42 protein-coding genes and 3 pseudogenes (1 of these 45 only partly in view) are annotated in these 47,387 nt (G+C 68.2%); 22 read left to right on the forward strand and 23 right to left on the reverse strand.

The genetic code is table 11. From position 1 onward, the window contains the following. Window positions 1–61: pseudogene (locus JW364_RS10610) on the forward strand (hypothetical protein) (it extends 623 nt beyond the left edge of the window). A gap of 86 nt (window positions 62–147) precedes the next feature. After that, window positions 148–1,527 carry a DNA repair protein RadA gene (radA, locus tag JW364_RS10615; RefSeq protein ID WP_055475228.1) on the forward strand — a complete coding sequence of 460 codons (1,380 nt, stop codon included), beginning with the start codon at window positions 148–150 and terminating at the stop codon, window positions 1,525–1,527. Window positions 1,528–1,549: 22 nt separating this feature from the next. Here the strand turns inward: radA and JW364_RS10620 are convergent, their stop codons facing one another. Continuing rightward, window positions 1,550–2,098 (reverse strand): PaaI family thioesterase, encoded by a 549-nt coding sequence (locus JW364_RS10620; RefSeq protein ID WP_055475229.1) that lies wholly within the window; start codon window positions 2,096–2,098, stop codon window positions 1,550–1,552. A gap of 106 nt (window positions 2,099–2,204) precedes the next feature. Here JW364_RS10620 and disA point away from each other — a divergent pair, with 106 nt between their 5' ends. Then, window positions 2,205–3,290: a DNA integrity scanning diadenylate cyclase DisA gene (gene disA / locus JW364_RS10625; protein WP_055475230.1), complete on the forward strand. Its 1,086-nt coding sequence runs from the start codon at window positions 2,205–2,207 to the stop codon at window positions 3,288–3,290. A 53-nt stretch (window positions 3,291–3,343) separates the two neighbouring features. On the opposite strand, the gene JW364_RS10630 is transcribed toward disA, so the two are convergent. The 3 genes from JW364_RS10630 to JW364_RS10640 form a co-directional block, all read right to left on the reverse strand. After that, window positions 3,344–4,423, reverse strand: coding sequence for an alpha/beta hydrolase-fold protein (locus tag JW364_RS10630; protein ID WP_307814768.1), 1,080 nt, complete (start codon window positions 4,421–4,423; stop codon window positions 3,344–3,346). Window positions 4,424–4,610: 187 nt separating this feature from the next. Further along, window positions 4,611–5,381, reverse strand: coding sequence for a hypothetical protein (locus JW364_RS10635; protein WP_058252679.1), 771 nt, complete (start codon window positions 5,379–5,381; stop codon window positions 4,611–4,613). 133 nt (window positions 5,382–5,514) lie between these two features. Then, complete coding sequence (locus JW364_RS10640; RefSeq protein WP_055475232.1) at window positions 5,515–6,165, reverse strand: carbonic anhydrase; 651 nt, start codon at window positions 6,163–6,165, stop codon at window positions 5,515–5,517. Here JW364_RS10640 and JW364_RS10645 point away from each other — a divergent pair. After that, the gene (locus JW364_RS10645; protein WP_068972209.1) at window positions 6,164–7,060 is read left to right on the forward strand and encodes an A/G-specific adenine glycosylase; all 897 of its coding nucleotides are present in this window, start codon (window positions 6,164–6,166) and stop codon (window positions 7,058–7,060) included. The two genes, JW364_RS10640 and JW364_RS10645, sit on opposite strands and share 2 nt — an antisense overlap. Before the next feature lie 163 nt (window positions 7,061–7,223). Then, a complete protein-coding gene (locus JW364_RS10650; RefSeq protein WP_068972210.1) occupies window positions 7,224–8,174 on the forward strand; it encodes a hypothetical protein in 951 nt (316 codons plus the stop codon). Between the two features lie 69 nt (window positions 8,175–8,243). On the opposite strand, the gene JW364_RS10655 is transcribed toward JW364_RS10650, so the two are convergent. Next, complete coding sequence (locus JW364_RS10655) at window positions 8,244–9,074, reverse strand: alpha/beta fold hydrolase (protein ID WP_068972230.1); 831 nt, start codon at window positions 9,072–9,074, stop codon at window positions 8,244–8,246. A 111-nt stretch (window positions 9,075–9,185) separates the two neighbouring features. On the opposite strand from JW364_RS10655, the gene JW364_RS10660 reads away from it, so the two are divergent. The 3 genes from JW364_RS10660 to JW364_RS10670 all read left to right on the forward strand — a co-directional run bounded on the left by JW364_RS10660 (window position 9,186) and on the right by JW364_RS10670 (window position 11,813). Continuing rightward, entirely contained in the window at window positions 9,186–9,494 is a 309-nt protein-coding gene (locus JW364_RS10660) for an antibiotic biosynthesis monooxygenase (RefSeq protein ID WP_035717146.1), read from the forward strand. Between the two features lie 54 nt (window positions 9,495–9,548). After that, window positions 9,549–10,184, forward strand: a complete 636-nt coding sequence (locus JW364_RS10665; protein ID WP_068972211.1) for an LON peptidase substrate-binding domain-containing protein — start codon at window positions 9,549–9,551, stop codon at window positions 10,182–10,184. 129 nt (window positions 10,185–10,313) lie between these two features. After that, window positions 10,314–11,813, forward strand: a complete 1,500-nt coding sequence (locus JW364_RS10670) for an aldehyde dehydrogenase (RefSeq protein ID WP_068972212.1) — start codon at window positions 10,314–10,316, stop codon at window positions 11,811–11,813. Window positions 11,814–12,106: 293 nt separating this feature from the next. Here JW364_RS10670 and cydC read toward each other — a convergent pair whose 3' ends face one another. From cydC to JW364_RS10695, 5 genes are all read right to left on the reverse strand, one after another. Continuing rightward, a complete protein-coding gene (gene cydC / locus JW364_RS10675; RefSeq protein WP_068972213.1) occupies window positions 12,107–13,819 on the reverse strand; it encodes a thiol reductant ABC exporter subunit CydC in 1,713 nt (570 codons plus the stop codon). Continuing rightward, window positions 13,809–15,530: a thiol reductant ABC exporter subunit CydD gene (cydD, locus tag JW364_RS10680; protein WP_068972214.1), complete on the reverse strand. Its 1,722-nt coding sequence runs from the start codon at window positions 15,528–15,530 to the stop codon at window positions 13,809–13,811. The genes cydC and cydD overlap by 11 nt, the downstream gene beginning before the upstream one ends. After that, window positions 15,527–16,609: a cytochrome d ubiquinol oxidase subunit II gene (gene cydB, locus JW364_RS10685; RefSeq protein WP_065629163.1), complete on the reverse strand. Its 1,083-nt coding sequence runs from the start codon at window positions 16,607–16,609 to the stop codon at window positions 15,527–15,529. Before cydB ends, cydD begins: the two co-directional genes overlap by 4 nt. 12 nt (window positions 16,610–16,621) lie before the next feature. Further along, the gene (locus JW364_RS10690; protein ID WP_065629162.1) at window positions 16,622–18,205 is read right to left on the reverse strand and encodes a cytochrome ubiquinol oxidase subunit I; all 1,584 of its coding nucleotides are present in this window, start codon (window positions 18,203–18,205) and stop codon (window positions 16,622–16,624) included. Between the two features lie 226 nt (window positions 18,206–18,431). Next, window positions 18,432–19,301: an aminodeoxychorismate lyase gene (locus JW364_RS10695; RefSeq protein WP_065629161.1), complete on the reverse strand. Its 870-nt coding sequence runs from the start codon at window positions 19,299–19,301 to the stop codon at window positions 18,432–18,434. 58 nt (window positions 19,302–19,359) lie between these two features. Between JW364_RS10695 and JW364_RS10700 the strand changes: the two genes are divergently transcribed. From JW364_RS10700 to JW364_RS10710, 3 genes are all read left to right on the forward strand, one after another. Continuing rightward, window positions 19,360–20,544 carry a folate-binding protein YgfZ gene (locus JW364_RS10700; RefSeq protein WP_137809743.1) on the forward strand — a complete coding sequence of 395 codons (1,185 nt, stop codon included), beginning with the start codon at window positions 19,360–19,362 and terminating at the stop codon, window positions 20,542–20,544. Beyond that, window positions 20,541–21,218, forward strand: coding sequence for an MOSC domain-containing protein (locus JW364_RS10705; protein ID WP_240198929.1), 678 nt, complete (start codon window positions 20,541–20,543; stop codon window positions 21,216–21,218). The genes JW364_RS10700 and JW364_RS10705 overlap by 4 nt, the downstream gene beginning before the upstream one ends. A 94-nt stretch (window positions 21,219–21,312) precedes the next feature. Beyond that, on the forward strand, window positions 21,313–21,492 hold the full coding sequence (locus JW364_RS10710) for a DUF3073 domain-containing protein (protein WP_083229484.1): 180 nt from the start codon (window positions 21,313–21,315) through the stop codon (window positions 21,490–21,492). A gap of 195 nt (window positions 21,493–21,687) precedes the next feature. On the opposite strand, the pseudogene JW364_RS10715 reads toward JW364_RS10710, so the two are convergent. Continuing rightward, window positions 21,688–23,009, reverse strand: a pseudogene (locus tag JW364_RS10715) (ISL3-like element ISPfr2 family transposase). A 637-nt stretch (window positions 23,010–23,646) separates the two neighbouring features. Continuing rightward, on the reverse strand, window positions 23,647–23,958 hold the full coding sequence (locus tag JW364_RS10720) for a putative quinol monooxygenase (protein WP_048547633.1): 312 nt from the start codon (window positions 23,956–23,958) through the stop codon (window positions 23,647–23,649). A 108-nt stretch (window positions 23,959–24,066) separates the two neighbouring features. Here JW364_RS10720 and JW364_RS10725 point away from each other — a divergent pair, with 108 nt between their 5' ends. Next, window positions 24,067–25,008 carry a GlxA family transcriptional regulator gene (locus JW364_RS10725; protein WP_003941078.1) on the forward strand — a complete coding sequence of 314 codons (942 nt, stop codon included), beginning with the start codon at window positions 24,067–24,069 and terminating at the stop codon, window positions 25,006–25,008. A gap of 485 nt (window positions 25,009–25,493) precedes the next feature. Here JW364_RS10725 and purM read toward each other — a convergent pair whose 3' ends face one another. The 3 genes from purM to JW364_RS10740 all read right to left on the reverse strand — a co-directional run bounded on the left by purM (window position 25,494) and on the right by JW364_RS10740 (window position 28,867). After that, window positions 25,494–26,600 carry a phosphoribosylformylglycinamidine cyclo-ligase gene (gene purM / locus JW364_RS10730; RefSeq protein ID WP_065629158.1) on the reverse strand — a complete coding sequence of 369 codons (1,107 nt, stop codon included), beginning with the start codon at window positions 26,598–26,600 and terminating at the stop codon, window positions 25,494–25,496. Between the two features lie 97 nt (window positions 26,601–26,697). Further along, a complete protein-coding gene (gene purF / locus JW364_RS10735) occupies window positions 26,698–28,308 on the reverse strand; it encodes an amidophosphoribosyltransferase (protein WP_065629157.1) in 1,611 nt (536 codons plus the stop codon). 151 nt (window positions 28,309–28,459) lie between these two features. Further along, on the reverse strand, window positions 28,460–28,867 hold the full coding sequence (locus JW364_RS10740; RefSeq protein ID WP_068972216.1) for a sterol carrier family protein: 408 nt from the start codon (window positions 28,865–28,867) through the stop codon (window positions 28,460–28,462). Between the two features lie 55 nt (window positions 28,868–28,922). On the opposite strand from JW364_RS10740, the gene JW364_RS10745 reads away from it, so the two are divergent. From JW364_RS10745 to JW364_RS10760, 4 genes and pseudogenes are all read left to right on the forward strand, one after another. Next, window positions 28,923–30,431 carry a glutamate--cysteine ligase gene (locus JW364_RS10745; protein ID WP_205334152.1) on the forward strand — a complete coding sequence of 503 codons (1,509 nt, stop codon included), beginning with the start codon at window positions 28,923–28,925 and terminating at the stop codon, window positions 30,429–30,431. Between the two features lie 66 nt (window positions 30,432–30,497). Then, window positions 30,498–30,620, forward strand: a complete 123-nt coding sequence (gene ykgO / locus JW364_RS10750) for a type B 50S ribosomal protein L36 (protein WP_033205406.1) — start codon at window positions 30,498–30,500, stop codon at window positions 30,618–30,620. A 112-nt stretch (window positions 30,621–30,732) separates the two neighbouring features. Further along, window positions 30,733–30,783 (forward strand): annotated as a pseudogene (locus JW364_RS24130) (hypothetical protein); the annotation flags it as partial. A 511-nt stretch (window positions 30,784–31,294) separates the two neighbouring features. Further along, a complete protein-coding gene (locus JW364_RS10760) occupies window positions 31,295–32,998 on the forward strand; it encodes an HNH endonuclease signature motif containing protein (protein ID WP_205334153.1) in 1,704 nt (567 codons plus the stop codon). A gap of 83 nt (window positions 32,999–33,081) precedes the next feature. Here JW364_RS10760 and JW364_RS10765 read toward each other — a convergent pair whose 3' ends face one another. After that, window positions 33,082–34,161: a diacylglycerol kinase gene (locus tag JW364_RS10765; protein ID WP_065629154.1), complete on the reverse strand. Its 1,080-nt coding sequence runs from the start codon at window positions 34,159–34,161 to the stop codon at window positions 33,082–33,084. 302 nt (window positions 34,162–34,463) lie between these two features. Here JW364_RS10765 and JW364_RS10770 point away from each other — a divergent pair, with 302 nt between their 5' ends. Then, window positions 34,464–35,330 (forward strand): glycerophosphodiester phosphodiesterase family protein, encoded by an 867-nt coding sequence (locus JW364_RS10770; RefSeq protein WP_205334159.1) that lies wholly within the window; start codon window positions 34,464–34,466, stop codon window positions 35,328–35,330. Here the strand turns inward: JW364_RS10770 and JW364_RS10775 are convergent. The 3 genes from JW364_RS10775 to purL all read right to left on the reverse strand — a co-directional run bounded on the left by JW364_RS10775 (window position 35,316) and on the right by purL (window position 38,573). After that, complete coding sequence (locus JW364_RS10775; protein WP_205334158.1) at window positions 35,316–35,672, reverse strand: DUF2752 domain-containing protein; 357 nt, start codon at window positions 35,670–35,672, stop codon at window positions 35,316–35,318. The genes JW364_RS10770 and JW364_RS10775 overlap by 15 nt on opposite strands. Window positions 35,673–35,760: 88 nt before the next feature. After that, a complete protein-coding gene (locus JW364_RS10780; protein WP_065629153.1) occupies window positions 35,761–36,132 on the reverse strand; it encodes a CD225/dispanin family protein in 372 nt (123 codons plus the stop codon). A 146-nt stretch (window positions 36,133–36,278) separates the two neighbouring features. Beyond that, the gene (gene purL, locus JW364_RS10785) at window positions 36,279–38,573 is read right to left on the reverse strand and encodes a phosphoribosylformylglycinamidine synthase subunit PurL (protein ID WP_175401056.1); all 2,295 of its coding nucleotides are present in this window, start codon (window positions 38,571–38,573) and stop codon (window positions 36,279–36,281) included. A 200-nt stretch (window positions 38,574–38,773) separates the two neighbouring features. Here purL and eccA point away from each other — a divergent pair, with 200 nt between their 5' ends. Further along, complete coding sequence (gene eccA, locus JW364_RS10790) at window positions 38,774–40,558, forward strand: type VII secretion AAA-ATPase EccA (RefSeq protein ID WP_205334154.1); 1,785 nt, start codon at window positions 38,774–38,776, stop codon at window positions 40,556–40,558. A 29-nt stretch (window positions 40,559–40,587) separates the two neighbouring features. Here eccA and JW364_RS24135 read toward each other — a convergent pair whose 3' ends face one another. Next, window positions 40,588–40,881 (reverse strand): hypothetical protein, encoded by a 294-nt coding sequence (locus JW364_RS24135; RefSeq protein ID WP_240198931.1) that lies wholly within the window; start codon window positions 40,879–40,881, stop codon window positions 40,588–40,590. On the opposite strand from JW364_RS24135, the gene JW364_RS24140 reads away from it, so the two are divergent. Further along, the gene (locus tag JW364_RS24140) at window positions 40,880–41,050 is read left to right on the forward strand and encodes a hypothetical protein (protein WP_240198932.1); all 171 of its coding nucleotides are present in this window, start codon (window positions 40,880–40,882) and stop codon (window positions 41,048–41,050) included. The two genes, JW364_RS24135 and JW364_RS24140, sit on opposite strands and share 2 nt — an antisense overlap. A 14-nt stretch (window positions 41,051–41,064) precedes the next feature. Continuing rightward, the gene (locus JW364_RS10800; protein ID WP_159370126.1) at window positions 41,065–41,604 is read left to right on the forward strand and encodes a hypothetical protein; all 540 of its coding nucleotides are present in this window, start codon (window positions 41,065–41,067) and stop codon (window positions 41,602–41,604) included. Between the two features lie 12 nt (window positions 41,605–41,616). Here JW364_RS10800 and JW364_RS10805 read toward each other — a convergent pair whose 3' ends face one another. From JW364_RS10805 to cysD, 3 genes are all read right to left on the reverse strand, one after another. Further along, the gene (locus JW364_RS10805; RefSeq protein ID WP_058252581.1) at window positions 41,617–42,396 is read right to left on the reverse strand and encodes a 3'(2'),5'-bisphosphate nucleotidase CysQ; all 780 of its coding nucleotides are present in this window, start codon (window positions 42,394–42,396) and stop codon (window positions 41,617–41,619) included. Window positions 42,397–42,467: 71 nt separating this feature from the next. After that, window positions 42,468–44,330, reverse strand: a complete 1,863-nt coding sequence (cysC, locus tag JW364_RS10810; protein ID WP_159370125.1) for an adenylyl-sulfate kinase — start codon at window positions 44,328–44,330, stop codon at window positions 42,468–42,470. Further along, on the reverse strand, window positions 44,330–45,292 hold the full coding sequence (gene cysD, locus JW364_RS10815; protein WP_205334160.1) for a sulfate adenylyltransferase subunit CysD: 963 nt from the start codon (window positions 45,290–45,292) through the stop codon (window positions 44,330–44,332). The genes cysC and cysD overlap by 1 nt, the downstream gene beginning before the upstream one ends. A 62-nt stretch (window positions 45,293–45,354) precedes the next feature. Here cysD and JW364_RS10820 point away from each other — a divergent pair, with 62 nt between their 5' ends. Next, window positions 45,355–46,284 carry an IclR family transcriptional regulator gene (locus JW364_RS10820; protein ID WP_205334156.1) on the forward strand — a complete coding sequence of 310 codons (930 nt, stop codon included), beginning with the start codon at window positions 45,355–45,357 and terminating at the stop codon, window positions 46,282–46,284. 122 nt (window positions 46,285–46,406) lie between these two features. After that, window positions 46,407–46,880, forward strand: coding sequence for a hypothetical protein (locus JW364_RS10825; RefSeq protein WP_205334157.1), 474 nt, complete (start codon window positions 46,407–46,409; stop codon window positions 46,878–46,880). The last annotated feature ends 507 nt before the right edge of the window (window positions 46,881–47,387 follow it).

The following is a 47,387-nucleotide window of genomic DNA, read 5'->3' on the forward strand; positions in this document are numbered from 1 at the left end:
CGGGGCCGGCACCGGCGAACACGGCGCCGACGGCGAGGGTCACGGCGAAGGCGGCCACTGACCACCGGTCGAACCACTTCCACGAGCGAGGCCCGGCACACGCCGGGCCTCGCTCGTTCTGTCGGCCCCGCCCCCTAGGCTGACCGGGTGGCCAGAACCAAGACGTCCTTCCGCTGCACCGCGTGTGGCCATCAGGTGCCCAAGTGGGTGGGCCGCTGCCCCGAGTGCGGCGAATGGGGCACCATCGGCGAGGTGGCCGGGCCGGCACCGTCGGCGCGCTCGACCGCGGCGGTCGCACCGTCGAGCCCCGCTCTGCGCATCACCGAGGTCGACGCCGAATCGTCCGCCGCGATCCCCACGGGCATCGGCGAGCTCGACCGGGTGCTGGGCCGCGGCGTCGTCCCGGGCTCGGTCATCCTGCTGGCCGGTGAGCCCGGCGTCGGCAAGTCGACGCTGCTGCTCGAAGCCGTCAAACACTGGGCGGCACAGGACCGCACGGCGCTCTACATCACCGGCGAGGAATCTGCCGGGCAGGTCCGCATGCGGGCCGAGCGCACCGGCGCGGTGCACCCGAACGTCTACCTGGCCGCCGAGACCGACCTCGCGACGATCCTCGGCCACGTCGACTCCGTCGCGCCGTCACTCATGATCGTCGACTCGGTCCAGACCCTCGTCGCCTCCGGGGCCGACGGCGTCACCGGCGGCGTGACCCAGATCCGGGCGGTCACGACCGCACTGGTCTCGCTCGCCAAGAACCGCGGGGTCGCGGTCATCCTCGTCGGCCACGTCACCAAGGAGGGCGCGGTCGCCGGGCCGCGGTCGCTGGAGCACCTCGTCGACGTCGTACTCGCGTTCGAGGGTGACCGGCACTCGACGCTACGCATGGTCCGCGGTGTCAAGAACCGGTTCGGGGCGGCCGACGAGGTGGGGTGTTTCGAACAGCGCGACGACGGCATCCATCAGGTCCCGGATCCCTCCGGAATCTTTCTGCATCAACGTGATTCGGATGTGAGCGGCAGCGCGACCCTGGTGACCATGGACGGCAAACGCGCACTGGTGGGCGAGGTCCAGGCGCTGGCGAACGGCACCGAGATGAACATTCCGCGCCGGGCGGTCTCCGGCCTGGACATGAACCGCGTCTCGATGGTGCTCGCGGTACTGCAGGCACGCGGGGGTCTGAAACAGATCGCGAAGAGCGAGGTGTATCTCTCCACGGTGGGCGGCATGCGCGTGACCGAGCCGGCCGCCGATCTCGCGATCGCGCTCGCCGTGTACTCCACGGTGAAGAACCAGCCGATCCCGCAGTCGACGGTGGTCGTCGGCGAGGTCGGGCTCGGCGGTGAGGTCCGTCGTGTCTCGGCCGTCGCGCGCCGACTCGCAGAGGCGAAGCGACTCGGCTTCCGGGAGGCGATCATCCCCGCGGCCACCGACGAGGAACTGCCGACGGGCATCCGGATCCTGCGTGTGGCGAACCTCGGCGACGCCGTCGGTCTCCGCGACGCCGATCCGGTGGACGCGCCCTTCTGACCCGTCCCCCTGGCCGCTGCGCCTAGGGGTACATCCGGCGTTTGTACTCCTCCGCCCGGGCGCTCTTCTCGACATGGGCGGCGAAGTGCTTCCGCACATCGATCGTCACGAAGATCGCGTGTGCGCTGGCCACCGGCTCGTCCGGATTACCGATGTGGGCGACCGCCTCGGTGAAGATCTTGCGGCGCTGTCGGCCCAGCAAGGTGCCGGTGAACTGCAGCGTCGAGCCCACCGGGATGGGCCGGATGTAATCAACCTCGAGATGCACCGTCACCCCGGAGGGCCCGATCAGGAGCGGGATCGTGCCCATCACCTCGTCGAACGCGGTGCTCAGGATGCCGCCGTGGATGACGCCGGGGCCGCCCTCCATCCGGGTCTCGACCTCCATCGACGCGTCGACGGTGAACCCCTCACCCGCATGCACCACCAGATGCAGGCCCTGCGGGGAGTCCGGTCCACAGCCATAGCAGGTCGGGTTGTGCATGCGGACGGGTTCGCCCGGCTTGGCCGCCTTCGGGTGGCGTTCCACCTCGTCCAGGTCGTCGGGCACCACGAAACTGCTGCTCTTCACACCCCGGTACCCTAGTCACCATCAGAACGGCCGATGTCGCTGGCATCCGGCCTTGCGCGGGTGGGCGCCGTCCCCGCGGGGACGGACGGGTCACTGGAGGGAAGTCATGGTTGCCGAGGTGGTCAGATCCGAGCTGACGCGCGACACGGTGGCGCGCGTCGCGCCCGGCACGCCGCTTCGTGACGGCCTCGAACGCATCCTGCGAGGCGGCACCGGCGCCCTCATCGTGCTGGGGCACGACTCCGACGTCGAGAAGATCTGCGACGGCGGTTTCCACCTCGACGTGGAGTTCGCGCCGACGCGACTGCGCGAGCTCGCCAAGATGGACGGCGCAGTCGTGCTCTCCACCGACGGCAAGCGCATCGTGCGGGCCAACGTCCAGCTGGTCCCCGATCCCTCCATCCCGACCGAGGAGTCGGGCACCCGTCACCGCGCGGCGGAGCGGACCGCCATCCAGACCGGGCATCCGGTGATCTCGGTGAGCGCGTCGATGTCGATCGTGAGCGTCTACGTCGACGGCGCCCGCCGGGTCGTCGAGAGCCCGGACCCGATCCTGTCCCGCGCCAACGTCGCGCTGGCCACCCTCGAGCGGTACAAGGCCCGGCTCGACGAGGTGATCTCGGCGCTGTCGCGCGCGGAGATCGAGGACTACGTGCTGCTGCGCGACGCGATGTCGACCGCCCAGCGCATGGAGATGGTCCGTCGTGTGTCGGCCGAGATCGAGGAGTACGTCCTCGAACTCGGTGTGAACGGCCGGCAGGTCAGCCTGCAGCTCGAGGAGCTGATCAGCGACAACGACACCATGCGCGAACTGCTCGTCCGCGACTACTACGCCAGCCCCGAGCCGGCGACCGCCGAGGATGTCCGCCAGGCGCTCGAGGTCGTCGAGAACCTCAGCGACGCAGACCTTCTCGACCTCACCCTGCTCGCCGGGGCCTTCGGGTACCCGACGACGATCGAGGCCCAGGACACGGCGATGAGTCCCCGCGGTTACCGTCTGCTCGCCCGGATCTCGCGGCTGCAGTTCGCCCACGTGGACCGGCTCGTGCGCAGCTTTGGGACCCTACAGGCGCTGCTCGCGAGCTCGTCGGCCGATCTGCAGGCGGTCGAGGGTATCGGCAGCATCTGGGCCCGCCACATCCGTGAGGGACTGTCCCGCCTGGCCGAGACCAGCATCGAGCGCTACGACTGATCGCGCGTATTCGGGCGACTGGTACCTCGATCACGGCAACGGCCGCGAGGCCGCTAGTTGGACAGCAGTGCTCGTTCGATCATCTGCGCGTCATCGTTCGCGTCCGCCGACCACGCATACCAGTTGTGTCCGCCGTTCCGATAGTTGAACGAGATCGGCAGTCCGAGACGTGTCGATACGGCCTGGAGGGCCACCGTCGAGAACATAGCGCCAGACTCCAGCGCAACTCCCAGAGCTAGCGCGGTTGCCGCCTGCTGCACGAGCTTCGGACCCGATCCGGGATCAGCAGCCAATCGTTCCTGAAGGACCTGGTTGGCTTCGCGGAGTTCATTGCTGGTCGGAATTCCGTTCCCGGAGGAAACAATCACGGTCTGGCGAGTTCGCGCGACTTCGCCGATACGGGACAGGACGTCGTTCTGTGCCCAGCGGTTACCCGGCGCCTCAGGGTCTCCCCACATCGCGGTGCGTCCGTTCTCGATGTCGGCACGCTCACGCTGGATGGCAGGTATTCCCAACCACCCGAGCGGGTTGTCAGTCGGATAGTAGCCGGAGTAGGAACGGGCCACTTTGAACACCGTTGGATGGTCCAGCGCAAGGACGATCGCCGGACCCGCGGACATCGATACCCCGACGATGCCGTTGCCCGATCTCGGCACATCGAAGTTCCGCTGCAGATACTTCGGCAGTTCGACCCCGATGAACGAGCTCCATTGCGGCGGAATCGACTGACCGGTGGGCGCTTTCTCCCAGTCTGTCATCCACTCACCTGCACCACCGGCCGGAAAGACGAGAGTGTTGACGGAATCGTAGGCAGCGACGGTTTCAGGCTCCGCTGTCCACGTACTGAACTCCGGATTCGACCCCAATCCGTCCAGGAAGTAGATTCCGCGCCCTGCCTGGCGCTCTCGTGTGTCTGCGGCTCGGATCTGGACCGTGGCCTCTCGCCCGAGCGCAGTCGAGTCGAAGGTACATGTCTGTAGGTTCTGAGCGCGCTCGGCCGGCGTTCTCCAGACGCAACCCGCGTCAGCCCTGAGCATCTCCGGGTCGGATGCCACTGCGGGCCCGCTGCCCCACACCAGCGTTGATGATGCGCACGTCACCGCAACGCCCGCGGCAACCACACAGCGACGCATGAACGCCTTGAATCCGACTCGGATGAGAGACCTCCCCGCCAGACGAGACCGAGGTAGGAGATCTCATCATTGATACTCAACGAGTCGGTACTTTACCTAGCGAACGAATAGTTCGCGGTACCCGCCTGGCCGAGACCAGCATCGAGCGCTACGACTAGTCGCCTGGCCCGGCGAACGTGACCGTCGCTCAGGGCTGTTGGGCCGGGGCGACCATGTTGAACGTGATCGGGAACGATTCGCGTTCGCCGATCTTGCCGATGGCGGAGTAGGAGCCGGCGGGCACCTGGGTCCGCGGGCGCTCGCAACCGGGGCTGCTGGTGGTGCCCGACCAGGTGATCGTGTCCTTGACCTGCTGCGCAGGCTTGAGCACCACGTTGTTGACGGTGTTCAGCGGCGAGCAGTCGCGCGCCGACCACAGCGTCCGGGTGCCGTCCAGGGTGCGGACGATGACGTTCTGCACGGCCTTGCCGACGTCGCGGGTGCACTCGGACAGTCCCGCGTTGGTGGTCACGATGGTGAACACCGGGTTCTGTCCGATCGTGTAGGTGGGCTTGTCGGTGTAGAGGACCACCGAGATCGCCTGATCCGGGCACAGGGCCGGCCCGCCGGCCGCTCCGGGAACGCCTGCTGGACTTGCCGATTCGACCGGGGTCGCGGACCCCGCGGGCGGCCCCGCCGGAGCACCCGCCCCGCCGCCGGCGCCGCCCCCCGCATCCGGTTCACCGGAGGCGCCACCCGCCTGCGGTTCCGACGCGGGCGGCGCGGATGTCGTCGACGACGCCGATGAGCTCGACGACACGCTCGCGGTGGCTGCGGTGTTCTGCGGATCCCCGCTTCCCGACGTCATCCACACGATCAGTGCTACGACCAGACCGACCACGACCAGCGCACCACCCGCGGCGACGACGCGGCGTCGCCAGTAGATCTCGGGTGGCAGCGGGCCCTGGGGTTCGATCACGACCACAACGCTAACGGCCGGGTCTTGACTTCTGGTTCATCACGTGCGGCGTGTCGCAGCGGGAAAGCGGTCCCGAGCAGGCAAAGTCTAGAGTTCGCCTTCAGGTCCACCGCATGCGGAGACGAATACGACGTCAGGCAGACTCGGCCACCGCGGTGGGCGCCGGGCGTTCACCGATGTCCCCGTACACGCCCTGGACGTTCACCTGACCCTCGCTGAGCTGGTAGGTCAGGCCGACGATCGCCAGGCGGCCGGTACTGATCCGGTCGGCGATGATCCGGCTGCGCTGCATGAGCAGCTGCCCGGTCTCCACCACATGGCGGGCCTCGAACTCGTCGACTCGTGTCAGGCCCTCGCTACGGCCGGCGAGGATGCTGGGGGTGACCCGTTCCACGACGTCGCGGATGTAACCGCCGGGGATCTGGTTGTCGTCGAGCGCGTCGAGGGTGGCCTTCACCGCCCCGCAGCTGTCGTGTCCGAGGATCACGATGAGCGGCACCTGCAACACCTCGACGGCGTACTCGAGCGAACCGAGGACCGCCGAGTCGATGACCTGACCGGCCGTGCGGACGACGAACATGTCGCCGAGACCCTGGTCGAAGATGATCTCGGCCGCCAGCCGCGAGTCGGCGCAACCGAAGAGCGCGACGTGCGGGTGCTGGCCCCCGGCGAGTCGCGCCCGGTCCTCGATACCCTGGCTGGGATGCTGAGATTCACCTGTCACAAATCGGTTGTTGCCGTCGCGCAGGATGCGCCAGGCCTGCCGTGGTGTCGTTGCGGTCATGCCCAATAGTGTGCCATCGGGCCATCTGCTCGGTTGGTTCGATATGCATGAACGGGATCTTCCGTGGCGTGACCCGTCGTGTAGCGGCTGGCAGATCCTCATCAGCGAGATCATGTTGCAGCAGACGCCGGTGTCCCGGGTGGTCGAACCCTGGCGGGAGTGGGTCCGGCGATGGCCGGTCCCCTCGGCGATGGCGGTCGAACCGGCCGGGGAGGTCCTGCGGGCGTGGGGCAAGCTCGGCTACCCCCGACGCGCGCTCCGCCTTCACGAGTGCGCCAAGGTGCTGGCCGCCGACCACGGCGATCGGGTTCCCGAGGATGTCGAGACCATGCTGGGACTGCCCGGTATCGGGGACTACACCGCACGGGCGGTCGCCTGCTTCGCCTATGGACAGGCCGTGCCGGTGGTCGACACCAACGTCCGGCGGGTCATCGTCCGCGCGGTTCACGGGCGCGAACAACCGGCGAATCCGTCGCGGCGGGATCTCGCCGACGCGCAGGCGCTGCTCCCCCGGTCCGACGACGGCACCTACGCCGCGTCGGCGCCACGCTTCTCGGCGGCGCTGATGGAACTCGGCGCGCTCGTCTGCACGGCCCGAAACCCCAAGTGCGACAAGTGCCCTCTCGTCGACAATTGCACCTGGGTCGGTCTCGGCCGGCCGGCGCACTCCGGACCGCCGCGCCGGGTGCAGAAGTTCGCCGGCACCGACCGCCAGGTGCGCGGTCTGCTCCTCGATGTCCTGCGCAACACCGACGACGCCGTCGACCGAGCCGCACTCGACGTCGTGTGGACCTCCGACACCGCCCAGCGCGACCGGGCCCTGGATTCGCTGCTCGTCGACGGGCTCGTGGAGATCACCGCGAGCGGACGCTACTGCCTCGCCGGCGAGGCATAGCTCCGCCGGGACTCCGCCGAACGGCACCGAGACGGCTGTACCGGAACTCCGCTCGAGCCGGCGATGACAGACCTCATAATCCGTGCCGGGTTCATTGACCAGTCGTTTGATCGTTCGGAGATAGTCTCCCACCACGCCCGGATCGTTGCTAATGTCCCGATCCATGAGTCAGCCGCCGTATCCCCCTGTCCCGCCGCCGGACCCGCAGCAACCGGGCGGCTTCCCCGGGCAGCAGCCGCCCCAATACGGGCAGCAGCCGCCGCAGTACGGGCAGCAACCGCCGTACGGCCAGCAGCCGCCGCCGCAGCCGCAGTACGGCCAGGCCCCGCCTCCGCCGCCTCCGGGCGGGCCGCAGTACGGTGACGCCGGGGCCTATCCCGGAGCCCCGGATCCCTACGGCGCGCCGGGAGATTCGGGCAAGATCGACGTGGGCACCGCGTTCTCGTGGGCCTTCGGCAAGTTCAAGAACAACGTCGGCGCGATGATCCTGCCGGGCCTCGCGGTGTTCCTGTTGGGCGCAGCACTCATCGCGGTGGGGTTCTCCGCGGTGTCGATCTTCGGCACCACCGAGACCGTCGACTACGGCAATGGCTTCTACTACGAGGAGACGTCGCTCGGCCTCGGCGGCGGCATCCTCCTCGGCCTGGTGTACCTCGTTTTCATCCTGGGCCTCCTCTACATCCAGGCGAGCATCATCTCGGGCGCGGTCCGGGTGGCCAACGGCGAACCGGTGACGGCGAAGTCGTTCCTGACCCCGATCCGCTTCGGGCCGGTCATCGGAACCGCGATCCTCGTCGGCCTCATCACGGGTATCGGCTACGCGCTGTGCATCATCCCGGGCATCATCGCGATGTTCTTCCTGATGTTCTCGGTGGTCGCGACCATCGACAAGAGTCTGTCGCCGATCAACGCGATGAAGGCGTCCTTCGAGTTGACCAAGTCGAAGGTCGGCGACTCGATCCTGACCCTGCTGGTCACCTACGCCATCAACCTCGTCGGCGTGCTCCTCTGCTACGTGGGACTCATCGTCGCGGCTCCGGTGGCCCAGTTGTTCCTGGTGCACTGCTGGCGTCGGCTCAACGGCGCGCCCATCGCGCCGGCCGACCCCGCCTGACGCCACCCGTTCCTCCTCGGGGCGTACACGATTCGTCGTGTACGCCCCGAATTACGTTGCGCGGCGGTCTCAGCGGTCGAGGCCGGACAGGAATGCCTCCACCGCACCGCGATACACATGTGGCGCGTCGTCGTGGATCAGATGTCCGGCATCCGGCACGCGGAGATGCCGGGCGTGGTCGTTGACCGCGCACATCGTCCGCATCTGCCCCGGCGGGGTGACCCCGTGCTCGGCCTCGATCAGCAGCGCCGGCACGCCGACCGAACGCCATTGCGTCCAGAAATCGCGTCGGCCCCATTCCTCGGCGATCGCGGCCCACAACGGAATCCGACCGTGTAACCGGCCGTCGTCGAAGGCCTCGAAGAAGTAGCGGCCGGCCACCGGCCCGAACATCTCGACGGCTTCGGCCTCGGAGGCGAATCGGTCCGGCCAGGACTCGAACCACGGGGTCCAGCTCGTGGTGGTCCGGCCGCGGAAGTCGGGGGCCATGTCCTCGACGACCAGCGCTGCGACGAGTTCGGGGTACTCCGCCGCCGCGCACCAGGCGTGTAGGGCTCCCATCGAATGCCCGATGAGGACCGCAGGCCCGCGGTCGATCCAGGTGAGGACCTCGGCGAGGTCGGCGACGAACCGCTCCGTCGCGAGTTCGCCGTCGTCGCAGGGTTGTTCGGCGTAGGCGCCGGTGTGGAACGCGGCGTCGTAGGTGAACACCCGGCCGTACCGGCGCAGCCACGGGACCTGGCGGCGCCATGTCCGTCCGCGGCCCATCAGGCCGTGCAGCAACACGATGGGCGGCGCCGCGCGCTCGACTGTGGCCGACGATCCGTTCGCTTCGTCCGCGACTTCGGGACCACCGTGGTCGCGAAGTCCGGTCTCCTGCGGAACCTCACCGTCGAACATGCCAGAACTGTAGTCGCAGAACCGCAGTGCCACCGACGACCGGCACGGGGCCCGACCACCGTGTCGTCGTTCCCCAGACGACCGCCCCCGCACAGCGCCTATGGTGGACGCATGTCTGTTGTGAAGATCAATGCCATCTCCGTCCCCGAGGGCGCGGGCCCCGAACTGGAGAAGCGGTTCGCCAATCGCGCCCACTCGGTCGACGGGTCCAAGGGGTTCCTCGGATTCCAGCTGCTGCGTCCGGTCAAGGGCGACGACCGCTACTTCGTCGTCACCGAGTGGGAGTCCGAAGAGGACTTCCAGGCCTGGTCGGCGGGTCCGGCCCGCGAGGCGCACTCCGGTGAGCGCGCCAAGCCGGTCGCCTCGGGTGCCGATCTGCTCGAGTTCGAGGTCGTGCTCGACGCGCGGCCCAAGTCCTGAGACGAGCACGCCCTGACCCCTGAACCGGCGGCGGGCGCGTCGCTCGTCGCGCCCATGTTCCCGCTCGGCACCGCCCTGGTGCCGAGCGCGGAACTGCCGCTGCGCATCTTCGAACCGCGCTATCGGCAGATGCTCGACGACCACGTCGACACCTCGACCGATCCACCCACGGTCCGATTCGGCGTGGTGCTGATCGAGCGCGGTTCGGAGGTCGGCGGCGGCGAGTCACGCTGCCGCGTCGGCACGCTGGCGCACGCCGAGATCACCGCCCGGCTACCGGACGGCCGCGCGACGCTGACCGCGATCGGCCGACACCGGTTCCGGGTCGAGGAGTGGCTGCCCGACGATCCGTATCCGCGCGCCCGCATCACGGTGTTGCCCGAGCGGACCCCGAGCCGCTCCGATCTGGCCCGTCTGCGCGACCTCGCCGAACGACACCGCGAGCTGATCCGGCGGAAGTTCCGCGCCGCCGGCGAGGATCCCGAGCCGATCATCGCCGCCTTCGCCCTCATCGACTCCGATCCCCGGGCCGCGGACCTCTCGCCCATCCACCGGTGGGCGGCGCAGACGGCGGGACAACCGCATGACCAGCAACGACTCCTCGAGGCCGAGGACCCGACCGATCAGATCGAGATCCTCCACGACGTGATGCAGGGGATGGAGGCCCGGGTGGCCTTCGGGAGTTCCTGACGACCACCCCTGGCATCAGAGTTAGAACGTGTTCTAGTATTGCGTGTGCCGTAGTTCACACCTGTCCGTCGGCGGCTGTCGACCGCCCACGCCCGGACAGGGCCCCGTCCTCTGAGGAGCACACGCGTAATGACCGAGACCGTGGAGTCCCAACCCGCCACCCTCACCGGCGGGGGCGATCAACCCCAGTTGCTCATCGGCGGCCGATGGGCCGATCCCCATTCCACCGAGACCCTCGAGGTCCACTCCCCCGCCACCGGTGAGCGCGTCGGTTCGGTACCGCTCGCCGACGCCACCGACGTCGACGCCGCGGTCCGCGCGGCGCGCGCGGCCTTCGACTCCGGGGTCTGGAGTTCGACGCCGCCCGCGCAGCGCGCCGACATCATCGCGAAGGTCGCCGATCTGATCGACGAGCGGGGCGACGAGATCACCGCGCTCGTGTCGGCCGAGATGGGCGCGCCGCCGAGCGCGATCAGCACCCTCCAACAGCTCCCCGGCACCGGTGTCCTGCGCGCCTACGCCAACGCGGCCCGTGACTATCAGTGGGAGGAATACCGCACCGGCCTGTTCGGCACCACCCGCATCACCCGCGAACCGGTGGGCGTCGTCGGCGCGATCTGTGCCTGGAACGTCCCGCTGTTCATCACCTGCAACAAGATGGGTGCCGCACTGGCCGCGGGCTGCTCGGTGGTGCTCAAACCCGCACCCGAGACCCCCATGACCGGCAACTACGTCGCGCAGCTGTTCATCGAGGCAGGCGTGCCCGCCGAGGCGATCTCGGTGGTCACCGGCGGCGCCGAGACCGGGCAGGCGCTCGTCGCGCATCCCGACGTCGACAAGATCACCTTCACCGGTTCGACCGCGGCCGGCAAGGCGATCGGCGCCGCCTGCGCCCAGACCCTCAAGCGGTGTTCGCTCGAGCTGGGCGGCAAGTCGGCCGCCATCGTCCTCGACGACGTCGACCTCGCCGCGAACGCTTTCATGCTGACGTTCCTCGGCCTGTTCAACACGGGCCAGGCATGCGTCGCGCAGACGCGAATTCTGGTGCCGCGCAGCCGACAGGACGAGATCGTGGCCGCGATGGTCGAGGCCGCGAAGGCGATGAAGGTCGGGCTGCCCTCCGATCCGGAGGCCCAGCTCGGACCGCTGATCACCGAGAACCAGCGGAACAAGGTCGAGGAGTACGTCGAACTCGGCAAGAAGGCCGGTGCCACCGCGGTTCTCGAAAGCGAGCGTCCCGAGGGACTCGACTCCGGCTACTTCCTCACCCCCACGATCTTCACCGGCGTCACCAACGACATGGCCATCGCGCAGGAGGAGATCTTCGGTCCCGTGCTGTCGGTCATCGCCTACGACGACGTCGACGAGGCCATCGCCATCGCCAACGACTCGAGCTACGGACTCGCCGGCACGGTGTGGACGAACGACGTCGAGCGCGGCATCGAGATCTCCACCAAGATCCGCACCGGCACCTTCGGGATCAATTGGTACGCCATCGATCCCGAGTCACCGTTCGGCGGTTACAAGAACTCGGGCATCGGCCGTGAGAACGGCCGAGAAGGTCTCGAGTCCTTCCTCGAGCACAAGTCGACGATGCTGCCGATGGGATACGAGGTGTCCACGGGTTAGCCCTCCCGCCTCTCACAGGGGGGAACCGGGGCCGGACGACGTGTACGTCCGGCCCCGGTTCCTGTTCTTGATGCGAGCGCCGAGTCGAAGCCACCACCCCCGCTGGTTGAGCCGGCACCGAGCGCAGCGAGGCGCCGAGTCGAAGCCACCTGGTGACCTCGACAAGCTCGGCCAGCGGGGTAGAGGCTCGGCCAGCGGATCGGAGGCTCGCCAGCGGGTGGGAGGCTCGCCAGCGGGTGGGAGGCTCGGCGAGACACGTTGCTACGCCCTTCGTGGCTCGCTTCGCTCGCACCTCAGGGAGCAGAAAGGGGCCGGCCCGCCAATTCGAGGACCTCCACCGCACCGGTATCGGCCGGTGGCTGGTGCGTCACCACGACGACGATGCGGTCGGGCCCGAACAGGTCCCGCTCGATCCCCAGGAGGCGCCGCAACAGCTCGTCGGAGTCCGCCTCGTCGAGATGCTCGGTCGGTTCGTCGAGCAGGACGACCGGCGCGGGATGCAGCAGTGCGCGGGCGAGCAGCAGTCGCCGCCGCTGCCCGCCGCTCATCGCATCGGCCCCACCGGTGAGGACGGTGTCCAGACCGTCGGGAAGTGCTGCGGCCCAGCGCTGCAGCCCGGCGGCCGCCAGCGCGGTGTCGATCTCCTCGTCGGTGATGTCACCGCGGGCGACGCGCAGGTTCTCGCGGACCGACGTCGAGAAGATGTGCGCCTCCTCGGCGAAATAGCATCCCGCCGAACGTAACCCGACGATCGAACCGTCGCCGACGTCGACCGCCTCGACGTCCCCGGCCATCGGCGGCAACAACCCGGCGAGGGTGAGGAGCAGCGTCGACTTCCCCGCCCCGCTCGGGCCGGTGACCACCAGACGCGAACCAGGTCGCAGGTCGAGATCCACGCCCGCCGCGGGACCGAGGACCTCCCGATCCCGGTGTCCCCAGCGCAAGCCCGTGGTCCTCAGGCGCACCGGAGACCGATACACCTCGGCGTCGGTTACATCGACTGTTCCGTCGGCGTGCGCCCCGTCCACCAGCGCCATGAGCCGGGCCGCACTCTGTCGGCTCCGCTCGATCTGCAGCCCGGCCTCGGTGAGCGGCGCGGTGGATTCGAAGGCCGACAGCGGCAGCAGGACGAGCACACCGAGGATCATCGGCGTCAGTCCAGCCCCCGAACTCACCCCGGCGAGCGAACCCGAGGTCGCCGAGGCCAATTCGACGGCGATGACGCATGCCGCGATCAGCGACGCACCCAATGCCAGCGGAGTCGCCGCCGCGGCGGATGCCTGCCACCGGATACCCCGGTCCGTGGCGTCGAGATGGCGGCGATCCGCCGCTGCGGCCGCTGCCAGCGCGTGATGGCGTCTGCGTGCGACGACGAGTTCAGGCGCGTGCCACAGCGCCGTCGTGGCGGCCTCCGTGGCCTCGGACGCGGCCTGCGCGCCGTCGCGGATCGACCGGGCACCACCGCGTGCGGCCAGCCACGGCGCCACACCGCCGCTGACGGCCAGCGCGAGTGCGAGCACCACGGCCGCGGGCACCGAGACCAGCGCCATCACCACCACTGCCGCAAGCGATGTCGTGGCACCGATGCCGATCGGGATGAGGCCGCGGATGAGGGCGTTCCCGATCTCGTCGACGTCGTCACTGGTCCGGTTCAGCAGTTCACTCCGCCGCAGCGTGACCGAATAACCCGGTGCGCCCGACGCCAACGCCGTGTACACCCGTTGCCGCGCGGTGGCCATGGCCTGCAGAGCGAGATCGTGGGTCGCCAGCCGTTCCAGATAGCGGAACACACCGCGCGAGATACCCAGCGCCCGGACCGCGGTGATCGCGACCGACAGGTACAGCACCGGCGGCATCTGCCACGCACGGGTGATGAGCCAGGCCGACAGCGCCGCCAGGAAGAGGGCCGAGAGCGAGCCGCCGACACCGAGCGCGAGCGCGGTGAGCGCGGGACGCCGGCGCAGGCCGAGGAAGCCCAGGGCCCGGATCAACGGATCACCGCGCATGGTCCACCTCCTCGGCCGTGCCCGCGGCTGCTGTGCCGGTGGCCGCCGGGAAGTCCACCACCCGGTCCGCGTACTCGCGGGCGACTCCCCGGTGCGCCACCACGACGACGGTGTCCCCGGCCCGAGCGCGATCGCGGAGTGCGGCGAACACGTCGCGCTCGGACGCCTCGTCGAGGTGGGCGGTCGGTTCGTCGAGCAGCAGCAGCGGCGCCGGCGAGGCGAGGACTCGGGTCAGGGCGAGGCGTTGCCGTTGTCCCGCGGAGAGCCCGACCCCGCCGGTTCCCAGCACCGTGCCGAACCGGACCGGCAACTCGCCCAGGACCGCGGCGAAGCCTGTTGCCGTGGACACCGATTCGAAGGCGTCGCGGTCCAGCGCGCCGAGCAGCTCCAGGTTCTCGGCGACCGTGCCCGGCACGATCACCGGTTGCTGGGGCAGCCAGGCGATCTGTTCGTGCAGCGCCGCCGGATCGGCCTGGGCGACGGGGATGGACCCGATCAGCACCGATCCCGCGTCCGGAGCGAGCAGGCCCATCATCGCCGCCAGCATCGTCGACTTGCCCGACCCGTTCGGTCCGGCGAACACGGTCAGCGCCCCGGGTTCGATCGTCGTGCGGAGGCACTCCGGCGCCCATCCGTCGCGCCCGTGGATGCCGACGTCGAGCACGGTGATCGGTTCGCCTGCGACGCTGACCCCACGATTCCCGGTGGCGGACAGCGTGGCCGCCTCAGACTGCGGTGTGATGAGCTCGAAGACCTGCTCGGCTGCGGTGAGGCCGTCGGTGGAATTGTGGAACTGCATGCCGACCCGACGCAGCGGCAGGTATGCCTCCGGCGCCAGGATCAACGCGAAAACTCCTGCGTACAACGACATCTCGCCATAGACCAGACGGAGACCAATCCCCACGGCGACCAGTGCGACGCAGAGCGTGGCCAGTAACTCGAGGACGGCGCCCGACAGGAACGCGACCCGCAGCGAACTCATCGTGCTGCGGCGGTGGGCTTCACCGAGTTCACCGACCCGAACCGCCGGGGCGCCGGCCCGGTTCAGTGCGCGCAACGTCGGCAATCCGGCGATGAGGTCGAGGAGCTGGGCACTCAGCCGGCTCATCGTCGCCAGCTTGCGTGTGGTGCGATCGCGCGTCATCAGTCCGACGAGCACCATGAACAGCGGGATGAGGGGCAGGGTGACGAGGATGATGAGCGCCGACGGCCAGTCGGCGAACGCGATGACCACCGTGACCGTCGGCGTCAGAACCGCCGCGGCCACCAGGGCCGGTAGGTAGCCCGACAGATACGGCCCAAGGGCGTCCAGCCCGCGCAGGAGGACAGTGCTCGCGTGTTCGCGGATCGCCGTCAGCGATCGCGGCGACGTGCGGGCCGGATCGGTGAGGACATCGAGGGCCTCGGCACGCATCTCCGCGATCGCACGCTCGGCGGCGCGGTGCGCGTATCGGTCGTGTCCGTATGCCATCGCGGCCCGGGCCGCCAGTGCTGCGGCCAACACGGTCAGGTGAACGCCCTGCGCGGCGAACGACCGCGCCCCGGGCGACACGATCAGTTCGGAGACGATCGACGCCACCATCGCGGCCACCACGATGATCGCGACCACCTCGGCCACCGCGAACGCCGCGGTGACCCCGACATACCGCCGCGTCGTCGGCGAATACCGCAGCAGCCGGGGGTCGAGCGGAGGCCGGGCGGTGCGTCTCACTTGCTCGGGATTCGCAACGACGGAAGTCCGGCCGGGTCCGGGATGTGCGCGACCGACAGTCGCTTTCGGAACACCCAATAGGTCCAGGCCTGGTAGCCCATCACCACCGGGGTGATGAGCACGGCCGCCCACGTCATGATCGTGAGGGTGTAATCGCTCGACGACGTGTTCTCGATGGTGAGGTTCCACTGCGGATTCAGGGTCGACGGAATCGTGTTCGGGAAGAGCACGGCGAACAGCGTGGCGACCGTGCCGGCGATCGCGATGCAGGTGAACATGAATGCGTAACCCTCGCGGCGGATCTGGGTGGCGGCCACCATGCCCACCGCGGCGACGGCGGCGATGAGCACCGGAATCCAGGTCCACGAGCTGCCGTAGGCGAACTGGGTCCACAGCAGGAACACGGCGGCCACGATCAGTGTCGGCCAGGCCAGCCGGGCAGCGTAGCGAGCCGAATCCTCCTGCAGCACACCGGAGGTCTTCAGCGAGATGAACACCGCCCCGTGGGTGAGGAACGCGAGCAGGGTCGTGGCGCCGCCGAGCAGGGCATACGGGTTGAGGAGGTTGAAGAACCCACCCGTGTACTGGGCGTCAGCGTCGATCGGGAGCCCGCGCACGATGTTGGCGAACGCCACACCCCACAGGATCGCCGGAATCCACGAACCCAGCCCGATTCCGACGTCGCACCACACGCGCCAGCGGGGGTTGTTGATCTTGCCCCGCCACTCGATCGCGCAGACCCGCACGATGAGCCCGATGAGGATGAGGAACAGCGGTAGGTAGAACGCACTGAACATGGTTGCGTACCAACCGCCGAAGGCCGCGAACAACGCCGCACCCGCGGTGATGAGCCAGACCTCGTTGCCGTCCCAGACCGGGCCGATGGTGTTGAGGAGCGCGCGGCGCCGTTTGTCGGGGTCGGCTTCGGGATCGTCGGCGGCGACCTTGTCGTCGCCGCCGGTGTGACTCGAACCGAGGATCGGCATCAGCATGCCGACACCGAAATCGAAGCCCTCCAGTACGAAATACCCGACGAACAGGAACGCGATGACCAGGAACCAGATTTCTTCGAGACTCATGAGCACGCTCCTCTAGTACGCGAACGAGAGCTGTTTGGGTTCATCGGAATCGGACTCGTCGTCGTCGGTGTGGCCCGGCGGTCGCGCATCGTGTGCGGCCGGGCCCTCGATGACATAGCGCCGCTGCAGCATGAACCACACGATGCCGAGGGCACCGTAGAGCAGCGTGAAACCGATCAGCGTGACGAGCACGGTGCTTGCCGAATGGTTGGACACACCGTTCTGCACCAGCATGCTGATCCGGAGCGGGTCGAGGTCGTCCTCCCAGTTGGGCGCCACGACCCACGGCTGGCGTCCCATCTCGGTGAAGATCCAGCCGGAACTGTTGGCCAGGAACGGCGTCGGGATCATCAACAGGGCGATGAAGCCGAAGCGTCTGGATTCGACCACCCGCTTACGGCGCGTGAACCACAGTCCGCCCAAGGCCACGACCACCGAGCCGAGCGCCCAGGTGATCATCGCCCGGAAGCCCCAGTAGGTCACGAAGAGGTTGGGTGCGAAGTTCTGGTTCGCCGGCACGTTCGGCTGTCCGGCGAAGGCCCGGGTGTACTGCTCCTGTAGTTCCTCGACGCCCTGCAGAGTCGAATCGAAGTCGTGATTCGCGAGGAACGACAGCATCTTCGGGATCTCGATGACGTGTTCGATGTTCTCGCAGTTGTTCTGGCGGCCGATCGACAGAACCGAGAAACCCGGACCCGTCTCGGTCTCGCACAGCGACTCCGCGGACGCCATCTTCATCGGCTGCTGTTTGAACATGATCTGCGCCTGGAGGTCCCCGGTGATGAACAGCGCGACACCGGAGACGATGGTGATCCACAACGCGAGTCTCGTGACCGGCCGCCAGAGGTCGCGGGCGTCCTTCTCGAGGTCCTCGGGTGTGGCGTCGACGTGGCTCGGCGAGGTGCTGTCCGGGATCTCGGACAGGTCACCGGTGTCCGCGGCCTCGCGGATCTTCTTGGCCCGCCATGAGTTCCGCGCCATCCACCAGATGCCGATGGCCGCGACGAAGGTACCGGCGGTGAGGAAGGCGCCGGCGATGACGTGCGGGAAGGCCGCCAGGGTCGTGTTGTTGGTGAGCACCGCGACGAAGTCGTTCATGGCAGGCCGGCCGCGTTCGTCATCCCATGTGACGCCGACGGGGTGCTGCATCCACGAGTTCGCGGCGATGATGAAATACGCCGACGCGTTCACACCGATGGCGGCCAACCAGATACAGGCCAGGTGCACGCGGCGCGGCAGGCGGTCCCAGCCGAAGATCCAGAGCCCGATGAACGTCGATTCGAGGAAGAAGGCGACGAGACCCTCCAGGGCCAGTGGCGCGCCGAAGACATCGGCGACGAACCGGCTGTACTCGCTCCAGTTCATGCCGAACTGGAACTCCTGGACGATGCCGGTCGCGACACCGAGCGCGAAGTTGATCAGGAAGAGCTTGCCGAAGAACTTCGTGGCGCGCAGCCACTGCTCGTTGCCGGTGACATGCCACACCGTCTGCATCACCGCGATCATCGGCGCGAGGCCGATCGTCAACGGCACCAGGATGAAGTGGTAGACGGTCGTGATCCCGAATTGCCATCTGGAGACGTCCAGAGCGTCCATATCGCCTCGAATCGAGTTGCCGGCCCCCGGGCTGCGGGGGCAAGGTCGAAACCTGCCGGGTACCTACTACTAGCGGTAGTAGTAGGTCGTAGGCGCGACGTTACGCCTGGTCACCGGGCCCTTACAAGCGCCAAAGGTCCCGCCGACCAGTTCGAAGCGGTGTCTTCCCTCTCACCCACGCGGGTGTGTGCCCCAGGCGGACGAGATCAGGTGGGGGTGACCGGGATCAATTGTCGTCCACCGAGATGGCCCGGTCGACCAGATCGGTGAACTTCGCGGCGTCCGCGGCGAGCGGCATCACGTACCGGTTGAGATGGGTGACCCGCGCCGCGAGGGTCACGCTGCTCACCAGCCAGACCGAGTCGGCCGCCACCAGATCCTCGGGCCGTAGGACGTCGGTCTTGGTCGTCCAACCCTCCTGTTCCGCGACATCGAAAACCGCACGCACGGTGGTCGACTCGAGAATCCCGATCTCGGTCGGCGGTGTGACCAGGGTGTCGGAGTACACGGCGACGACCGTGGCTCGGGGCCCTTCGAGGACGGCGCCCTCGCTGCTGACGAAGATCACGTCGTCGAAGCCCTCGGCCGACGCGTGGCGCAGGGCCGCCATGTTCGTGGCGTAGCTGAGGGTCTTCGCGCCGAGGAGCTGCCAGGGCGCCGTGGCGGCGAGGTCGATCGAGAAGCCGCGAGCGAGGGTGACCACCCGGACACCGTCCGCACGCGCCGCCGACACCCGGTCGGGCACCGCGTCGACGGTGACGTACGCGGTCGGCGCCGAACCGTGCTCGCGTCCGCGGGAGTAGACGAGCCGCAGCAGTGCCTCACCCGACGACCCGTGCTTCTCCGTCCACGCCTGCGTCGCGGTCTCGATCACCGCCCGCCACTCGTCGAGATCGGGCTTGTCGAGTTCCATCGCGGCCGCACTCCGGGCCAGTCGCTCGAGATGCAGTCGGACGCATCGCGCCCGGCCGCCGCGCACGAGAAGCGTCTCGAAGATGCCGTCACCGCGCACCGCGGCCAGGTCGTCGGCGTGGAGGAAGGGAGCGTCGGCATCGTGTCGGGTGCCGTCGAGGGAGACAAGGATCGAATCCGCCATGGATAGAAGGTTGTCATGCGTCGCAGCCCCGCGCCGAATCGACCCGTAGAATCGACGCGTGAGCCGCTCACCCATCCTGACCAGGCATTCCGAGGGCGGGGCGGTGCCCGGCCCCGGCGACCTCCTCTCCGCCGACACCGCGTGGCACTACGGCGACCCCCTCGGCGAACAACGAGCCGCACAACGTGGCGTGATCATCGCCGACAGGTCCGACCGCGCCGTTCTCGAGATCGCCGGCGCCGAACGCCTGACCTGGCTGCACACCATCAGCAGCCAGCACATCGCCACCCTCGCCGACCGGTCGAGCGCCGAAGACCTCTCTCTCGACCTCAACGGTCGTGTCGAAGAGCATTTCGTCCTCACCGACATCGACGGCGTGACGTGGATCGACACCGAGGGTTCGCGCGGCGGACCGCTGCTCGACTTCCTGACCAAGATGGTGTTCTGGGCCAAGGCCGAACCCGCCGCGCGTGCGGACATGAAGGTCCTGACGCTGATCGGGCCCGGGGCCCTCGACGGTCCGGTCGCTGATCTCCTGGAGATCGGCGCGGACGCCGTCGTGTACCAGGCGGGCGGGTTGCCCGAGTCGCACCACGAGGACGAACCGCTCGGCTTCTGGCGGCGCATGCCCCCGCTCGGCGAGGACCGGGACCTGCCGGTCGTCGACCTCGTGGTGCCCGAGTACGTGCTGACCCGCTGGTGGGACACGCTGTCCGAGGCCGGCGCGCGAATGGCCGGCAGCTGGGCTTTCGAAGCCCTGCGCGTGGCCGCCCGCCGACCCCGGCTCGGCGCCGACACCGACGAACGCACGATCCCGCACGAGGTCGACTGGATCGGCGGTCCGGACGAGTTCGGCGCGGTCCACCTGGACAAGGGTTGCTACCGCGGCCAGGAGACCGTCGCCCGCGTACACAACCTCGGCAAGTCGCCTCGACGGCTGGTCCTGCTGCATCTGGACGGGAGCGTCGACGAGCGACCCGTCCCCGGCGACCCGGTCACCGTCGGCGGACGAACCGTCGGCCGGGTGGGCACGGTCGTCGACCACCATGAGTGGGGTCCCATCGCGCTGGCACTCGTCAAGCGCAACGTCGGCGCCGACGTGGAGTTGTCGGTCGGGGCCGAGTCCGCCGTCAGCGCGCGGATCGATCCGGATTCGATTCGCGACGACGATCGGGTCCAGGCGGGACGCGCGGCCGTGGAACGACTCCGCAGCGGTTCGGCGGCGCCGGGACGCAACGGTTGAGCACGGGTGTGGTGCTGGCCGTGTGCGCGGCCGGCGACGACGTGATCCTAGAGGGCATCGGCCCCTCCGCCATCGACAAGCGGCCCCGCAGAGGGCGCCTCGACGTCGACGAACTCGGTCTCGTCGACGACCACGTGGGTAACAAGCGACACCACGGCGGCGTCGATCAGGCGGTGTACGCCTACGCCGATCCCGAGGCGCGCCGATGGGCCGACGAGCTCGGACGTGAGCTTCCTTACGGATGGTTCGGGGAGAACCTGCGCATCGACGGGATGGCGGTCACCGATGCGGTCGTCGGGGAGCGATGGGAAGTCGGCACCGACGGGCCGGTCCTCGAGGTGACCATCCCTCGCGTCCCCTGCAAGACCTTCGCGGTGTGGGCGGGTGAGCCACGCTGGATGAAGCGGTTCCTGGCGCAGGCAGATTTCGGCACCTACCTGCGCGTTGTCCGCAACGGCACGGTGGCGCAGGGCGATCGGATCACCGTCGTTTACCGCCCCGGTCACGGTGTGCGATCACGTGATCTGCTCGCCGGCGGTGACGTCGAGGCGATCCGGTCGTTGCTCGCGCAGGACGATCTACCCGCGAAGGTCCGCCGCGAGGCGACCAAGATGGTGAACAAGTCGGAAAGACGCGTCGGCGCGGCAACACAGGGTGGACAACACAAATCCTAGAGGCGCGCTAGACTGGTCCCCACGACAGAATTACTTCAAGAGAACGGGGCCGCCAATTGTTTGGCCGCCCCGTCATTGTGCGAGGGGGTCCCATATGGGCCGCGGCCGGGCAAAGGCAAAGCAGACGAAGGTTGCACGTCAGCTGAAGTACTCCACTCCGAACACCGACCTGGAAAGCTTGCAGCGTGAGCTCTCCGGACAGGGCGATCCGGTTGTAGAACGACCGGATCCGGTGGACGACTGGTTGGACGAAGAGGAGTGGCGACGCGCTTGACGCGCACACTCTTCGGGCGTTGATCTCTCGACGCCCGGGATCACCCCACATTCTCTCCGCATGAGCGGACCCGCGGCGACGCGGGACCATGATTTCGTACGCACCACCCGTTTCTGATGGGTGGTGCGTGCTCATACGCACGTTCCGGGGTGATCCCGCCATGAAAGACACCGACGCCCGCCGAGGGAATCCGGCTCATCCCAATCGGGGGTGTAGGAGTTGGGGTCTGAAGCCGCCGGTCTCGAGCAGGCTTCGGGCGATGTAGTTGGTCAGGTTGCGGAACCCGAGTGCGGAGCCGCGCAGGTGTTCGAGCCGTCCGTTGAGCGCCTCGGTCGGCCCGTCGCTGGTGCCGGGTCGTTCGAAGTAGGCGAGCACGTCAGCGGCTCGCTTCTTCAGGGTCCGGCCCAGGGTGGTGAGCTCGGTGAGCACCTTGGGGACGCCGGCGCTGAGGTCGGTGATCAGCTTCTCCATGAGCTCGCGGCCACGTTGCCGGTCCTCGTGGCGATAGGCGGCGATCATGCGCTGGTAGACACCCCAGGTCGCCTCGACCTCGACGTGAGCGTCATCAACGAACAGCGCGCGTAGCCTGTCGCTCTGCTTGTCGGTGAGCAGGTCCTCGCCGGTGTGCAGCGTGCGCCGCGACTTGTAGAGCGGGTCGTCCCTGAACCCACGGTGCCCGTGGATCGCGAGTTGGACCCGGCGCCGGCACCTGTCGAGGGCGTCACCGGCCAGGCGCACGACGTGGAAGGGATCCATCACCGTGACCGCGTCCGGGATCTCCTCTGCAGCGGCGGTCTTGAACCCGGTGAAGCCGTCCATCGCGACCACCTCGACCACGTCACGGAAGGCGTCGTCGCGGTCGGCGAGCCAGGTCTTGAACGCCGCCTTCGACCGGCCCTCGACCATGTCCAGCAGCCTTGCTGGCCGGCGCCATCGCGGACCGGGGTGAGGTCGATGATCACGGTGACGCACTTGTCGCCACGCCTGGTGTGGCGCCAGACGTGCTCATCGACGCCAATGACCTTCACGCCCTCAAACCGCGTGGGGTCGTTGATCAGCAGCCGCTTGCCTTCAGCCAGGACCGCGTTGGCGGTGTCCCACGCGACCCCGAGTCCCTCGGCGACACGGGCGACGGTGAGGTGTGCGACCACGATCCCTTCCAGCGCCCACCGCAGCCCGGTGCGCGAGAGCTTCGCGCGTGGCTCCGCCGCGGCGCTGGTGTCTTGGCGCCACACGTGTCCGCAGTCGGCACAGCGGTAGCGGCGCACTACAACTTCCAGCACGGTCGGTCGCCAGCCCAGCGGCTCGTGGGCCAACCGCCGGATCACGGTGTCACGAGCAGCGCCTTCGCGGCCGCACCGTCGGCACCACTGATCTGGTTCCACCACGCGGCACGCGAGGACCGCACGATCCGGTTCAAGCCGTTGTCCGGTCACGCTCAGACCGAGGCCGTCGAGTCGAGCGAAGGCGGTCAGGTCTGGGCGGCCGAAGCCGGCCGGCGGGGTAGCGTCGGACACGTCGAGGTCTTTCGGATGGAAGGCGTAGGAACCTCCGTCGTCGGGAGACCTCGACGTCTATCTCCGGACCGACGCGCTCGGCCGACCTACACCGTCATCTGAGAAGACCCCTGAAACGTCTTCGACGACGACGGGACCGGCGAGGAGGAGGGCGCGGTTAGCTAAAGGAATGGAGCTTGCTCGGCTTCGACGCCGCCGCAAGCTCCGGTGAAACGGTCGGTACTGGTCGGTCGTCGTCGGTCACCACCGGATGGCGGCGTCCCCCACGCTCGGCGTTTGCGCAGGTCAGCGGCTCGTTCGCCCAGTGGGCGCATCAAGCGATAGACGCAAAGCCGACGTGATTAGGTCGTCGGTTCGATTCCGACAGGCGGCTCCGGCGAACAGCCCCTGACCTGCGGAAACGCAGGGCAGGGGCGATTCGGTTCTGGTGGTCGCGCGATGCGCTGGCCTCACGGCTCTGCCCGACACCGACGTCGCTCTCCTCTGCGACGGACCCCTCGCCGGCTGAGCGCTCGCGGCCGGCATCCTGTCCGTGTGCCGATAGGCCTCGCACCGCTCGGCAACGCAGCGTGGCGTTGCGTTGCGTCGCGACCTGGCGACGGCTCGGCGGGGCGCGATCGTCTAGTGCGTTGGCGGACTACGGGAGCTTGGACGCGAGGACGTCGGCCGGAAGGATCTCGGGTGCTGCGCCGAGGAGGTGCTGGTTGGCCATCAGGGCTGCGACGATGGCGCCGTTGGCGTGGGCGTCGCGAGCGGCCTCGTCAGGGAATGCATCGAAGATCCAGAAGGTGTCGGCGTGGGTCCTGACCGCGAACCAGACAATCGTTCCTACTTCTTCGTTGGCGAGCGCGACAGCGCCGGCGAGCAGATCGGCGAGCGCGTCGTGCTGTCCATCGGCTGCGACGATCTTGGCGACGAAGGCATACGGAAGTGATGCGGGTGTGGACATGAGGGGTTCTCCTAGGTGTCGAGGTTTCTTGGTGAAGCGAGTTCAGCGTATGGCGAGCAAGGGCATGTGAGAAGTGGCGTATACGGCAGTATTGCTATTGTTCGCGCCATGCGTATCGGACTGATCGCGATCGACGGCTGCTTCGGTTCGGCTGTCGCGTCGGTCATCGACATCGTGCGGGTGGCCGACGGAGCCCGCGGCGATGTCGACCCGCGGATCGACCCGATCGAACTCGCCATCCTCGGACCGAAACGGAGAGTGACCACGACGGCATCGATGACCCTGTCGGTGGACCACCCGCTGTCGGAGTCCGCAGAGTTCGACGTGGTCGTCGTCCCTGCGCTTGGAACCCTCACGGCCGCCGCTACCAACGACGCCCTCCAGAGCCGAGATGCTCGTTCGGTCATCGCCTCGCTCGGGCGCCTCGACGACGCGACCACCCGGATCGCCGCGGCGTGCACCGGCGTGTTCGCTGTCGCCGAGACCGGACGGATGCATCATCGGCGGGCGACGACCAGCTGGTTCCTGGGGCCGGAGTTCCTGAAGCGCTATCCGACCGTCGCCCTCGATCTCGACACCATGGTCGTGGTCGACGGGAACCTCGTCACCGCCGGCGCCGCGTTCGCCCACATCGACCTCGCGCTCTCACTCGTGCGATCGATCAGCCCCGACCTGGCCCAACATGTCGCCAAGCTCCTCATCATCGACGAGCGTCCGTCGCAGGCGGCCTTCGTCGCCTACGAACATCTTCGGCACGAGGACCCGATCGTCGTCGAGTTCGAACGCTTCGTGCGCGCCCGCCTGGACGAACCGTTCAACGTCGCCTTCGTCGCGCAGTCGCTCGGCACCAGCCGGCGCACCCTCGAACGACGAGTCCGTGCGGCGCTCAACCTCACTCCGCTCGGCTTCGTCCAACGGCTTCGCATCGAACGAGCTCGGCACCTCTCAGCAACCACGGACCTCACCTCCGCCGAGATCGCGCTACGGGTCGGCTACGCGAACGCCGAGACTCTGCGCTCCCTCCTGCGTAGGGAGCGACGCCGTTCCTGACCTATCGCCATGCCTGTAGCCGGTGTCCTAAGTGCTCGACTGGAACCACCTCTCAGCACGTCGCGTCGACGCTCCTGCGTCGCCCCTGGACGACCCACTCGACACGCCCGCAGCACAGGCCATGTGACGTGTCGAGGCTTCCCGGACGGTCGGGGTTGGGTGGCTGTGATGTCGCTGCGTTCTCGTCGAGGGGGTCAGCAGACTCGATCAGGGTCGATTGGGATGAGACGCGAAGGCGGTCAGGTCAGGGCGGCCGAAGCCTGCCGGCGGGGTAGCGTCGGTCACGTCGAGGTCTTTCGGATGGATGGCGTAGGAACCTCCATCGTCGGGAGACCTCGACGTCTACCTGCGGACCGACGCGTTCGGCCGACCTACACCCTCATCTGGGAAGAGCCGGGGAATCCCTCCGGCGGGCGTCGGTGTTGTGTGTGCGGCTGCTCCCCCGCTCCAATGTTCCTGCGAGAGTTGCGGATTCACCGATCGCGCTAGAAGCGCGGGTGCTCCCCGAGCAGGGTGACGCGAGAGTCGTTGTCCGAGCGGTCACTCGCGCGCTTGACGGTGCCGAGGACCCAGTTGTCGACGTGCCGTGCCGTCAGCACGGCCTGCGCGCGGTCGGTGTCCTCCGGCGCGACGACCGCCACCATGCCGACGCCCATGTTGAAGGTGCGTTCCATCTCGAGCTGTTCGACCCGGCCGCGCTGACCGATGAGCGCGAAGATCGGGGCCGGCGTCCACGTGTTGCGCTCGAGCTCGGCCACCAGCCCGTTCGGGATCACACGCGCGAGGTTCTCGGCGAGGCCGCCGCCGGTGATGTGCGCGAATGTACGCACGTCAGCCTCGGCGATCAGGGCCAGGCAGTCGCGGGCATAGATCCGGGTCGGCTCGAGCAGCTCCTCGCCCAGGGTGCGACCGAACTCCTCGACATGACCGAACAGGTCCATGTGACCCCACTCGAGCAGCACCTTGCGGGCGAGCGAATACCCGTTGGAGTGCAATCCCGACGACCCCATGCCGATGACGACGTCGCCGGCGCGGACGCGGTCCGGGGTGAGCACGTTGTCGGCTTCGACGACACCGACCGCGGTGGCGGACATGTCGTAGTGGTTGTCCTGCATCAGGCCGGGGTGTTCGGCGGTCTCGCCGCCGAGCAGGGCGCAACCGGCTTCGACGCAGCCGTCGGCGATGCCGGCGACGATCTGGGCCACCGTCTCGGGGACCACCTTGCCGACCGCGATGTAGTCCTGCAGGAACAGCGGCTCGGCGCCGCAGACGACCAGGTCGTCGACACACATTGCGACGAGATCGCGGCCGACGGTGTCGTGCTTGTCGATGGCCTGTGCAACGGCGAGCTTGGTGCCGACGCCGTCGCTGGCAGCGGCCAGGACCGGCTCCCGATAGTTGCCCTTGAGTGCGAACAGACCGGAGAAACCGCCGATCCCGCCGAGAACCTCCGGGCGAGACGCACGCTTGGCATGGGGCGCGATGAGTTCCACAGCCCGCTCACCGGCGTCGATGTCGACCCCGGCCGCCGCATACGACGCCGGTGTCGAGCTCCCGGCCGTCTCGTCGGCAGCAGCATCCCGCTCCGTCATCACCGCAGCACTCCCGTTCCAGAAAATCTCGGTCGAACGTTGTTTCCGGCGTGTTCGCCGACGGGTCATACGGTACCGGAGGGCCTACGGCACGAAATCAGGGCCGCATGACCGCGCTGACGTTGTCGTTCGGCTGGGTCAGCGGGTCCACCGAGCGGTCGCCGGCCGCGCTCGCCAGCATCTGTTCGAGGACCGCCTTGCCCATCGAGGTCTCCTTGGGCAGCTCGATCGGGTACTTGCCGTCGAAGCACGCAGCGCAGAGGCTCGACGCGGCCTGCCCGGTCGAGTTGATCATCTCGTCGATGCTGATGTACCCCAGCGAATCGGCACCGATGGCCTGCCGGACCCCCTCGACCATTCCGGCCTCGGACTCCATGCCGTTGGCGATCAGTTCCGCCGGGGACGCGAAGTCGATCCCGTAGAAGCACGGCCACCGGACCGGGCTCGACGCGATGCGGACGTGCACCTCGGCGGCACCGGCCTCGCGCAGCATCCGGATGAGCGCGCGCTGGGTGTTGCCGCGCACGATCGAGTCGTCGACGACGACGAGCCGTTTGCCGCGGATCACCTCGCGTAACGGATTGAGCTTTAGGCGGATACCGAGCTGGCGGATCGTCTGCGACGGCTGGATGAAGGTACGGCCGACGTAGGCGTTCTTCATCAGTCCCTGGCCGTACGGAATCCCGGATTCCTGGGCGAACCCGACGGCCGCCGGCACGCCCGACTCCGGTACCGGGATGACCAGGTCACCGTCGGCGGGGTGTTCCTTGGCGAGTCGGCGACCGATCTCGACGCGGGTCGAATGCACCGAACGACCGTGGATCACCGAGTCGGGACGGGCGAGATAGACGTATTCGAAGACGCAGCCGCTGGGGGTCGGCTCGGCGAAGCGCGTGCTGCGCACGCCGTCGGCGTCGATGGCCAGGAGCTCGCCCGGCTCGATGTCGCGGACGAACGACGCACCCACGATGTCGAGGGCGGCGGTCTCCGAGGCGACGACCCAGCCGCGGTCGAGGCGGCCGAGTGACAGCGGGCGCACACCGTGCGGATCGCGCGCGGCGTAGAGCGTGTGCTCATCCATGAAGGTCAGGCAGAACGCGCCCTTGAGGGTGGGCAGCAGTTCCATCGCGGCCTGCTCGATCGAGCTGTCCGCGGCGCCGTGCGCGAGGAGCGCACCGACGACATCGGAGTCCGACGTCGCCGCCGAACTCTTGATCCCCTGCTCGCGTGCACGCGCCGCGAGGTCCGCGGTGTTGACCAGGTTGCCGTTGTGGCCCAGGGCGACGCCGGTCCCGGCGTCGGTGGTGCGGAAGATCGGCTGCGAGTTCTCCCAGGTCGTCGAGCCGGTGGTGGAGTACCGGCAGTGGCCGATCGCCACATGCCCGCTCATCGCACCCAGGGTCTGCTCGTCGAAGACCTGGCTGACGAGTCCGAGGTCCTTGAACACGACCACCTGGCTGCCGTCGCCGACGGCGATGCCCGCGGCTTCCTGGCCGCGGTGCTGCAGGGCGTAGAGGCCGTAGTAACTCAGCTTGGCGACGTCCTCGCCGGGCGCCCAGACACCGAAGACACCGCATTCCTCACGCGGTTCGTTCTCGAGATCGTCCAGCGGGGCCGGATTGATCGCACCCGAGCCGCGTGCGGAGCATCCGCCCGCCGGCGTCGTGGCAGCGAGCAGGTTCATGTGGGCGATCGAATGATCAGGCATCGACTAGCTCCCTGGGGCTGCGAATCGGTCCGTCGAGTGGGCTGGGAGACACGCGTGAGTTTACGGGTCGGTCGGCTCCCGATGCGAATCTTCCAGCGGTGTCGACCGGCGGGTCATTCCCGACGCCCCGGTCGAGTGATGCATCACACTCCTACTCCCGGTCGCCCGGCGGGCCGATCGGGATGAGCGGCAGCAGGTCGGCGATGAGTGCCGCGCGATGCCCGGACGCATCCACCAGGCCCGCGGCGAGGGCGTCGTCGTAGGTGAGGACACCGGTGACGAGGAGCAGCCAGGTCCGCGGCGCCATCTCGACGACGTTCGGCGGCGTTCCGCGGGTGTGACGGGGACCTTCGATGCACTGGACCGCGACGAACGGGGGCATCCGGACCTCGACCGAGTTCCCGGGGGCGAGCTGCTCGAGTGTCCGGGCCGATCGACGGACGGCGTCGGCGAGGGCGGCGCGTCCCGGGGTCGGCACGGTCGGGTCGACGAGCCAGTCCGAGACGGCCAGCACCGCGGCCCGGACCTCGGCGGGGTCCACTCTCCTGCGTGGTGGCACCCGGCCATCTTCGCAAGGGGGTTCGCGCCGATGCGGATCGGGCAGTATTGACCGCATGGGAGCCGAGGTGTCCAAACAGCAGTTCACCGGCGAGGACCGGGTTCGTTTCCGGCGTCAGGTGGGTCGCGGCACGGAAGCGATCGCGCGGATGCTCGCCGACGGGCTGTTCACCGATCAGGGCCGTCCGCCGAAGCCGTTGCTCGGCATGGAGGTCGAACTGAACCTCGTCGACGAGGACATGCAACCCGCGATGGCGAACGCCGCCGTCCTCGAGGCGATCGCCGATCCGGACTATCAGACCGAACTCGGCCAGTTCAACATCGAGATCAACGTCTCGCCGCGACCGTTCACGACCGACGATACGATCTCGCTCGAGCAGGCGTTGCGGACGTCGCTCAACCGGGCCGAGCAGCGGGCCGCACAGACGTCGAGCCACCTGGTCATGATCGGCATGTTGCCGACACTGAAGTCCGAACACTTCGCGCATCACTGGATCTCGGCGAACCCGCGCTACGACCTGCTGAACGAGCAGATCTTCGCCGCCCGCGGCGAGGATCTCGAGATCGACATCACCGGCGTCCCGCTGACCGATGGACACCACACCGAGCACCTGCGCACCTCGACCGATTCGATCCTGCCCGAGGCGGCCTGCACCTCACTACAGCTTCACTTGCGGGTGGCGCCGGAAGACTTCGCCTCGCACTGGAATGCGGCACAGGCCATCGCCGGGGTGCAGGTCGCCCTGGCCGGGAACTCGCCCTTCCTCGCCGAGACCGCGTTGTGGCACGAGAGCCGCATCCCGGTCTTCGAACAGGCCACCGACACCCGGCCGCTGGAGCTGAAGAACCAGGGTGTCCGGCCGCGAGTGTGGTTCGGAGAGCGGTGGATCAACACGATCTTCGACCTCTTCGAGGAGAACACGCGCTATTTCCCCGCGCTCCTCCCCGTCTGCACCGACACCGACCCGCTCGCCGAGCTCGACGACGGACGCATCCCCACCCTCGACGAACTGCGTCTGCACAACGGGACCGTCTACCGCTGGAACCGTCCGGTCTACGACATCCACGAGGGACAGGCCCACCTGCGCGTCGAGAACCGCGTGCTGCCCGCCGGTCCCACGGTCGTCGACACGATGGCCAACGCCGCCTTCTACTACGGCGTCGTCCGAGGCCTCGTCGAGTCCGACCGTCCGCTGTGGTCGCGGATGTCCTTCAACGCCGCCGCCGAGAACCTGCAGTCCGGCGCCCGCACCGGCATGGAGTCGCAGCTCTACTGGCCCGACGTCGGCTGGGTGCGACCCGACGAACTCGTCCTGCGCCGACTTCTGGCGCTCGCCGAAGACGGGCTGCGCCGGTTCGGCGTCTCCGACAAGGCCCGCAAGCGCTACCTGTCGGTCATCGAGGGACGCTGCATCTCCCGCCAGACCGGGTCGGTCTGGCAACGCCATGCGGTCGCAGTCCGCGAACGCGCGGGTGAGAGCCGGACACAGGCGCTGCACGGGATGCTCCGCGACTACGTGACCCAGATGCACGAGGGCGAGCCGGTGCACACCTGGGAGGTCTGACACCCGCCTCGGCGTTCGGCAACGGACCTTGCTTTAATGGAAACAATTTCCATTAAGGAGGCTCCGTTGAAGGTCCGTGCATCCATCCGGTCGTTGAAGAACCAACCCGGCTCACAAGTGGTCAAGCGCAAGGGGCGCATCTATGTGATCAACAAGGGCAACCCCAGATTCAAGGCGCGCCAGGGCTGATCGCCGTCGGGCGGCGGCCCCGCCCGCGGGCACCGGCAACCTCGAATCCACGATCGTCGGTTTCGTCGACACCGCGCTCGCCGCCCAGAACGCGGTCGTCGCCGCCGAATCCCTGGAATTCGGAACGGTGTTCGTCGGGTCGATCCGCAACCACCCCCTGGCGGTGGCCGACGAACTCGGCCTACCCGACCATGCGGTCGCGACCTTCGGTCTGGCGATCGGACGACCCGATCCGACCGAGCCCGCGGGTATCAAACCCCGCCTGCCCCAAGCGGCGGTTCTCCACCACGAGACCTACGACGCCGAGTCTGCGGACTCCCACGTCGAGGCCTACGACGAGGTCCTGTCCGGTTACAACCGTCGGTATGGTCTCGAGGGAGACTGGAGCACAAGGGTTCTCGCTCGTCTCGCCCATGCCGAGTCGCTACACTTGCCGGGAGCGACTGCGTGCGCAACTCGAGGCACGCGGGCTGCCGTCGTGGTGATCGTGTTCGCTGACCCAACCGACAATACTCATCGCCCCGCCGAATCCTACCGGTCGCCACCGACAAGCTCCCGCAGCACAATGAATCTGATTCACATTGCCGGGCAATTGTTTTCGTGGTCAGACCTGCCGAACTCGTGTACACTCGAACGTACATTCGCAGCAACGGTTCTCGGGGGAGGTGACCGTCATGCCCAGCACCACACCACTCGCCGACCACGGTTCGCCCGTGTCTCGCGCGGCCAAACTCGTCGCCGAACTACACGCGAACCTCGACGAACTACAGACCGTCGACTTGTCCTCGTGCACCGACGAAGAACTGATCGACGTCGCCTCTGCCACCGAACGTGCCATTGCGCGGTTGACCGTTGCCGGTGACCGGCAGATCGATCAGGCCGTGGCTCGTGATCTGCCACGCAAGGCCGGCTGCCGCACCCTCATGCAGTTCATGACCCACCGGCTGCGGGTGTCGAACCCGATGCGTCGTCGTAAGCAGATGGACGCCACCGCCCACCGGACCAGCCTCGGCGGCGAGGTCCTCCCACCCGAATACCCCTGCCTCGCCGAAGCTTTCGCACAAGGCGCAGTCGGCACCGCCCACGTACAAGCCACCCTCGACGTCCTCGACCGCATCCCGGGCACCATCGACCACGACATCAAGGTCGCCGCCGAACGACAGATGGCCGAGATCGCCGAAGCTCACACCCCCGCCGAGATCACCCAGCTCGGTGCGCGGCTGCTTGCCCACCTCGACCCCGACGGCACACTGTCAGACGACACCGACCAGAAACGACGCCGCGGCCTGTGGATCGGCCGACAACGCGCCGACGGCACCGCCAAAATCTCCGGCACCCTGACCCCCGCACTCGCCGCCCGGCTCACCATGATGTTCGCCGTGTGGGGCAAACCCGGACTCAACAACCCCGACGACCCCCACTCGCCCCAAGGCCCGGCCGGCACCGCCGACCCCGACGCCCTGACCGCCGCAGCCGACCGCGACGGACGCACTCTCGCCCAGACGAATCACGACGCGCTCGACGCCGCACTGGCCGCCGGCTTCGCCGACGGAACACTGGGCACCTCGCACCGAGGCCTGCCCGTCCAACTGATCATCAAAGCCGACCTCAACGACCTCATCCGCGAAGCCGGACTCGCCACCACCGCCACCGGCACCCTGCTACCCATCCGGGACTTGATCGCGATGGCCGGTGACGTCCAGCCGTGGTTGGCCATCTTCAAAGACGCCACCACCGTCCCCCTGCACTTCGGACGGGGCAAACGCCTCGCCACCCGCGAACAACGCCTGGTCTCCTTCGCCCGTCCCGACGGGGAAGTGTGTTCGGCACCCGGGTGCGATCAACCCGCCACACACATCGAGCTTCATCACGCCGAACGAGACTGGGCCAAGGGCGGACTCACCGACATCGACGACCTCGCACCCGCCTGCCCACGCCACAACCGCATGGTCGGCGACCAAACCGGCCAATACACCACCCGCATCGCCCGATCCGGACCCGACGAAGGCCGCTGCCTCTGGCGATTGAACGCCGAACCCGGCGCACCACCCAACCCCGAACACCTCAACCGCCGACCCGACATACCCCGGCGGTTCGCACAACACCTGAACACCGTGCGCAACGAGATCCACGGACCTGCCACCAGGCCCGGCGATGAGTCGCGCCCAACCCTTCGTGACGCGCCCTCCGCAAGCTCCGGGCGCTCCTCAGGGAGCAGCGGGCGCCCCGACGCCGTCGGCTACGGCGACCGCGGCCGGCGCCTCGAACTCGCCTACCGACAACTCGTCCATCCGCGAACACCGCCGGAGCACCTCACCACCCCACCGCTGACCCCGGTCGAAGCAGCACTCGCGCGCATACTCACCGATCACGCGTGATCGCAGCGCTGCTCGCCAACTCAGCGCCGACGGTGAGTCGACGGCGGCCGCACAGATAGGCCGTGTTGGTTCCGGCGCATCGGCTACTTCTGCGCGAACAACCCCCGACCCGTCACGAGCGGGAGGTCGAGCGCGGTGACCAGGCCGGGTTTCGCATCGACCACCGCCGCAACGGAATTGACCAGTCGCATCGCGGTGACGATCATCCCGGACACGTTGTGGTCGCCGTTCTCACCGTGGTGCCCGAACTCGACCGTCATCTCCGGTTCGCCGGAGATGGCGATGCGGTAGCAGCCGTCGCCCTCGTTCGGGGTCGGCCAGTCCGGGCACTGGTCGGGGTGGGTGCGCGTATAGTGCTCCAGCACAATGCGATCCACGCCGTCGACCTGACCGGCGACCTCGAACCGGACCGCGGCCATCGTGCCCTTCGGGATCTCGACGGACACCGTCGAGTAGTCGCGGTCCGCCTCGACCCGCTCGACGCGTTCCACGAGCGGCTCGTCGAGCACGAGGTCAAGTCCGGCGGCGATCTGTCGCACGACACTCCCCCACCCCATCGACAGGATGCCCGGTGCGAACAGCAGCGGCGTGGCGTCCAGGGGCTGCCCGAAGCCGAACAGGTCACGCATGACGACGGGCTGATAGTAGGTCGAGTAGTCGGCGATCTCCTGGCAGCGGATCTCGTCGATGCGCTGGGAGAGACTCGTCATCGCCAGCGGCAGTGCGTCATTCGCGAAACCCGGGTCGATGCCGTTGACGTGGAGGCTCGCGCCACCCGCCGCACCCGCGGCGGCGATCCGATCCAGCAGCGAGTCGGGCAGGATGCCATGGGGGAACTGCAGGACCACCGGCCCGCTCGACACCACGTTGATCCCGTTCTCCACGAAGAAGATCAGATCCTCGATCGACTCCATGACGCGGTCGTCGGTCATCGCGGTGTGCACGATGCAGTCGGGTTTCAGGGCGATCAGCGCGTCGCGGTCGCCGGTCGCCGCGACACCCAGCTCACGGTCGAGACCCGCGAGTTCGCCGGCGTCCTTGCCGACCTTGGCGGGGTCGGACACCCACACACCCACGAGTTCGAGGTCGGGCCGGGCGTCGATCCCGGCGATGGCATGTCGTCCGACGGTTCCGGTCGACCACTCGACCACGCGCAATGTCATGCGATCCAAACTAGAACACGTTCCAACTTCGCCGTGCGAATTCGGCGAGATGCGCCTCGCCAGTGGTGTGTCTCGGAAATAGGTGGCCGGTATCCGGTGGAGCGATCGGCGGTCTGGCAAGGCGGAGGAGGGAGGGATAGCGGAGCTATCTCGACCGACGACAACGCAGCCAGGCGCCGATCGAGCGCTGGAGACCAGTCGTTTATTTCCGAGACACACCACTAGAGTCGGGAGCTGTGACCGCGACGTCGCCCCCGGACCCCGCCGCCCCGATCCACATCGACCACGACGGCCATCGGACGATGCTCAAGTGGCACCGCGGCCGGCGGCGCGCCGACGACACGGCGTTCACCGCGACCCGGATCGTCGAGGGCATGCGGCTCGGCGCGAGTATCGAGATCGATCTGGTGATCCACGCCGAGCGCGGTTTCGCCGTCCTGCACGACCGCACGGTCGACCACGCCACCACCGGCACCGGCGTGGTGTCGGCGCTCCCGGCGTCGTATCTGCGGGAACTGTCCCTGCGGGACAACCGCGGCCGGCCCGTCGACGAGCACGTCCTCCTGCTCGAGGACCTGACCGAACTCTTCGACGGCGTCGACATCGCGCCCACCGCGTCCCTCCAGCTCGACTTCAAGGAGGACGACGCCGCGCTCGATCCCGAGGCCGTGGCGGTGTTCGCCCGCAGTGTCGCACCCCACGCCCGCCACTACATCTTGTCGTGCGGCGACGCCGCGGCGGTCGACACGTTGACCTCGGCCGCACCGGGCATCCGGATCGGTTACGACCCTTGCCATCACGGTGCCGCCGACGCGGCGATCCGCTCCGGGGACTTCGACGGCTTCGTCGACCGCGCGGTGGCGGCATCGCCGGAGGCCGAGATGGTGTACCTGGAGAACCGGCTGATACTGGCGGCCGACCACCGCGGCCACGACCTGATCGGCGCGTTCCACGAGCGCGGTCGGCTCGTCGACGGGTACACGGTGACGCGGGTCGGACCGCGCGTCATCCCGGACATCAGGCGACTGCTGGAGTTACGGGTCGACCAGATCACGACCGATGATCCCGAGGCCCTGGCGACGCTCGACCTCGATGCCCCCGCACGTGATTCCGGTTCGCGGCTGGTGCGCTGGATCCGCGGCAGCAGCCGACGCTCAGACGTGCAGTGACCAGAACGGTTCGACAGGGATGTTGCGGACGACGAACCAGGCCAGCACGACCACCAACACGACGACCCCGGAGTAGCGGAGGTGCTGCCAGCTGCGAACCCGGCGGCCGGTCCACAGTCGCAGGCAATAGGCGCCGAAGGCGAAGAGCAGCAATCCCATTGCGAGCACCCCGACGGCGTTGTAGTGCAGCGCCGCCGGGACATCGCCGTGCAGCAGCGAGTAGATCGCCCGTAGCGACCCGCACCCCGGACACGTCACCCCGAAGATCAGCTTGGTCGGACAGACCGGCAGGGCACCGCCCGGTGTCGTCGGATCGGCGAACCACACGGCCCCGCAGACCATCCCGGTCCCGGCGACGACCGTCGCCGGACCGAGGTACCGATGCTTCGAAAGGGCCGACACCCGTCCGAGGACGGCCCTCTCGAAACGCTCAGTAAGTGGACGTCGACGCTGAAGCACCGAGGATCAGCGCGAACAGGACGAAGTAGACGATGACGATCAGGACCCAGATGATGACGGCGGAGATGGCACTCCACATCGCCCACTTCTTGGCCTCGTCGGCCGCCTTCTGCGCACCGGCGTAGTCGCCCGCGGCCCACAGCTTGCTGACCGAGGTCGACTTCACGATCGACACGATCCCGAGCGGTAGACAGCAGAGCACCGTGGACAGGATCGCCCACACGAGGTTGTTGTCCGGTTCCGGGCCGGCCGGGTTCCCGCCCGGGAACCCGCCGTACGGCTGCTGTCCGTAGCCACCCGCGCCGTAGTTCGGCGGCTGGTTCGGATCATTGGGGTAGCTCATCTGCGCCCTTTCGACTCGGTCAGAGAACTCCAGGAGCGTAACCGTTCGTCACCGGGCGCGACATGCCTGGAAACGATATTGATTCCATTGACATACAACGGAATCCTCGCAGGCCGGACCGTTGCGTGATGCAACTAGGCCGTGCTCTAGACCGTGTCGCCGAACAACCCCGGAAGGGTGCCCTCGTGCGCCTCACGGAGTTCGGCGAGGGGCACCGAGAAGTAGTCCTGGACCTCGACGGCGTCGCTGCCCTGGTCGACCACACCGATGCGTGTCCACGGCATCGAACGGGCGTCGAGCATGGCGGTGAACCGCGATTCCTCGGTGCGCGGGACCGCCACGAGCACGCGCCCGGCCGACTCGGAGAACAGCCAGACGAACGGGTCGGCGTCCTCGGGCAGCAGGACGCGGCACCCGGTCTCGCCGGCCAGGGCCGCCTCGACGACGGTCTGGATGAGGCCACCCTCGCTGAGATCGTGTGCCGCGGAGATCAATCCGTCGCGGGACGATGCGGACAGGATCTCGGCGAGCAGACGTTCGCGTTCGAGGTCGACCTGCGGCGGGACGCCACCGAGGTGGTCGTGACTGACCTGGGCCCAGATCGAGCCGTCGAATTCGTCGCGGGTCTCACCGAGCAGGATGAGTGTCTCGCCGGGTTCGGTGCCGATGCCGGTCGGGATGCGGCGGTGCACATCGTCGATGACACCGAGGACGCCCACGACCGGGGTCGGCAGGATGGCCGTCGCGCCCGTCTGGTTGTAGAAGCTCACGTTGCCGCCGGTGACCGGGATGCCGAGCTGGGCGCAGCCGTCGGCGAGCCCTCGGACCGCCTGCTGGAACTGCCACATCACCGCCGGGTCCTCCGGGGAACCGAAGTTGAGGCAGTTGGTCACGGCCTTCGGCGTCGCCCCGGACACCGCGACGTTGCGGTAGGCCTCGGCGAGCGCGAGCTGCGCGCCACGGTAGGGATCGAGGAACGTGTAGCGGCCCGACGCGTCGGTCGCCAGTGCGATGCCTCGCCCGGACTCCTCGTCGATGCGGATCATCCCCGAATCGGCGTGCTCGGCCAGGACGGTGTTGCCGCGCACGTAGCGGTCGTACTGGTCGGTGATGAACTTGCGGCTGCACAGCGCGGGCGAGGCGAGCATGGCCAGCAGCGTCTCGCGCAGCTGGTCGGGTGTGCTCGGGCGCTGCAGCGGTTCGGTGGTCGACGCGATGACGGTGTCCTGCCAGTCGGGCCGGGCGACGGGACGCTCGTACACCGGACCGTCGTGGGCGACGGTGCGCGGCGGCACGTCGACGACGGTCTCACCGTGCCAGGTGATGACCAGCTGATCGCCGTCGGTGACCTCGCCGATGACGGTCGCGAGCACATCCCACTTGCGGCAGACCTCGAGGAATTTCTCGACGTTGTCCGGGGTCACGACGGCACACATGCGTTCCTGCGACTCGCTGGAGAGCACCTCCGCCGGGGTCATGCCCTCGGCGCGCATCGGCACCTTCTCCAGGTCGATGTGCATGCCACCGTCGCCGGCCGCGGCGAGTTCGCTCGTGGCACATGACAATCCGGCACCGCCGAGATCCTGGATGCCCACGACGAGTCCGGCGTGGTACAGCTCGAGGCAGCACTCGATGAGCACCTTCTCGGTGAACGGGTCGCCGACCTGGACACTGGGCAGCTTCTTGCGATTCGGACCCGAGCCCTCGGAATCGTCGAAGGTCTCCGATGCCAGGACCGAGACACCGCCGATGCCGTCGAGACCGGTGCGCGCACCGAACAGGATGATCTTGTTGCCCGCGCCCGAGGCGAAGGCCAGGTGCAGGTCCTCGGTGCGCAGCACGCCCGCGCACAGCGCGTTGACGAGCGGGTTGCCCGCGTAGCTGGCGTCGAAGACGGTCTCACCGCCGACATTGGGCAGGCCGAGGGAGTTGCCGTAGCCACCCACGCCGCGCACCACACCGTCGACGACGCGCCGGGTGTCCGGGGCGTCGGCCGGGCCGAAGCGCAGCTGATCCATGACCGCGATCGGGCGTGCGCCCATGGCCATGATGTCGCGCACGATGCCACCGACTCCGGTGGCGGCGCCCTGGTACGGCTCGACATAGCTCGGGTGGTTGTGCGATTCGACCTTGAAGGTCACCGCCCACCCGTCACCGATGTCGACGACGCCGGCGTTCTCGCCGATGCCGGCCAGCATGCTTGCGCGCATCTCGTCGGTGGTGGTCTCACCGAAGTAGCGCAGGTGCACTTTCGACGACTTGTAGCTGCAGTGCTCGGACCACATGACCGAGTACATGGCGAGCTCCGCGTCGGTGGGCCGGCGACCCAGGATCTCGCGGATGCGCGCGTACTCGTCGTCCTTGAGACCGAGTTCGCGGAAGGGTTGCGGATGGTCCGGGGTCTGGGCAGCGGCTGAGACGGTATCCACCTGGGCACTCACCCGGACAAGTCTAGGCGTGCGCGGGCGGTTGCGGCCGCCGGGGCGCCTCGGGTGCGCGCCCTGGGAGATCTGCGACGGATGTCACGCCGGTCTAGCGATACTCTGTCTCCGGCGACCGCCCCCCGGGGTGTGTCGTCGTGGTACCCGGGGAGAACGGTTCGGGGTCGGTGTGCGCCGATGGGACGACACAGGGGGAAACGATGGCCGATGTCCGCAAGGCGAGGGCACTCTTCGAACTCGGCGTCCTGTCCCTGAACATCCCGGTCGAAGGTCAGGAACCGGTCGACAATCCCGCTCAGGCCGCCAAGGCCTTCACCCGTGCGACCGAATGGGACCCGGCCCTGGGCGACGCCTGGATCGGCCGGCTGGCCTGCGGCGACAGCAGCAACGAGGTCCTCCTGGGCCTCTATCGTGCCCGCGGGTCGATCGGCGCGGAGCAGCGCCGGCTCGGGCTCCCGCCCGGCACGATCGCGGGGCGCTGGTACACCGGGATGCTGATCGACTTCCCGGCGTCGAATGCCGTCGAGGCGACCGCGGCCTACGCGGCCAGTCTGGTCCGCGGCGCGGACTTCGCCGGTGCGGAAGAGGTCCTCGACGAGGTACCCCCGGCGCACCGCGTGCCGATCGTGGATTTCGTCCGCGCGTTCCTGCACTTCGCCACCCAGCGCTGGCCCGACGTCCTGACCTCGCTGACCAGGTCCGACCGGTGGAACGACCCGTACATGCAGGCCGTCGCCGACTTCATGGCCGGGACGTCGTGCGTGCATCTCGGCATGTACGGCGAGGGCATGCGGCGCCTGCAGAACGCGGTCGACGGCCCGATCCCGTCCTGTTCGACGCAGGCGATCTTCGTCTACGGCCTCGCGCTGCGCGAGCAGGGCCACGAGGAGAAGGCGAAGTCGATGTTCGAGCAGGCCTACGCACGTGACCCGTCGCTGACCGGCGCGGCCGACGCCATCCGGTCGCCCTCCTACCGGATGCCCCCCACGACGCCCGAGCAGATCGCCGAGCGCACCGACCGGTGGGACCCGAAGTCGGTGCCCGATCGCGCCGAGTCCCTGGTGTCGTCGACCTCCGGGGACCCCGCCGAACAGAATTCGCTGGTGACCGAGGCGCAACGGGAGCTGGCCGAACAGATCGGGCTCGAGTCGGTCAAGCAGCAGGTGGCCAAACTGCAGTCCACCGCGACCCTGGCGAAGGTCCGCGCCGACCGCGGGCTGTCGACGTCGGCCCGCAGCCTGCACCTGGCTTTCACCGGACCGCCCGGCACCGGCAAGACGACCGTGGCCCGCATCGTCGCCAAGATCTACTGCGGCCTCGGCTTCATCAAGTCCGACAAGGTCGTCGAGGCCACCCGCCGCGACATGGTCGGTGAACACCTCGGCAGCACCGCCATCAAGACCGCGGCGCTCATCGACTCCGCGATGGACGGCGTCCTGTTCATCGACGAGGCGTACACGCTCATCCAGCAGGGGCTGTCCGGCGGCGACGCGTTCGGTCGCGAGGCGGTCGACACCCTGTTGGCCCGGATGGAGGACGACCGTGACCGGCTGGTCGTGATCATCGCCGGTTACGACGCCGAGATCGATCGGTTCCTCGCCTCCAACGACGGACTGGCGTCGCGCTTCGCGCGCCGGGTGCGCTTCGACTCCTACACGCCTGACGAGCTCGCCCGCATCGCCGATTTCATTGCGCGCAAACGTGATTCGTCGTTGACCCGGGATGCGATGCTCGAGATCGAGCAGGCGTGCGCTCCGCTGTACCACGACGTCCGCGAGCATCAGGGCACCGCGCGGCGCGCCACCGATCTCGCCGGCAACGGCCGTTTCATCCGCAACATCATCGAGGCGGCCGAGGAGGAGCGCGAGTTCCGGCTCAGCACCGCCGGCGACTTCGATTCACTCAGCCAGGACGACCTGATGCGCATCGAGACCACGGATGTCCGGGCCGCCATCTCGGGCGTGCTCTCCGGCCTCATGCGCTGACCGCGCCCCATCCCATCCCGCACCACCGGTCACCACCCGGACCGCTTCCCGAGGAGTTCCGTGATGTCTGTTCCCGCCCGCCGATCCCGCCCCGCCGAGCTGGCCGCGGGCCTGTCGATGGCCGCGATGATGATGCTGGCGATCGGTGCGTGTTCGTCCGACGACGCCGCGCCCGCGCCTTCATCCGACAGCGCGGTCCCGACCACGAGCGCCACCGAGACGAGCAGCTCCGCCACATCTGCGGACAGCAGCCGGGCCAGTGCGTCAACGTCGCGCGGCTCCGGGTCCGGTTCCGACACCGGGTCCGGCTCCGCGTCGACCATGACGTGCACGGAGTTCCGCGAACTCGACGACGCCCGGCGGGCGGCGGTCCTGACCGATTTGGACGTGACCGACAATGTCCAGCAGGTGGCCACCGTGGCGGCGACGGTCTGCCTGACGCGGCCCGACGACACCATCGCCGCTGTCGTCGCCGAACTCCTCCCGCGCTGATAGTTTCACCAGCTATGAGCAACAGTCCGTGGGCCCTGCTGCACGGGCCGCTGTTCACTCGGGACAGCCCGCTCGACCGCAAGCACGCCGCGCCGCGCATCAGTGCCTACATCTACGGCAACATCCTGATCTTGGCCGTGCTCATCCCGTTGCACGTCGAGGACGACTTCGTCGGTATCGCGATCCTCGCGGGCACCGCCGCGTCGACCTTCATCGCGCACGTCTTCGCCGAGGGCGTCGCCCGGCGCGTGTCGGACGGCAAGGTCGAGCCGACGCGATCAGAGGTACTCGGTCATCTCCGCGACTCGGTGCCGATCCTGACCTCGGCGCTTCTACCTTGCGCGATCCTGTTGCTCGGCCTGATCGGCTGGATCGAGCCCCGTACCGCCCAGTTGATCGCAGAGATCGTGATCCTTCTGCGCATCGGCGGCACGGTCTTCGTCATCGACCGGCTCAACAACGAACGGCCCAGCCGGGCAACGCTGTTCAGCTCCGGAGCGGTCACGCTGGTGGCGACCGTGATCGTCGCGATCAAGGTCGTGGTCACGCACTGAGGCGCTCGGACGTCAGCCGCCGGCACCCTCGGTGGTGACCGTGAGGATCGCCTCGGTGAATTCCGGCCGGCAGATGACGAGGTCGGGCAGGTAGGTGTCCTCGTTGTTGTAGACGAGGGGCGAACCGTCGATCCGCCCGCACCACAGACCCTTCGCCTTCGCGACGGCGACCGGCGCGGCCGAATCCCACTCGTATTGGCCGCCCGCATGGACGTAGGCGTCGGCCTCGCCGCGCACCACCGCCATCGCCTTGGCCCCGGCGGACCCCATCGGCAGCACCTCGCCGGCCATCGCCGCGGCCACCTCGTCGGCGAACGCCGGTGGGCGCGAACTGCTCACGACGACGCGCGGGACCCCGGTCCGGGGCCGGGACGCCAGGCCTTCCACGGGCTCGACGGTGGAACCGTCGTCGAGGTAGGTCACCCCGAGGGCCGGCAGGGCGACCGCACCGGCGATCAGCCCGTCGTCTGCCGACCACAGCGCGACGTGCACGGCCCAGTCGCTGCGACCGCCGCCGGGTTCGTAGGTGCCGTACTCGCGCGTGCCGTCGACCGGATCGATGATCCACACGCGCGACGCCGACAGTCGCGACTTGTCGTCGGCCGATTCCTCCGACAGCACGGCATCGTCCGGCCGCTCCTGTGCGAGGCGCCCGAGGATGAACTCGTCGGACCGGCGGTCGCCCTCCTGACCGAGCTCTTTGCCCGTCAATCCGCTGGAGCGTCGGATGTCGAGCAGGAGTTCACCTGCGGCGGTGGCCAGTTCACCGGCCAGGGCACGATCGTCGGTCACGGGGTTTCCTCTCGGTCGGGATACCGGTGGCAGGACGCGGCGCTTCGCGCCGGACGGCTATGAGGCTGCGCTCACAGACCCAGGTTACGCAGCACCAGGTCGGCGACCTCGGACGGCGGGCCGTCGTCGGGGGTGATGTGCAGATCCGGGTCGGACGGACGCTCGTAGGGCGAGTCGATGCCGGTGAACTGACTGATCTCCCCCCGCCGCGCGCGGTCGTACAGCCCCTTCGGGTCGCGTCGTTCGCATTCGGCGAGCGGGGTGTCGACGAAGATCTCGTAGAACGGCAGCCCACGCTCGGCGTGGATCTCCCGGGCCCGCTGCCGTTCCTCGGCGAACGGGCTGATGAGCGAGACGATCGCCACCGAACCCGAGTCGGCGAACAGCGCCGCCACCTCGCTGGTCCGGCGGATGTTCTCCCGGCGGTCGTCGTCGGAGAAGCCCAGATCCGAGTTCAGGCCGTGCCGCAGGTTGTCCCCGTCCATCAGGTACGCCGGACGCCCCTCGGCGACGAAGCGCCTTTCGAGTTCGACCGCCAGCGACGACTTCCCGGAGCCGGACAGACCGGTCAGCCAGATCGTCGCACCGCGGTGCGCACGGTGCTCACGGCCGACCTTCGTCGCCTGCCAGACGACATGACTGTCGTGACTCACCGGCGCCGTGATCATCCCCGCAGCGACCGTCCGATTCGTGGCCTCGTCGATCAGGATGAAGCTGCCCGTGTCGCGGTTGCGCCGGTACGAGTCGAAGGTCACCGGCTCCTGGGTATGCAGGGTGACGCGCCCGATCTCGTTGAGCGACAATCCCTCCGCCTGCTCGTCGCGGTGCAGCGAGTTGACGTCGAGGCGATAGTTGAGCCCGTTGACCTGCGCGCGGGTCAACCGTGTTCCGCAGAGCAGCTGATACCGGTTGCCCGGTCGCAGTTCGGCGTCGTCGGCGAACCAGCACACCATCGCGTCCAGGTCGCGTCCCACGTACGGCCGGTTGTTGGGGCGGGCCAGCATGTCGCCGCGCACGATGTCGATCTCGTCGGCGAGTTCGACGGACACGGCCATCGACGCGAAGGCCTCGTCGACCGGCTGGCCGCCGGGCGCCCAGATCTCGGTGATGGTCGTGCTGAAACCGCTGGGCAGGACGACGATCTCGTCGCCCTTGGCGAGTACACCGCCGGCAACGGTGCCCGCGTAGGCGCGGTGGTCGGCGCCGTCGCTGCGCTGCGGCCGGATCACGTACTGGACGGGCAGACGGGTGTCGATCAGGTTGCGGTCGGAGGCGATGTAGACGTGCTCGAGGTGATTCAGCAGCGGACGCCCCTCGTACCACGGCATCGCCGCGGACTGTTCGACGACGTTGTCGCCCCGCAGCGCCGACATCGGGATGAACGTCAGGTCGACGACGTTGAGCTTGGTCGCGAAATCGACGAAGTCCGCGCAGATCCCGTCGAACCGCTCCTGCGACCAGCCGACGAGGTCCATCTTGTTCACGCAGACCGTCAGGTGCGGGATGCCGAGCAACGACGACAGGAACGCGTGCCGCCGCGTCTGCTCGAGCACGCCCTTGCGCGCGTCGATCAGGATCATCGCGAGATCGGCAGTCGAGGCACCGGTCACCATGTTGCGCGTGTACTGCACATGGCCGGGGGTGTCGGCGATGATGAACTTCCGCCTGGGCGTGGCGAAGTACCGATAGGCGACGTCGATGGTGATGCCCTGCTCGCGTTCGGCACGCAGCCCGTCGGTCAGCAGGGCGAGGTTCGCGTACTCGTCACCGCGCTCGGCGCTGGTGCGCTCGATCGATTCGAGCTGGTCGGTGAAGATCGCCTTCGAGTCGTAGAGCAGCCGGCCGATGAGTGTCGACTTGCCGTCGTCCACCGAGCCCGCGGTCGCCAGACGCAGCATCTCCGTCGCGCCGCCGACGGCGTTGAGGTCGCCCATCAGAAGTAGCCTTCCTTCTTGCGGTCTTCCATCCCCGACTCGGAGATCCGGTCGTCGGCGCGCGTGGCTCCCCGCTCGGTCAACCGGGTGACCTCGATCTCCTCGATCACCTTCATCACGTCGTCCGCGCCGGACAGCACACAACCGGTGCACGTGGCGTCGCCGACGGTCCGGAACCGCACGGTCTCGGTCCGCACCTCCTCACCCGGGAGCTCCTGCAGGAAGCGGGTTTTCGCGAGCAGCATGCCCTCGCGCGGGATCACCTCGCGCTGGTGCGCGTAGTAGATCTCCGGCAGATCGATGTCCTCGGCGGCGATGTACTGCCAGATGTCGAGCTCGGTCCAGTTCGACAGCGGGAACACCCGGATGTGCTCCCCCTTGGCGTGCCGCCCGTTGTAGAGGCGCCACAGCTCGGGTCGCTGCTCGCGCGGATTCCACGCGCCGAACTCGTCACGGAAGCTGAACACGCGCTCCTTCGCCCGCGCCTTCTCCTCGTCGCGCCGGGCCCCGCCGAACACGGCGTCGAAACGGTTCTCGGTGATCCCGCGCAACAGCGCCGCGGTCTGCAGCCGGTTGCGGCTGGCACCCGGGCCGGTCTGCTCGACGACCCGCCCGGCATCGATGTCGTCCTGCACCGAGCTGACGAGAAGGCGAACCCCGGTCTCGGCGACCACGCGATCGCGGTACTCGATCACCTCGTCGAAGTTGTGCCCGGTGTCGACGTGCATGAGCGGGAACGGGATCGGCGCCGGCCAGAACGCCTTCCGCGCCAGATGGAACATCACCACGGAGTCCTTGCCGCCGGAGAACAGCAGAACCGGACGTTCGAAGGTCGCGGCGACCTCGCGGAAGATGTGCACCGATTCGGCCTCGAGCGCCGCGAGATGCGAGAGCTCATAACCGTGGTGACGACGACGCCGGTCCTCGGTGTCGTCGGGACGACGTCCGTCGTCGGCGTCGATGGTGATGGCCACCGGAGCAACCCCCTTGACATGTCGAATATTCGACACTATGTGTTGACAATGTGACACAAACCGTAGGTGACTTCTCCGACGCGCGTCAACCGGCACGTGCGGCGTCGCCACCGACCGCCCGGGTCGTCCGCATCGTCGAACTCCTCGCCGACGCCGAACAACCGGCGCTGACGCTGGCCGAGATCGTGCGTCAGACCTCGATGTCGCGCGCCACCGCGCACGCCGTCGTCTCCGAACTCGTCGACTGCGGATGGCTGATCCGGGACCCGTCGGCCGGCACCTTCGGCGTCGGACCAGCCTTCGTCGGCCTCGTCCGGAACGCCGACGGCGCGGACCACCTCGTACGGTGGGCGGCGTCGGCGGCGCGCGACCTGTGCGAACGGTTCGACGTCCCCTGTTTCGTCGCCCGACGGACCTCGGCCGACGCGGTGACCCTGGCGTCGCACGCCTTTCCGCCCCACCTGGCACCGGAGACCGCGCAGCATCCCTGGTTGCGCAACGGCAGCCGCATCCGGCTCCGCCCGCCGATCTGTCGGGAGTTCATCGCCTTCGACCCGGACGACGCCCGGTCGAACTGGATCGGCCAGGCCGCCGAGTCCACCCGCACCCGGCTGGGCATGGTGCTCGACGTCGTCGCCGAACGCGGCTACTCGATCGAGCGCATGACCGACGACCACGTGGCGATGATCGAAGCCCTGAGCTCCCTCGACACCATGTCGGACACCCTGCGCGCGCGGGTCGGCGACCTGCTCACCGAGCTGTCGGTCATCGATTACCTGCCCGAGGAGATCGACGCCTGCGCGGCCGACGGCACAGGGGTACCCGTGGTCACCATCGGCGCCCCCGTCTTCGACTCCGCCCGTCGGGTGGTCGCGGCCATCGTCGTCTGCCCGAACACCACGCTCGACGTCGCCGAAGTGCGCCGACTCGGCGAGGCCACGCGTGCTGCCGCCGACGGGATCTCGAGTCATCTCAGCTGAGGGGCGGGTCGACCGATCGAATGAACACAGCGCCCGGAAATACCCACGAAACGGACTTCCCTGCGGAAAACTGACCGGTGATCACGACACGTCACCGTCGCCACCAGCAAGGGAGTCGAGATATGCCCAGCACCAAGACGATCACCCGGTTGGCCGCCGCCGCCATCGCTCTAGCCTCGGCTGCCGGGCTCGGCGTCGCGGCCACCGGCGACGCGAACGCGGTGTCCCGCGAGTATCCGCTGTCGACCTGCGTGGGCCTGAGCCCGAACGTCGTCGACGTCCCGTTCCTGGCGCGACGCACGATCGTGAGCACGTATGCCGGCAACGCCTACATCGCCGCCGACTTCACCAGCTATTTCCCCGGCGGGTATCAGTCCTCGGCTCGCCTGGACTGGCACAACCTGGCCACCGGCAAACGCGGCTCGAAGGTCAGCAACGTCCGCGTGAACCCGCCCTACCAGGGCGTCCACTACTTCGTGATCCCCGTCAACCAGATCGGCAAGGGTCGCGTCAACGTCACCTTCGGCGCGGTCAACCGCAACGCACTCTGGAGCATCCCGTCGACCAGTTGCAGCGGGAGCATCGTCATCCCCTGAGCCGGACCGCCACCGATGACTTCCGGCGGCACCCTGCTCAATCCGGATCCACACCCACTGGTCCCTGATCCGAAAGAAGCGACCCCATTGCTCCCTGAGGTGTGAGGAGCGATAGCGACGAGCCACGAAGGGCCTGGTGAGACAGGTTGCGGAGCCCTTCGTGGCTCGCTTCGCTCGCACCTCAGGGAGCAGAGATGTGGACGCTTAAGAGTGTTCTTTCGTAGTCCACGCAAGACCTGCAACGCTGCCGGCCCGACACGACGGCGCCACTTCGACGGAACTTGCGCTGCCCCGACATGTGACCGGCATGGCGGCCGTCGTGGACTACGCAGCGAACGCTCGAGAGCGTTCTGTTCATGCTCCCTGAGGTGCGAGTGAAGCGAGAGGGTCCTATAGCTTGTCAAGTGCTCCGAGGTCAGTGGTGAGGTCGCGGAACACTTCGCGGGCGATGTAGCGCTTGAGGCAGCGGAGGATGTCTTTCTTCGTTTTGTGTTCGGCGGAACGTCG

It is taken from the genome of Gordonia sp. BP-119, from assembly GCF_016924115.1.
Classification (GTDB): Bacteria; Actinomycetota; Actinomycetes; order Mycobacteriales; family Mycobacteriaceae; genus Gordonia; species Gordonia hongkongensis.

Coding starts and splice junctions, on each gene's coding strand:
- disA (WP_055475230.1), top strand. CDS start 2,205: ATGGTTGCCGAGGTGGTCAGATCCGAGCTGACGCGCGACACGGTGGCG.
- JW364_RS10630 (WP_307814768.1), bottom strand. CDS start 4,423: ATGCGTCGCTGTGTGGTTGCCGCGGGCGTTGCGGTGACGTGCGCATCA.
- JW364_RS10645 (WP_068972209.1), top strand. CDS start 6,164: ATGCCCAATAGTGTGCCATCGGGCCATCTGCTCGGTTGGTTCGATATG.
- JW364_RS10640 (WP_055475232.1), bottom strand. CDS start 6,165: ATGACCGCAACGACACCACGGCAGGCCTGGCGCATCCTGCGCGACGGC.
- JW364_RS10650 (WP_068972210.1), top strand. CDS start 7,224: ATGAGTCAGCCGCCGTATCCCCCTGTCCCGCCGCCGGACCCGCAGCAA.
- JW364_RS10655 (WP_068972230.1), bottom strand. CDS start 9,074: ATGTTCGACGGTGAGGTTCCGCAGGAGACCGGACTTCGCGACCACGGT.
- JW364_RS10660 (WP_035717146.1), top strand. CDS start 9,186: ATGTCTGTTGTGAAGATCAATGCCATCTCCGTCCCCGAGGGCGCGGGC.
- JW364_RS10665 (WP_068972211.1), top strand. CDS start 9,549: ATGTTCCCGCTCGGCACCGCCCTGGTGCCGAGCGCGGAACTGCCGCTG.
- JW364_RS10670 (WP_068972212.1), top strand. CDS start 10,314: ATGACCGAGACCGTGGAGTCCCAACCCGCCACCCTCACCGGCGGGGGC.
- cydC (WP_068972213.1), bottom strand. CDS start 13,819: ATGCGCGGTGATCCGTTGATCCGGGCCCTGGGCTTCCTCGGCCTGCGC.
- cydB (WP_065629163.1), bottom strand. CDS start 16,609: ATGAGTCTCGAAGAAATCTGGTTCCTGGTCATCGCGTTCCTGTTCGTC.
- JW364_RS10690 (WP_065629162.1), bottom strand. CDS start 18,205: ATGGACGCTCTGGACGTCTCCAGATGGCAATTCGGGATCACGACCGTC.
- JW364_RS10695 (WP_065629161.1), bottom strand. CDS start 19,301: ATGGCGGATTCGATCCTTGTCTCCCTCGACGGCACCCGACACGATGCC.
- JW364_RS10710 (WP_083229484.1), top strand. CDS start 21,313: ATGGGCCGCGGCCGGGCAAAGGCAAAGCAGACGAAGGTTGCACGTCAG.
- JW364_RS10720 (WP_048547633.1), bottom strand. CDS start 23,958: ATGTCCACACCCGCATCACTTCCGTATGCCTTCGTCGCCAAGATCGTC.
- JW364_RS10725 (WP_003941078.1), top strand. CDS start 24,067: ATGCGTATCGGACTGATCGCGATCGACGGCTGCTTCGGTTCGGCTGTC.
- purM (WP_065629158.1), bottom strand. CDS start 26,600: ATGACGGAGCGGGATGCTGCTGCCGACGAGACGGCCGGGAGCTCGACA.
- purF (WP_065629157.1), bottom strand. CDS start 28,308: ATGCCTGATCATTCGATCGCCCACATGAACCTGCTCGCTGCCACGACG.
- JW364_RS10745 (WP_205334152.1), top strand. CDS start 28,923: ATGGGAGCCGAGGTGTCCAAACAGCAGTTCACCGGCGAGGACCGGGTT.
- JW364_RS10760 (WP_205334153.1), top strand. CDS start 31,295: ATGCCCAGCACCACACCACTCGCCGACCACGGTTCGCCCGTGTCTCGC.
- JW364_RS10765 (WP_065629154.1), bottom strand. CDS start 34,161: ATGACATTGCGCGTGGTCGAGTGGTCGACCGGAACCGTCGGACGACAT.
- JW364_RS10770 (WP_205334159.1), top strand. CDS start 34,464: ATGCTCAAGTGGCACCGCGGCCGGCGGCGCGCCGACGACACGGCGTTC.
- JW364_RS10775 (WP_205334158.1), bottom strand. CDS start 35,672: ATGGTCTGCGGGGCCGTGTGGTTCGCCGATCCGACGACACCGGGCGGT.
- JW364_RS10780 (WP_065629153.1), bottom strand. CDS start 36,132: ATGAGCTACCCCAATGATCCGAACCAGCCGCCGAACTACGGCGCGGGT.
- eccA (WP_205334154.1), top strand. CDS start 38,774: ATGGCCGATGTCCGCAAGGCGAGGGCACTCTTCGAACTCGGCGTCCTG.
- JW364_RS24140 (WP_240198932.1), top strand. CDS start 40,880: ATGACGTGCACGGAGTTCCGCGAACTCGACGACGCCCGGCGGGCGGCG.
- JW364_RS24135 (WP_240198931.1), bottom strand. CDS start 40,881: ATGGTCGACGCGGAGCCGGACCCGGTGTCGGAACCGGACCCGGAGCCG.
- JW364_RS10800 (WP_159370126.1), top strand. CDS start 41,065: ATGAGCAACAGTCCGTGGGCCCTGCTGCACGGGCCGCTGTTCACTCGG.
- cysC (WP_159370125.1), bottom strand. CDS start 44,330: ATGGGCGACCTCAACGCCGTCGGCGGCGCGACGGAGATGCTGCGTCTG.
- JW364_RS10825 (WP_205334157.1), top strand. CDS start 46,407: ATGCCCAGCACCAAGACGATCACCCGGTTGGCCGCCGCCGCCATCGCT.